This is a genomic window from Spelaeicoccus albus (assembly GCF_013409065.1).
Lineage (GTDB): Bacteria > Actinomycetota > Actinomycetes > Actinomycetales > Brevibacteriaceae > Spelaeicoccus > Spelaeicoccus albus.
In genome coordinates this window covers 1090625-1148129 of record NZ_JACBZP010000001.1, presented here as the reverse complement: position 1 = coordinate 1148129, position 57505 = coordinate 1090625, and the positions used below count along the sequence as shown (strand labels likewise).

Sequence of the window (57505 nt, the reverse complement as noted above, 5' to 3'; positions counted from 1 at the left end):
CGTGCGAGTGTCCATGATGCCGGCCAGCGGCGACCCACCGGCGCCGAGAGTTGTGTATTTGAACCCGGGATCGTCGCTCATCACGGAGGCCTCGAGACCGAGGACCTGCCCGTAGAATTCGACGGCTGAATCGTAATCGGACGTACCCAACTCGAACCAGCACGGCGCCCCGACTGCCGCCATGACGGAGCAGCCGGCGAACTCCTTCGCCTGCCAAATACCGAATTCGCTGCCGGCCGGGTCGGCGAACATCGCATTCAACCCCATGCTGCCGATCTCCATGACGTCCGAGAGCGCTTTGCCGCCGGCGCGGGCCACCGCCGCCGACGTCGCCTGCGCATCAACGGTGTTCACGTGAATGCCCCACCGGTCCGCGGTCTCCATGCTCGGACTGTTCGGCATACCGCCGGCGATTGGCGCACCGTCGAGGAAGTACATGTAATATCCGCCGAATTCCGGGGCACCGGCGCCGGCCGTCCAGCCGAAGATCCGTTCGTAAAACGCGTTACTGCGTTCGACGTCGCTCGTCAACAGATCAATCCAGCACGGAGCACCTGCCGGAAACTTCTGCTCGCTCATGGTCTGTCTCTTTTCTTCTTGGAGCCCCCGCTGGCCGGGAACACTATCGGGTAGACGATCGGGCCGGCCAAAACTCATCGACGGGCGACGACCAATCCGCGGTCTGATTTCCCTTGTCGGCCGACAAGGCTGCGGGTACGTTTACCAGAGGAGGCGACAATGGATGCTTCGATCACCATGACCGTCGACGGCCGCGAACACACCCTCACCGTTGACACGCGCACGACCTTGCTGGACGTCGTCCGCGATCATTTGAACAACTGGTCCCCCAAGAAGGGCTGCGATCACGGTCAATGCGGCGCGTGCACCATGCTGGTGGACGGTCGGCGCGTCACGACGTGCCTGTCGCTGGCGGTCGCACAGGACGGCCGGGACGTCGTCACTGCCGCCGGACTCGCCGACGGCGACCAATTGCATCCGGTGCAGCAAGCCTTCATCGACCAAGACGCGTTCCAATGCGGCTACTGCACTCCCGGACAGGTGTGCTCGGCGGTCGGCATGCTCGACGAAGCCGGCGGCGCCGACCTCAGCGACGACGAGATCCGCGAACGAATGAGCGGCAATCTATGCCGGTGCGGCGCTTACGTGAATATCGTTGCCGCCGTCCGTCAAGCCGCGGACGGCGCGCCGGACGGCCGGCGCTCATGATTCCCTTCGCCTACTCGCGGGCGGACACCACCGCGGACGCCGTCCGGGCGGTTTCCGCGGACCCGGACGCCGCATTCATCGCCGGCGGCACGAACCTCGTCGACCATATGCGGCTTGAAATCGCCACGCCGCGCACCCTCGTCGACGTCAGCCGGCTGCCGCTCGGCGACGTGATCGACACTGCCGACGGCGGTGTCGCCATCGGGGCGTCGGTCCGGAACAGCGACCTCGCCGAGCACCCGGCGGTCCGCAGCCGCTATCCGGCACTGAGCACAGCCTTGCTCTCCGGTGCCTCGGGCCAGCTGCGCAATCTCGCGACGACCGGCGGCAATCTGCTCCAACGCACCAGGTGCCCGTATTTTCACGACCCGACCACGCCGTGCAATAAGCGCGAGCCCGGCACGGGATGTTCGGCGCTCGGCGGATATGCGCGCGATGCCGCCATCTTCGCTGCCACGCCCGACTGCGTCGCGACGCATCCGTCCGATATGGCGGTGGCCCTGGCTCTCTACGGCGGCGTCGTGCAGGTGCTCGGCGCCGCCGGCGATCGGGAGATTCCGCTCAACGAGTTCTACGCGAACGAGGATCCCAGCCACGATACGGTTCTGGCGCACGGCGAACTGATCACCGGCGTGCGACTGCCGCCGCCCACCGGGGCGCCGTCAACGTACCGGAAGGTGCGCGACAGAGAGTCGTACGCGTTTGCGCTGGTCTCCGTTGCGGCGTCCTTGAGGGTCGACGGCGGGCACGTGGCCGACGTGCGGATCGCGTGCGGCGGGGTTGCGCACAAGCCGTGGCGTGCGGCGCGTGCCGAAGAGGCGTTACGCGGAGCCCCGGCATCCGCGGCGTCCTACGAGGCGGCCGCCGACGCCGAACTGGCCGCAGCCGATCCGCTCCCCGGCAACGAATTCAAGCGTCGGCTGCTGCGCGGAACTTTGACGGCGGTATTGAGCGAACTGTCGGAGGAGCAATGAGTACGCCCCGCATCGACGGCGAGCTGAAGGTCCGCGGCCTGGCGCCCTTTGCTTATGAGCAGCGGACCGAACGTCCCCTCTACCTCTTTCCGGTGTTGTCGCGGATCGCCGCGGGACGGGTTGCCGCGCTCGATACGGCGGCAGCCGAAGCGGCCCCGGGCGTGTTTGCCGTGTTGACGCATGCCAATGCGCCGAAGCTTGCTTCGACCGACAACCTGGAGCTTGCCGTCCTGCAATCCGCGGACATCGGCTTCCGCGGGCAAATCATCGGCGCCGTGCTGGCCGAAACTCCGGAAGAAGCGCGCTATGCGGCGGGCCTGGTGGGGCACTCGTACGACGAGTCCGCGCACGATGCGCGATTCCGCGTCGACCACCCGGACGCGTACACCCCGGAGGGCGTGAACGGCGGTCAGCAGGCGGACGTTTCGAAAGGCGATGTCGACGCGGCGCTGGCGTCCGCACGCACGGCGGTCGACCATGTCTACACGACCCCCATCGAGCACAACAACCCGATGGAGCCGCACACGGCCGTCGCCCAGTGGGACGGCCGGACTCTCACCTTGTTCGACTCCACGCAGGGCGTCCATCCGGCGCGGAGCGTACTGGCACCGCTGTTCGGGCTCGAACCGGACCGGATGCACGTGATCTCGCCGTACGTGGGCGGCGGGTTCGGGTCGAAGGGCACCCCGCACGCCGGCGAAGCGCTCACGGCACTTGCCGCTTTCGCGGCCGACGGCCGGCCGGTGAAGTACGCGCTGACCCGGCAGCAGATGTTCCCCCTGGCGGGGTACCGCGAGCCGACGCATCAACACATCCGGTTGGCTGCGGATCCAGGCGGTCGGCTCACGGCGGTCAGCGTCGACGTCACCGAGCCCACCTCGAAGATCAAGGAGTTCGCCGAACAGGCCGGCGTGCCGGCGCGCACCATGTACGCGGCACCGAATATCCGGTCGACGCATCGGCTCGTGCCTCTCGACGTCCCGGTTGCGTCGTGGTTCCGCGCGCCCGGCGAATGTCCCGGCATGTTCGGGCTGGAGACGGCCATGGACGATCTGGCCGCGGCCGCGGGCATCGATCCGATCGAATTGCGACGGAGAAACGATACGGACGTTGATCCGATGTCCGGCAAGCCGTTCTCGGCGCGTCATCTTGTCGAATGCCTGGACACCGGCGCCGAGCGCTTCGGGTGGGAACGGCGCCGTCCGGAGCCCGGCTCCCGCCGCGAGGGGGACTGGCTGATCGGGCTCGGTGTGGCAAGTTCAACGTACCCGTTCGTGCGGATCCCCGGTTCGGTCGCGCGCGTGCGGTACCGGGCGGACGGGCGCTACGAAGTCGGCATCGGCGCCGCCGAACTCGGCACGGGCACGTGGACGTCGCTGACGCAGATCGCTGCCGAGGCGCTGGGATGTCCGAAGGAATCGGTCATGCTGGCCATTGGCGACACCGACGAGCCCAACGCCACTATCGCCGGCGGCTCGTCGGGCACCGCCAGTTGGGGCGGGGCGATAATCGCGGCGGCCGACGAGTTTCGGGAGAAGTTCGGCGAACGGCCCGAACCGGACGACGAGGTCCGGGCCGAAAGCCCGACCGTGACGGACGCCGAGAACTTCTCGCTGCATTCGTTCGGCGCGCAATTCGCCGAGGTGCGAGTGAACTCACGCACCGGCGAGGTCAGGGTCGACCGGTTGCTCGGCGTGTTCTCGGTGGGCCGGGTGATCAACGCCCGGACGGCGCGCTCGCAGTTCATCGGCGGCATGACCATGGGGCTCGGCATGGCATTGCACGAGGAAAGCGTCATGGATCCGCGGTTCGGCCATGTGGTCAATCACGATCTTGCCGGCTATCACGTTCCCGCATGCGCCGACGTGCACGATATCGACGCCATCTGGCTGGATGAGCGCGACGAGCACGCCGGCAAGCTCGGGGCCCGCGGCATCGGCGAGATCGGCATCACCGGCACGGCCGCCGCCATCGCCAATGCCGCGTACAACGCAACGGGCGTGCGCGTGCGCGATCTGCCGTTGACGCTGGACAAGTTCCTCCGCTGACGGCTGAGGGCTCGCCGACTCCGCGGCAGTCCGGGCGGTTAGAGCGTTTTCACCAGGAGACTGGCAATCACCACCGACCCGGCCGTAACCGTCGTGAATCCTCCAATGATCATCGGGGCGAGAACCTCGCCGAGAATCGCTTCGCGTTCCTCATCGGTCCGGCCGACGCTGCGGCTCACTTCGTGCGAGATCAAGTAGTCGACCGGGAACCCGAACAGCGCCGTCAACGCGACGGGGATGCCCTTGAACGGATCCCACCGGAAGATTTTCGATCCGATGTACCCGCCAATCACCAGCCCGATGGTGCCGACGATGACGATGGTGGCGACCACCGGCAGCAAGCTCACTATCTGCTTCACCGACACGTCGGTGGATGAGGCCAGCACGATGAAGATCAAGCCGACCATTGCAATGGTGAAACCATTGGCCTTTTCCAGTGCCCTTGGCGGATAGATGCCGAAGTACGCGCCGACAATCCCGATGGCCAGTCCCCACAAGCTGTAGCTGATGCCGGTGAGGTTCCCCAGCCCGACGGCGATGGCGCCGCCGACGAAGATGATGAACAGCAAGACCATACTGCTTTGCAAGTACTTGTCCGGGATCAGTTTGAACCGGGCGGGCTTGTCCGCCGCGACTACGGCATCCGGATCGATCGCCGCAGCTCCCCCGCCGCTGCCGGCAGGTGCTCCCTCGCCGCCGACCGCGATGCCCGCCTTCTGCCGGTTGTCCACACTGTTACGAAAGGTCTTGGCATGGCGACGCAGCAGGTTCGACGTCAACGGCATCCCTACCAGCCCCTGCAACACCAACACCATGAGCGGGATGGCGACGAGGCTTCCCAGCCCGGCTGCTTTCAGCGACTTCGATGTGATGATGAACGCGATCAGGCCGCCGTTGAGGGGCCCGGCCCCGGCAACCGATGACGCGTAGCCGAAGATCGGCGTCACTACCGCAGTGATCAGCAAGACCGCCACGACCATCCCGCAGACGGCGATCAAGACGGCTTTGTACTGCTTCTTGATGACGCTCACGGGGATCAGCGTGCCCATATGCACCAGCAGGGCCGGTTGCAACACCGTGCCGACCACGGCGAACGTCGAGGCATCAATGATGTTCTTGGGCACTACTCCGATCTGGAGCAGAACGAACAGCACAACGATGGTGATGAGCAGCGCCGGCGCCTTGGCGCCGGTCCAGATCGAGACCAGCTCGCCGAGCGCAATGACGGCCAGCACGATCATTGAAGCGACTACCGGATCCATACGGTTCTCCTTTCGTCAGCCTGCTGCCGTGGCGGCCGCGGCTTGCAGCTTCGACCAGGCCAGCTGCGCCAGAGCAGCGGACTGGTCGGCCAGCACGTCGTCATCGAAGTAGATGCGCGGAGAGTGGTTCGTCGCGCTGTCCGGGTCGATCCCGTCGGGCGTGGCCAGCAAGAACAGGAAGGTGCCGGGCACTTCTTCCAGTACGAAGGAGAAGTCCTCCGACCCCATCCGCGGATCCGGGGACTCGACCACGCGGTCGTCGCCAAAGGACTCCCGGAGGACCGACAGGGCTTCGGCGGTTGCGGCGTCGTCGTTAACGGTCACGGGGTAGCTGACGTCGAGTTCGACTTCGGCGGTGCAGTCGTGAGCGGCTGCAATACCGTCGGCGAGCGATTTCGTCTTGGCGATCACGAGGTCCAACGACTTGTTCGACAAGGTGCGGATTGTCGCACCGAGCTTGGCGGTGTCGGGGATGACGTTGATTGCCTCGCCGGCTTCCAATTGCGTCACAGTGACAACTATCGGGTCGAACACGCTGAATTGCCGTGTCGCCATGGTTTGCAGCGCCGTCACCATTTCGGCGAGCGGCGGCACCGGGTCGGTGGAATTCTCCGGCTGCGATCCGTGCCCTCCGGCGCCATGCATGGTGACCCACAGCTTGTTGGCACCGGCCATGATGGTTCCCGGGCGAGTGCCGAATTGGCCTTTCGGGCCGGGGCCCACGTGGATCGCGTACGCGGCAACGGGACGTTCCCCGGCAACGTCGAGCAGCCCCTCCTCCAACATGATCTTCGCGCCGCCTTCGCCTTCTTCGCCGGGCTGGAACATGAAGATCACGCTGCCGGCCAGTTCGTCCCGGTGGGCGGTCAGGAGTTTGGCGGCCCCGACCAGGCCGGCGGTATGCAAGTCATGCCCGCACGCGTGCATGGCACCGTTGGTCGACGCGAAATCGAGGTCGGTCAGCTCGGTCACGGGCAGCGCGTCCATATCGCCGCGCAACAGCACGACCGGGCCGGGCTTGCCGCCGCGCAGCACTGCCACGATGGACGTCGTGTCGGTGCCGAGAGTGATGTCCAGGCCGAGATCGGCAAGTTCGGCAAGCACTGTCTTTTGAGTTTCGGGCAGCTGGAGGCCGACTTCCGGGGATGCGTGCAGCGTGCGCCGCAGCGCGATGAGTTCCGGGTGGATGGTCTTCGCTTCATCGACGAAGTTCATGATCGATCGCCTTTCATTGTCGTGTCGGTGTTCGGGTGATTGGTGAAGAGGCTTGCCGCCTGGATCAAGGTCCGGCCCATCCGTTCGATGACTGCCGTTTCGCCGGCATCCATGCCGTCGTCCAGGTCGGGCACGGGAGTCGGGGTCGCAGCCGGGTCGGGCGAAGGACGGCGTGTGTGCCAGTCGGTGCGGCACTGGTACGCGTGGCCGATGCCCAGAAGACGCGCATCCGTCATCGGCGGGCCGATCAACTGCAGCGACACCGGCATGTGCTCGTCGTCGAATCCCATCGGCACGGCAAGCGCCGGGAATCCCGTCGCGTTCCACGCCGCTGTCAGGTTCAGCTGCTCTTGCGGCATGCCGCCGTTGGACTGGTACGGCGGGGCCCCCGTCGGCCAGGTCGGCGTGGCGACGGCATCCAGGCCGGCCATCCGTTCCCGCATGGTCGCCGCTATCGATCTGGCGTAGGCACGAGCCGACAGGTACCCGTCGTCCGTGACGATCGCCCCGGCCGCGGCAATCCGGCGGAGCGACCTGCCGTAGTCGTTCCATCGGGACGTGAGATCGTCTCGGTGTACCACGTACATCTCGCGGATCATGATGGTCATGGTCGCAGCGATCATGGCGTCGATCTCGGACAAGTCGAAGTCGACGATGTGTGCGCCGGCATCTTCCATCTCGGCCATGGCGCGGCGAAACGCAGCCAGGCACGCCGCATCGATATCTCGGGACGGATCGCTGAGCAGCGTCCACGGCACACCGATGCGTCGACCGGCGAGATCGTCGGACGGTTCCCGCGGCGGCGTGCCCGTCATCACGTCGAGCAGAACTGCGCAATCGCGCGCGCTGTGCGCCATTGGACCTATCACGTCGAGAGAGTCGCTGGCCGGCAGACAGCCGTCCATGGGCACGAGACCGCGAGTGGGCTTCAGTCCGGTGATGCCGCACATCGCCGCCGGAATACGGACGCTGCCCGACGTGTCGGTGCCGAGACCGGCCGGGAACAGCCCTGCTGCGATTCCATTGGCCGTTCCGGTGCTCGAACCGCCCGTCCACCGGCCCAGATCCCACGGGTTGCGGGGGATCGGGAACTGCAGGGCCGGGTCCGGCCGGCCCGCGGCGTGTTCGACCATCGTCGTCTTTCCGATGATGACGGCACCGGCGTGCCGCAGACGCGCGATCACTTCGGCGTCGCGGCCGCGCCGCCAATCGGGGTCGTGGACGGCGCTCTGCCCGGTCGCGACCGCCTCCCGGGTCGCGATGAAGTCCTTCACGCCGAGCGGGACGCCGGCAAGCGGGCCCAACGTGTCGCCTCGGGCCGCGGCCGAGTCGACGGCGTCGGCCGCACCGCGCGCGTCATCGTCGAAACGAACGAGATAGGTGCCGAGCAACAGATCGAGCGCGTCGGCTGCCTCGAGGCAACTGTCAACCAACCGGCGACTGGTGAGCGATCCGCTTGTCACGGCCGCAGCCAGGGCAGGCAGATCCGCCGCCGTCACCGGGTTCACGCGCCGGGCCCGGACTCGACCGGCCTGCCCGGAAACCAGCCCTCGAGATCCTTGACGAGCCGGCCGCCCTGCAGGATGGCGCCGATCGTCGCCGGATCGGCCAGCGCGGTGATATCGGTCAACGGATCGATCTCGGTGATGACGATATCGGCGAGCTTGCCGGCTTCGAGTGTGCCGATGTGCTCGTCCAAGCGCATAAGGGCCGCGGCGTTCCGCGTGCCGGCCACGATGGCGTCCATCGGAGCGAGTCCGAGTTCGACGAGGTGACCGAGTTCCTTCAGGTTCACGCCGTGCGGGCACACCGCCGAGTCGGTGCCCATTGCCACCTTGACGCCGGCCTGCAGCGCTTTGGCCACGTGCGAGCGGGCAATGGCAGACCAGCGGACCTTCTTTTCGTAAAGGTAGCCGGGCACGTCGTCCGGCGAGGGCACTCGGAGGGCGGAACTGAGGGTCGGCACCAGGAACGTGTCGTGTTCGAGCATCAGCTCAATGCCTTCGTCGTCGATCTCGTACCCGTGTTCGACGCTCGCGACGCCGCCGCGGATCGCTTCGATGATGCCGGCGGTACCTTGCGCGTGCGCCGCCACCGGCTGGCCTTGGCGCCGGCCCATCTCTTCGACGATGAGGCGCACATGATGCTCGGGGACGCCGAGGTCGTGCGGTGTGTCGGACGGACTGGACACCCCTCCGGTCGTGCAGACCTTGATCACGTCGGCGCCCGAGCGGACGAGAAGACGGACGGTGCGCCGGACGTCGTCGTCCGAGTCGATGATCGGGCCGACCTCGCCGAACGGGGGTCCGACATAGGTGCCGTTAGGCAGGTGGTGGTCGGTGTGGCCGCCGGTTGGCGAGAGCGCTTGAATTGCCAAGTGCATGCGCGGCCCCACGATGGTGCCGGCCGTGATGGCGTCGCGATACCCGGCGTCCAACCCCGCCAAATCGCGTGCCGTCGTAATGCCGGCCATCAGGGTTTTCCGAATCGTCGCGGCGGTTTCGAGGATGCGTTCGGACGGATGCTGGGCGAGCACTTTCGCGGGTTTCGCCTCGAGGTTCAAGGCCAGATGCACGTGCGAATCGATGAAGCCCGGGAGGATTGTCTTCCCGGCCAGGTCGACGGTCGTGGCGTCGGCGTCGGCGTCAGCGAGCCTGCGCGGCCCGGCGTACGTGATACGACCCGATTCGATGGCGATCTCGCAGTCCCGGACCGGCTCGCCGCCGTTGCCGTCGATGAGCGTGGCGCCGACCAGGCGCATCCGGGTGTTGCCGGGTGAAGGAGTCAGCGGAAGACGGGCGGTGGTCATTGTCGGTTGCCTACTTTCGAAGGGTGTGTGAGAGGTGGCGAGTGCACGAGGGCCGTGGCGAGCGCCCGGACTTCGCCGTCGTCGATCTCGGCCAGCCGCACCGTGTTGCGGTAGATGGTGAGCCCGGCCAGGGCGTCAAGGATGAGGTCCGTGTCGGTGTTCTCGGGCAGGTCGCCGCGGTCCATCGCGCGGCGCAGGATTTGCGTGCCCATGCGTCGCCTGTCGACGAGGAACTCATCCCAGAAATATTGACGCACGGCCGGGTCGGTGATGGACGCCCAGATGTTGTGAGCCTTGTCGGTGCCGAAACCCCGTGCCCGCTGGTTTTGGACATTGCGCCACGCGTGCACGACGAGGTCGTCGACGATATTGCCGGTATCCGGCAGCTCGCCGAGCTGCGAGCTGTGTTTCAATGCGGCGGCCGCGAGCGCCGCCTTGTTCTCCCACCGTCGGTAGACGGCAGTCTTACCGCACCCGACCGCGGCAGCGACATGTTCGATCCGCAGGGTCGCGTAGGCATCGGTTTGCAGTTGCCGCAGCGTTTCATCCAGGATCTTCTCGGTGAGCCCGGCGTCCGGCGGCCGGCCGATCGATGTGACTTCCGTCATAAGCACGAGTGAACCACAAATTTGCCCGTAACGATACGGAACGTTCCATATTGTTTATATTGTGAGACGGCACTGCGGCAGTCGGGGCTATGCGGCGATGCACCCCAACTCGGCAACGACGAAATCGACGAAACCCTGAACGGCGGCCGGCAATCGGCGGCCGGCTGCCGTTTGTACCTGGAGAGTTCGCTGGCGCAATTCCTTTTCCCGAAGCGGAATAGCAACTACTTCGCCGTTCTCGAGATCTTTGATGATGGTGATGGCGCCGAGCAGGCTGACGGCGTCACTGCAGCTGATGAATCGCACGGTTGCATCCGGGTTGTCGCAGACGAGCACGGGATCGATAGGGGCCCCGTTGGACGCAGTGACGACATCGATCAGCCGCCGATTCGTCGTGTTCGGCGTGTTGAGCGCCACCGGAAATTTCAATAGGTCTCGAAGCCCCACGACGTCGTACGACGCCAACACGTGGCCGGGGCGCACGACAGCCATCAGCGGTGCCGGCGCCGAATGCACGATTTCAACGCCCCGCTCGATCGCCAGATTGAATGTCACAGCGAGATCCGCCGCCCCGTCGCGAACCATTTGCGTGGCCTCGGCAGGATCCGTCAGGTGCAACACGAACCGTGCGCCGCTGTGGACGCTCCGATACTTCCCTGCCAATCGCGGGAGAAATTCGTGACCGACACCATTCGGCGCCGCAAGCCGAATGACAGTGTCGGCGGACCGACTCTCGTGAATTTCATCAATCACGTGCCCGGCGTCTTGGACTGCGCGGTGGGCGTACTTGGCAAACCGGTGTCCGGCCTCCGTCGGACGGACGCCCGCTGAAAGCCTCTCGAACAACTGTGCCCCGGTCTCGTGCTCCAATTTCGACATCTGCCGGCTCACTGCTGACGCGGCAACGAAAAGTTCGCGGGCTGCAGCGTTCACCGACCCGGATTCATAGACGGCCAGAAAGTAGCGCAAAGCTGGATCGTAAAGCGGCATTCCCTCACCGTATCCTCAAACCATTGCCGTTTCGGCAACGCTGAGCCGCACATAAACGCATACGCCAAATGCTCGATAACTCTTGTGGCACACATTCCCGCTGTGGAATTTTGAGTTCATGAATAGACCCAGCGCCATCGACCTGGCAACCGAATACTTCGATTCCGGACGGTTCAAAAGTGATCTGGCACGCCGCGTCGCAATTCGCACGGAGAGCCAAGACCCGGACAGCGGGCCGGAGCTGCGTCGGTATCTGGGCGAGCAGATCATTCCGGACGTCGAACGGCTGGGCTTCAGCGCGCACGTCGTGGACAATCCCGTCTCACCGCAGCATCCGTTCCTCATCGCCGAACGCCGCGAGGGCGATTCGCTGCCGACCGTGCTGACGTACGGGCACGGCGACGTGCAGCGCGCCCACGCAAAATCGTGGCGCGACGGGCTCGACCCCTGGAAAGTGACAGTCGACGGCGAGCGTTGGTACGGCCGCGGCACCGCCGACAACAAGGGCCAGCACACCGTGAACCTCGGCGCTCTCGAGCAAGTGCTCAAGGCGCGTAACGGTCGGCTCGGTTTCAACGCCAAAGTGCTCATCGACATGGGCGAGGAGTCCGGCTCGCCCGGCCTCGAAGAAGTCTGCGCCCTGCACAAAGACGCACTCGCCGCCGATCTGCTGCTCGCTTCGGACGGACCGCGGCTGGCTGCGGATTTGCCGACGTTGTTCCTGGGGTCCCGCGGCGCGGCAAACTTCACGCTTAAATTCCGCGCACGGGACGAAAGCCACCACTCCGGTAACTGGGGCGGCGTCCTGAGCAATCCCGCCATCGTCATCGCGAATGCGCTGGCCGCCATGGTCGACGGGCACGGCACACTGCTCGTCGACGGCTTGCGACCTCCCACGATTCCCGCTGCCGTCCGGTCGGCGCTGGCTAAGATCTCGGTCGACGATTCGCCGGACAGCCCGCGGGTCGACCCCGGGTGGGGCGAACCCGGCCTGACGCCGTCCGAGCGGCTTTTCGGGTGGAACACGCTCGAAGTGCTGGCCATGATCGCCGGCAACCCGGACGGCCCCGTCAATGCCATTCCGAACGAGGCGCGAGCGCATTGCCAGCTTCGCTTCGTCGTCGGGACGAATGCGGCCGATATCGAGGCGATCCTTCGGAAGCATCTGGACGACCACGGATTTCCCATGGTCGAGGTCGACGTGGAGCACATGATGCCCGCCACTCGCCTCGACCCCGAGGATCCGTGGGTGACGTGGGCGCTGAAATCCATCCAGGAGACGACCGGTAAGGACGCGGGCCTGTTGCCGAATTTGGGCGGGTCGCTCCCGAACTCCGCATTTGCCCACGTGCTTGGGCTGCCGACCATTTGGATTCCGCATTCCTATCCCGGATGCGCTCAACACGCGCCGAACGAGCACCTGCTCGGCTCGCTCATGCGCGAAGCGCTGCAAATCATGGCCGGCTTGTTCTGGGATCTCGGTGAAGCATGAGCATCCCCGCCGACAAAGCCACCAAGCAGCCGATGGGTGCCACACGGATCATCGTGGCGGCCTGCGTCGGCAATGCTCTTGAGTGGTACGACATAGCCGTCTACAGCTTCTTTGCCGTCTATATCGCCAAAGCGTTCTTCACCAATGCCGATCCTGCCGTGTCGTTGGTGCTGACCCTCGGCACGTTCGGAGTCTCATTCCTCATCCGACCGCTGGGGGCGTTGGTCCTCGGATCGTTCGCCGACCGCGCCGGCCGTAAGCCGGCGCTGACTCTCTCGCTCGGGCTCATGGTCGTCGGCACGCTGCTGATCTGCATCATGCCTCCCTACGCGACGATCGGAGTCCTCGCACCCATCGGGATCCTCATAGCTCGGCTGATTCAGGGGTTTGCGGCAGGCGGCGAGTTCGGCAGCTCGACGGCGTTGATGGTCGAACATCTGCCCGGTCGGCGCGGATTCGCCGCGAGCTGGCAATTCGCCAGTCAGGCCATGAGTTCGCTGTTGGCCGCGCTCATTGGGACTGGCCTGACTACCTTAATGAGTTCGGAGGACCTGTATTCCTGGGGATTCCGCATTCCGTTCATCGTGGGACTTCTGGTCGGACCGGTCGGGATCTACATTCGGCGCCACGTGCCCGAGCCGGCCGAGTCCGCCGCAGTCATCTCCAGCCGGGTCGCCGGCCGACCGGTGCGTACGGTGTTCGCCAGGCAGAAACTCCTCGTACTACTGGTCATCGGTGTCCTTGCCGTCACCACTTGCCTGAACTACATGATCACGTACATCCCGACCTATGCCATCAAGACCCTCCACCTCCCCGACTCGAGCGGCTTCATTGCGACGATCGTCGCCGGAGTCGTCCTCTTGATCGTCGCTCCGATTGCCGGCCACTACTCGGACCGAATCGGCCAGTTGACGATCATGCTCCCCGCAGCCGGCCTGATTCTCGTGTTCATTTACCCGATGTTCGCCTGGATGGTCGCGTGGCCGGTTCTGGCCGTGCTGCTCGTCGTACTGTTCTTCATGGCACTTTTCAAGGGCGCCTATTACGGGCCGATGGCGGCGATCATGGCTTCCATCTTCCCGCCGGAGACCCGAGCAACGGGCATGGCGCTCGGCTACAACGTCGGCGTCACCATCTTCGGTGGATTCACGCCGCTCGTGGCCACCTGGCTGATCAACACCACCGGCAACGACATGGCGCCGAGCTTTTGGGTCATCTTCGCCGCGGTGGTCAGCACTGTCAGCCTCATCGGCATCTGGAAGAAGCTGGGGGCCCGGTAAAAGCCGGGCTGTTGACAGACGGCCCGTCCGACGCTGCCATGGAAGTACCGGCATCCATCGGTAGGAGGTAACCGCAATGACCATTCCACCCGAGCCGGGCCCGCCGTCTCCGACTCCGGAACCCCAGCCGATTCCCATGCCCGAGCCGACTCCCGAGCCGCCCAGCCCGGAGCCGCCCGGCCCCGCTCCGATGCCGCCGTCGCCCGATCCGCGGCCGACGCCGTCGCCCGAGCCGGAACCGCAGCCCGGACCGACGCGCGACGCGTGAAACCGACCGGCTTATCCGTTCAGCAGCCAACGGCTCTCGCGGATGAGCAATTCGACGCGGGCCGGAAAGTCGTACGAGCGCAGGTCGTGTCCCAAGGTGTCGACGGCCACGCGACCGTCGCCGTGTCGCCGCGACCACGCGATCGGGTGCTCCGTGCCGTCCATCGTGTGCGATGCCGTCACGCTGACGGCCGGGTCGACGTTCAGAAAGCTGTACATTTCATCGAACACCGTGAAGTCGTCCAGCCCGCGCGTGACGTCCGGGCTGTCGGCGTGCACTGTGACACCCCAGTTGCCGATCGGCGGGTGCATGGTGATGCCGCGATTCCACTTGCCGCCCAGTAGCCGTTCCCAATCGTCGAATTCGGAGAACGCGCCGACGGAATTGTGTAGTGCCAGCAGGCCGCCGCCCGACCGCACAAATGATTCGAGCGCCTGCAACGCCGTCGCCCACTCGCTGAGCGGCGCATCGATCTCGGACGCGGCCCCGTATCCCATATTGACGGCGACCATTTCAACGTCGTCCAGCGCCCCAAATTCCTCCGGCCGAGCGGCCCGAACGCGCACATCCGGATCGAGATCTTCGACGATCCGCCCGACCCGCACCGACGTGGCCACGTGATCGTGCCACTGGCTGTCGTACCTGTCGCTGCCGCTGAACACCAGTATCGTCATATTGCGGCTCCGTTCGTTGGTTGTGCTTCCGGTGCGAAGGCGCCCACGTCCATCTGCGGGTCGTCCTCCATGATCAGATCGGCGATGAGCTCGCCGCTGACGGGTCCCATGGTCAGTCCGCCGGCTCCGAATCCCGTGCTGACGAACAGGCCGGGGACGCCGGGCAGCCGGCCGATCTGCGGGCTGTCGGCCAGCGGCCGCAAGCCCACCCGCGTCTCGAGCACGGTTGCGCCGGCCAGCCCGGGGGCAACGGCCAGCGCATTGGCAAGCACCTCCTGCTGGCCCGCGGCGGTCACCCGCGCGTCGAACCCGCCGTCGGCCTCACGGGTCGCACCCACCACGACCCGGGAATCATCGAATGCCACAAGATAATGACTCGTCTGCGGAATCACCGACGGCCACGGGGACGTATCCACGCCCGCGAGACCCAAATGCACGATCTGTCCGCGCTGCGGTGCGACGGGCAGCCGGACGCCAAGCGGCTCGAGCAGCGCATTCGTCCAGCAGCCCGCGGCCACGACTGTCGCATCCGCCGAGACCCGCACTCCGTCACAGTGCACCCGCCCGTCCGCGTCAAGCGTCGCCGTCCCGCCCAGTATCCGGGCGCCCAGCGACCCCGCTGCACTCAGCAGGCCCTCCCGTAAACTGCGTCCGTCCACGCGCGCACCGCCCGGAATGAGCAGTGCCGAGTACTCGCCTCCCAGCGGCGGAAACAGTTCCCGTGCCGCGGAATTATCGAGCCGAGACAACTCACCGACGAGCGGAGCCGACTCCGCCCGGCCGCGCACGCGCTTTTCGACGTCGTCCAGTTCGCCGCCGTCCGCCGACACCACCAGCGAACCGTTCCGCTGAAAGTCGACGGGCGTCGATTCGACGAGCGCCAACCGGTCGAGCAAGGTCGGATAATAGCCGGCCCCCAGAGCGTACAGGTCGTAATACGGGCCCGCCGCGTTCGTCGCCCACGGCTGGATGATTCCGGCACCGGCCGAGGTGGCACGTCCGGTGGAATTGGAATCGATCACGCTGACTCCGACGCCGCGCCGGGCCAAGGCAAACGCTGCGGCGGCCCCGGCGATGCCGGAGCCGACAACTACGACGTGCTCAACGCTCATACCCACCATCTTGCCTGCTCGGAGCCCGGGAGTTAAAGGCCGGTTAAGTCCGTGACAAGGGTTCATTAGCCGGCTTGAAACCGTCCTCGACCGGCGAGAGCGTGGAATCAAAGCACAAAACCGATACGGCGAATCCGATCCCGATCGGTCCCGTCAACGTAAGGAAGACTCATGACTCACCGTTTTCGAACACTGGCAGCCGGCATCGCCATCGTGGCGGCAGGATCGCCGGCCGCGTGCTCCCAGGGAAGCGACTCGGGCATGCAAAGCGGAGGCGATACGACGTCGACCCAGCAGTCGAACCACGATAATGAACGGTCCGGCGACGCCGTCACCCGCGACGAGGCCGGCAAGGTCGCCACGGACAAATACGGCGGCAAAATCAAGGATGTCGACAACGACTACTACAACGGCAAACCCGTCTGGGAAGTCGAAATTCGAGGCAGCGACAAGGGCCGCATCGAAGTGAAGGTCGAGAAGTCCACCGGGAAGATCCTCCACATGAAACACGACGAAGACAATTCCGACGACGATTCGAGCGATGCCGCGCAAACGGACAACAGCCAGTCCGGAAAGAACGCCGTCAGCCGCGACCGGGCCGGTAAGATCGCCACGGACAAGTACGGCGGCACCGTCAAAAACGTCGAGAGCGACGACTACAACGGCAAGCCTGCATGGGAAGTCGAAATTCGAGACAGCAAGCAAGGCCGCATCGAAGTGAAGGTCGAGAAGTCCACCGGGAAGATCCTCCACATGGAACACGACTGACCCGCCGGCTCAATACGCAAAACGCGGCGCGGCGTCGGGAACGCCGCGCCGCGTTTTGCGGTCGCTGCCGCGAAAAAGTTAGACGGCGTCGGCCGGCTGCTCCGTTCCGCAGTACTTGCACTTGCTGGCTTCGGCCGGGATGTCGGCCGAGAGGCATGCCGGGCAGGTCTTCACTGGAGCCGGGTCGCCGAAGGCTTCAATTCCACGCCGGGCCTGGATGTGCTTGTACGGCACGACGATGACGAAGTAGACGACGGCCATGAAGATGACGAAGTAAATGATCGCCGAAATGAAGGCGCCGACATTCAAGAACGTGGCATCGCCGCCGCCGTCGCGGAGTTGCCAGCCGAGCCCCGGCCCGCTTCCGCCTTGGATCGCTGCAACGAGCGGGTTGATCACGGCATCGGCAAATGCCTGGATGAGGGTACTGAATGCCAGCGCGACGACCAGTCCGACTGCAGCGATGATGACGTCACCGCGCATCAGAAAGTTCTTAAAACCCCTAAACATGTCCTGTCCTCTCTCGATTACGGCAGTACGGTGCCGCCGGGCTAAACCATAGCGCATCACAGAATACGCATAGGGGAATTTATTCGGGCAAGTCGTCAATCGGCCGCCGGCCGCAGTTAGTAGGGCATCCCGGTGTAGTTTTCGGCCAAGCTTGCCTGGGCGATCTCGGATCCCATCACGTAACGCAATTGGCTGGCCTGCAGTTCGTTGGTGAAAGCATCGTCGCTGACGTGCATCATCGTTGTCATCCAGTACGAAAAATGCGTGGCACGCCAGAGCCGGGCCGCCGCGTCACTCGGATACGAATCGATGAGCCGGTCGTCGTTCGCGGTGAACTTCGCATGCAGTGCCCGGGCCAGCAGCACGACGTCTGAGATCGCCAGATTGAGCCCCTTGGCGCCGGTTGGCGGCACGATGTGTGCGCTGTCCCCGGCCAACACCAGATTGCCGTGCCGCATCGGCGCCGAGACGAACGAGCGCATCGGCAGCACCGATTTGTCGATGACCGGGCCGGTGTTGAGGCTCCACCCGTCGTACGCGAACCGGCGGGCCAGCTCGTCCCAGATCCGGTCGTCGGACCATGCGTCGACCTTCTCGCCGGCCGGAACCTGCAAGTAGAGCCGCGACACCTCGCGCGAGCGCATCGAGTACAACGCGAATCCGCGCTTATTGCGCGAATAGATCAGGTCGTCGGTGGCCGGGGCCGTCTCGGCCAAAATGCCGAGCCACGCGTAGGGGTACTCCTTTTCCAGCACCGACCGCCGCGCCTCCGGGATGGCCGGTCGCGAGATTCCGTGGAATCCGTCGGTGCCGGCGATCACTGCGGCATCCACGCGGCAGGAGGCGCCGTCGGAGTCGCGGTAGGTCACGTACGGCGCATCGGTGTCGACGTCGTGCAGGGCGTCGCCGGAAATCTCCCAATCGATCCGCTGCCCGTCGGCGTCGGCAGCGGCAATCAGGTCCTTGACGACTTCCGTCTGGCCGTACACCCACACGCTGCGGCCGCATCCGGCCTCGAAGTCAAGGTGCGTCCGGCGTTCGCCGTGCTGCAGGTAGATGCCGCCGTGTCGCATGCCCTCGCGGTTCAACCGGTCCCCCAGGCCGGCGGCCCGCAGGACGTCGACGGATCCTTGCTCGAGGATACCGGCACGGATCCGGGCCTCGGCGTAGGAGCGGGATCGGTTCTCCAGCACCACCGATTCGATGCCCGATCGGCGCAGCAGGTGGGCGAGCAGGAGCCCTGCGGGTCCGGCGCCGACGATCGCGACCTGAGTGCGGGACCTGTTATCCATCGAACGCTCCTATCCGGCCGATTCGAGAAGGTCGAGCCCGGTCATGTCGCGCACGTCGTCGACGGTGAACCCACCGAAGGTTTCGGAAACCGCGAACCCGTCCGCCGTCACGTCGATGACCGCGACGTCGGTGTACACGCGGCTGACGCATCCGACCCCGGTCAGCGGATACGTGCATTCGTCCACGAGTTTGCTGCTGCCGTCCTTGGCCAGCAGGTTCATCATCACGAAAACCCGTTTGGCGCCGATCGCCAAATCCATGGCGCCGCCGATCGCGGGGATCGCGCCGGGGGCCCCGGTGCTCCAATTCGCCAGGTCCCCGCCGGCCGACACTTGATAGGCGCCGAGCACGCAGATGTCCAGGTGACCGCCGCGCATCATGGCGAACGAGTCGGCGTGGTGGAAGTAGGCTGCCCCCGGCAATTCCGTCACCGGCACCTTGCCGGCATTCAGCAGATCGGGATCGACTTTGCCGGGCTCGGCCTCGGGCCCCATACCGAGCATCCCGTTCTCGGTGTGCAGGATGACGCCGCTGCCGGGCGAGAGGTAGTTCGACACGGTGGTGGGCAGGCCGATCCCGAGATTCACGTAGGCGCCGTGCGGGATGTCGGCGGCGACCCGTTCGGCGATCTGTTCGCGGGACAGCCGTGTGTTCTCGCTCATGCCTGCTCCTTCACCGGGGCAGGCTGCACCTGCGTCCGGACGACGCGATCGACGTAAATGCCGGGCGTCACCACGTTCTCCGGGTCGATGCCGCCAAGCGGCACGACGTCCTGTACTTGGGCAATTGTCGTGGCCGCGGCAGTCGCCATGATCGGGCCGAAATTACGCGCCGTTTTCCGGTAGACGAGATTGCCGCGGACGTCGGCCCGGTGCGCCTTGATCAACGCGACATCTGCCCGAATCGGCATTTCGAACACGTACCCGCGTCCATCGATAGTGCGCGTTTCCTTCCCCTCCGCCAGCGCCGTGCCGTAGCCGGTCGGGGTGAAGAACCCGCCGATCCCGGCGCCGCCCGCGCGGATACGCTCGGCCAAATTGCCTTGCGGGACGAGTTCCAACTCGATCTCGCCGGCCCGGTACAGCTCATCGAACACCTGCGAGTCCTTTTGACGCGGGAATGAGCAAATGATCTTGCGTACCTGCCCGGCCTTCAGCAGCGCCGCAAGACCGACTTCGCCGTTGCCGGCGTTGTTGTTGACGACCGTCAGATCGCGCGCACCCTGATGGCGCAGCGCGTCGATGAGTTCCCACGGTTGCCCGGCGTTGCCGAAACCGCCAATGAGCACCGTCGAGCCGTCCGCGATGTCGTCGACGGACTTGTCTGCGTCGAAGACTTTGTCCGTCTCGGACGCCGGCTGCTCGCCGGCGTGCACGTCGGCCAGCACGCGCTGGGCGACCTTGAACGCCGAGTTGGCCGCGGGCACGCCCACGTAGATGGCGCTTTGCAACAGCACCTCCTTGATTTCGGAGTCGCTGAGGCCGTTGCGGACGGCTGCGCGCACGTGCATGCCGAGTTCGTCCAGGTGGCCGTGGGCCGCGAGTGCGGTCAACACGGCAATGCTCCGATCGCGGCGGGCCAAACCGGGCCGCTGCCAGATATCGCCCCAGGCGTAGCGGGTGATGAAGTCTTGGAAGTCGCCGGTGAATTCGTCGGCGCCGGCCGAGGCAGCGTCGACGTGCGCGCCGCCGAGTACTTGGCGACGCACGTTCATCCCCTCCCGGCGGCGGTCGTCGTCGGTGGCCGGGCTCATGAATTACCTCCGATGAAGTCGGTCAGGGCGTCCGCCACGGCGGCGGGTTGTTCGATGGGCGCCAGGTGCGCCGCGTCCGCGATCTCGGTGAATGCGCCGCCAGGGACCCGGTCGGCTGTGGCGCGCGCGTCGCCGGGCGTCACGACCTCGTCGAACTCGCCGGCCAGCACCAGCGTGGGCACCGTGATCTCACCGAGCCGGTCACGCACGTCGAAGTCGGCCAGCATCTCGCACAGCAGGGCATACGATTCGTCGTCCGCGTCGCTGAGCTCGCCGAGTAGCCGGCCGCCGGACGCCGGGTCGCGGGCCAGGAACCCATCGGCGAACCAGCGCCGGGCCGACCCGTCCACCAGCGACGGCGTACCTTGTGCGCGGACTTGCGCGGCCCGGTCGTGCCAACCGTCGGCGTCGCCGATTTTCGCATTGGAGCAAATGACCGTGAGCGTGTGCAGTCGGCCGGGATGGCGCAATGCCAGTTCGAGTCCGACCGCACCGGAGATCGATACGCCGGCGAAGTGGAACGTGTCCAGGCCGAGCCCGTCGGCGATCTCCACGACCTGATCGGCCAGCGCCGCGGCCGTGAGCGGGGTCGTGGCGGGCTTTTGGGTGCCGTGGCCCGGGATGTCGTAGCCCCAAGCCGCAACGTCGCCGGACAAGAGCGCCGGAACCTTGCTCCACAAGGTCGTGGAAGTGCCGAGCGACGGGCCCAGCAGGAGGGATTCGGTCATGCGTCACCTTTCGTGGCCCGGCGGGCGGCCGCGGCACTTTCGTACCGGGCGAGCGTGCGGTCGATGATCAGTTCGGAAGCGCCGAGGTATTGGGCCGGGTCGAGTAGGTCGTCGATCTCCCCGGACCGGGCCGTGCCGAGCTCGGCGATCAGCAATCGGCGCAGATCGGCGCCTTCCGCAGCCCGGACGACAAGGCGCCGGACGGCGTCGCGGCCGATTTCCGGAGCCAGCTCGAGCATGAGCCGCTCACTGACGATCAGGCCGCGGCTGAGTCCGACGTTGCGGCCCATGCGTTCGGTGTCGACGGTGAGGTGCGCGGCGAGGTCCGCTGCCAGTTCGGCGGCGCCGCCCGCCAGCCGGAGCAGCTCGATGAGCGCCGCCCATTCGGCATGCCAGTCGCCGTCCGGCCTTTCATCGGCGGGCGCGGCCGCCGCATGCAAGGTGGCGGCCAAGGCGGGCGCCTGCACGTGCGCGGACTTGATCAGTACCGATCTCACGGGGTTGCGCTTTTGCGGCATGGCCGACGACCCACCGCCGGTGCCTTCGGCGAGTTCGCCGATCTCGGTACGGCTCAGGGTTGCCACGTCGGTAGCGATTTTGCCGAGCGCATCGGTAATGCGCACGCAGGCATCGGCCACCATCGTCACGGGCGTCCGATCGGTGTGCCAAGGCACGTCCGGTGCCGCCAGCCCGAGCCGGTCGGCAAACGACTGGACGACCTCGAGGGCGCGGCCCGGGCTGCTTGCCGCCGCCAGCGCCGACAATGTGCCGGACGCCCCGCCCAATTGGATCGGCAGGTAGTCGCGGACGCTGCGAGCGCCGGTCGCGGCCCGCAGGACTCCGCCAAGCCAGCCGGCGGATTTCAGGCCGAACGTGGTCGGCACGCCGTGTTGGGTGAGGGTGCGGGCGGCCATCACGGCGTCCCGATAGCGGTCCGCGAGCCGCGCCAGCGAGTCCTCGACCGACTCGAGGTCGGCAAGCATGACGTCGAACGCTCCGGCCGAGGCCATCATCAACGCGGTATCGATGATGTCCTGGCTCGTTGCTCCGCGGTGCACGTACCGGCTTGCCGAATCATCGACGGCGGCGACGCGCTCGCGCAGGTCGGAAAGCAGCGGGATCAGCGGGTTGCCGCCCTCACGGCTGCGAACGGTGATCGACACCATGTCGTACGCGCCTTCGCGTGACGCGGACTCGATCGCTTCCGCGGCGGTACCCGGTATGACGTCGTGGTCGGCCAAGGCATGGCCGAGTGCTGCTTCGGCCCGCAGCATGGACGCGATGACGACGGCGTCGCTCGTTGCGTGCGCCACCCGGGTTCCGGCCCAGACCGGGGAGAGCAGGCCGACGTCCGCCGAGGTCACGTCAGCCGAAGGCAAGGAAGACCGTCTCATTCTCGCCCTGCAGCCGTAGGTCGTGACGCAGAGATCCCTCGCCATCCTCGGTCGCCGTGAGGGTATCCCGTTCCGCCGGGTCGAGCGAGGTCAGCAGCGGGTCGGCAGCGTTCAAATCGGCGTATCCGGGCAGGTAGATGCGGGTGTGGAGTTTGTCGAGCAGACCGCGCGCCAGGACGACCACGGCAATGAACGGCGCGACGTCCGGTCGCTTCGGGTCGATGCCCGGGATCACCGTGAAGAACCGGAAGTGTCCGTCGGCGTCGGTTTGCGCGCGGCCGAAGCCGGTGAAGGTGCGATGGTCGCGCCGCAGCGAACCGGTCTCCTGCACGACGGTGCCGGCCTCGCCGACCTGCCAGATCTCGATGAGGCCGTCCGGCACCGGGTCGCCGTGCCCGTCGTAAAGGTAGCCGTGCAGAGTGACGGCGCGCGCGTCGTAGGGGCCGACGAGTTCGGGGCCGTCGTCATACGGCAGCGAATAGTGGAAGAACGGGCCGACGGTCTGGCCGGGTGTTGGTTGGGACGTCATTGTCTACTCCTCGCCTGATCGTTCGAACCAGGTTGCCTTCGATCCCGTCAGCACGATGTCCCATCGGTAGCCGAGCGACCATTCGGGTGAGGTGAGATCGTGATCGTAGGCGGCGACCAGGCGCTCGCGCGCGGCGTCGTCCACCATCGAATTGTAAATGGGATCGAGCGGGAACAGCGGATCGCCGGGAAAGTACATCTGAGTGATGAGCCGCTGCGTGAACGAATCGCCGAATACCGAGAAGTGGATATGCGCCGGGCGCCACGCGTTGTCGTGGTTCTTCCACGGATACGCACCCGGCTTGATCGTGGTGAACCGGTAGGTGCCGTCGTCGTCGGTGATGAGCCGGCCCGTGCCGGTGAAGTTCGGATCGAGCGGCGCCGGGTGCCTGTCGCGCTTGTGGATGTAACGGCCGCCGGCATTGGCTTGCCAGAGCTCGATGAGTTGGCGGCGCACCGGCCGGCCTTCGCCGTCCAAAAGTTTGCCCGTGACCACGATCCGCTCACCCAGTGGTTCGCCGGTGTGTTGCGCGGTCAGATCCGCCTCGATCGGCGCGACGTCGCTGTGCCCGAACGCCGGCGACCACAGTTCGATGATCTCCGGGTCGACGTGGCGCGGATCCTTGGTGGGGTGGCGCAACACGCTGCTGCGGTAGGGCGGGAAGTCGGTGCGGGTGCGGGTCTCGGCCGGGGCTCCGGCTTCGCGGCCGGCTGCGTAGTCGGCGTGGGCCGCACGGATTTCTGCCGTGATTTGCGACTGAGTCGCAAGTTCGTCGTCCATGGTTCGCCTCTTCATTGCGGGTACTGAGCCTTCAGCGTTCCAACCCTCTCCTCCTCCGACAATACTCAAATCCCGCTGAGCGGGTTTTCGTTGCCAAGGCTTTTGGCGATCCCCTCGGTGGCCCGCCGCAGGGCGCCGACCTGCCGGGGAACGTCGGCACGCGCCGTGTGCATGACGATGCCCAGCGCCGCCACCACGCGACGCCGGCTGCCGTGAATCGGCATGGCTATCGACACATTGCCGAGGGTCTGTTCCTGGCTCGTCAGGGAGTAGCCGCGGTCGCGGACGGCGCGGACGTCGTCATAGAGCCGCCCCGGCGACGTGATCGAGTAGGCGGTGGGGCGTGCCAGCACTCCGCGCACGTAGTCTTCGATGAACTCGTCGCTTTCGTAGGCAAGCAGCACCTTGCCGACGCCCGTGGTGTGCAGCGGCAGCCGGCCGCCCATGCGGCTGACCGTCGGTACCGACCGCGAGCTCATCAGCCTGTCGACGTACAGGGCCTCCCGGCCGGCGCGGATGGCCAGGTGAATGTTTTCGCCGGTGCCTTCGTAGAGCTCGACCATGAACGGCAAAGCGCGCTCGCGCAAGACCAGCCCGACGTCCGCGCGCAGCCCCATCTCCCACACCTTCGTGCCGATTCGCAATCGCTTGTCGGGGCCGCGCTCGAGCATCCCGGCGTCCACCAGCTGTGCGGCGAGCCGCGCGGCCGTGGACGTGGCAAGGCCGGTGCGGCGGGCGATTTCGGTGACGGACAGCTCGAGATGGTCGGCATCGAAACAGTCCAGGACGGCAATGCCGCGCAGCAACGGCGAAGCGCCTGGCCGGGAGGTGTTGCCCGCCATCGTCGCCTCCCTTGTCCGGCCTGTTCCCCGTCGTGCCAGCTTACTGGGGCGGCGCCGTCGACCCGGCCGGGACGCTTCTGTGCATGACTACTTGATGCCACGCACCGGCCGGGACGGCGCCACGTCGTAGGCATGTCGGTGGCGGATGCGTGCGACGCCGAAGCGCCCGGTGGCGTGGCGCGATTCGTTCATCTGTGACTCCCTCGTCAATGGTGTATGGCGCGTGCTAAATGCCGGGAGCGACGACGCGCTCGGGCGGCGCACCGACGACGACCAGGTCGAGATCGGGATTGGCCTTGATGCCGTCCGTCAATATCGACGGGTCGATCAGCCCCTCGGTATGCACCGTGTCATCGGTGGCGACGCCGGTGACGTCGAAGAACGGCTCGAACACGTCCGAGGTGAGCAAGCCGAGCATGCGAGTGTTGTGCGCGGCGATCGCGAAACTGTGGATCGTGCCAGCCGGCGCATGGAGGAAATCGCCGGCGGTGAGCAGCACCTCCGTGCCGTTGACCCACAGCCAGATCCGTCCGGACAAACACACAAAGTTCTCGGTATGCCGTGCATGGAAGTGGCGGATGATGTAGGGCTGCGGTGCTGCGAGCGTGTCGACGGCAAAATAGGCGCCGGCCGTGTTGCGGCCCCGAGCGATATACGAGTTGATGGCGTCCGGCCAGCCACGCCGGTCACCGGTTCGGGCGCGCAGAAAGTAGCTTCCGGCGCCGCCGGGCAATGTATCGTCCCACGCATCCTGGATCTCCACGCGCGGCACTTCCTGCGCTTGGGCGTTCCCGGGCAGGACGAGCTCATTCGTCGATCTCGCGCGGCCGGCGGAATAGGTATGCCGAGTCACTGCCGGACTCTTGCCGAGAACGGCATCGAGCGCGCTGCCGGGAGCCGAGAACTGCAGGAACCGGGTCAGGTGGCTGGTCATCCGATAGGCGACCGGTTCGCCGGCTGCGACGTGCACGGAGTCGCCCGGGACGAGCAGGCGTCCGGCCCCGCGCAGCCAGAACTGCGCGCTTCCCTCGAGCATCACGAACGTGCGCTGTGCCGGAATGCTGTGGAACGGACTTTCCGCTCCGCGCGGTCCCAATACAAAGGCTGCGTCGAACAACCCGCCCGTGTCGGCGTTCCGTGCGATGACCGTCCAGAGCTGGCCGCCGGTCTCGCGGCGCAACCCTTCGCCGGACGGCACGTAGTACGGCACCGGCTCGCCGGGCAGGGCCCCCATCACCGGGGCGAGCGCGTGCATTGCTTCGACGTCGGTAGTCGTCATGATTTTTCTCCTGATGGTGATCCGGAATCGCGTGCGGGTGCAATTGTCGATAATTGCCGGGCGAAGAATGTGTCGATGTCGGCGAAGCCGAACGTGCCGCGAAAGGAGTTACCGGCGCCGACAACTCGGCTGGCTGGAGCTTTTCCGGCGGCGGCAAGCCGGCCGTCGTCCATGACGGCGCGCACGTTCACGTCCATCCTTCCGGCCGGGTTGAGGAAACCATGGCGGTAGTCATCGACGAGAAACAGTTCGCTGTCGTAGCCTGCGGCGACAAGAGCTTCGTGAAATTTTTTGCTTTGCTCGCACGGCACGAGGACGTCGCCCGTGCCGTGCGAGATCTGAAAGGCCGGCGACCCCTGTCGGGCCGTTCCGATCCAGTTCAGCGGGCTGGCCTGCGCGGCAAGCTCCGGACGGCCGGTCGGATGGCCGCCGAGCAGCCGAGCTTCGGGGGTCGACGCGCCGTCGGCGCCTGGGAGCCGCGCTTCGGCGGCCGCCACGACGCCGGCCAGGTCGACCGGCGCGTACGATTCGGCGACCGCCCGCACCGATGCGTCGCCGGCATCCGGTTCGCCCGGCAGCTGAGTCACTCGGCCGGTCAGCGCGGCGAGCGCGGCGAGGTGCCCGCCGGCCGAGGCACCCCATAGGCCGACCCTTTCGGCGTCGAGACCGAGTTCGGCTGCCGAGCCACGCAGGAATCGAATCGCCGCGCGGACGTCGTGCAGCTGCGCCGGGAAGATCGCCTCCCCGGAGAGGCGATAATCGACAGTGGCCAAAGCGCAGCCGGTAGCCCGGACGCGCACTGCCAGGTCGGGGGCGAGGGTGCGATCGCCGGTGAACCAGCCGCCGCCATGCAACCAGACGACCGCCGGCACGTTGGCGGACGTCTCAGGCCGATAGACATCAAGTCGCAGTTCCGTATGCCCGCCGTCTGGTCGGGCACGGTGAGCGTAAACGATACCCTTCCGGCAGGTGACGCCGCCATCTGAGTGTGTGCGCGAAGGTTTCACACATTCATACTGTGAGCGGTGTGGCCTGTAACACCAGCGCGATTGTCCGGACGATCATGCGGCTGGGCCGAACGATCGCACGCTGTTCCGGGTCTTCTCCCTGCTCGAGATGCTCGCGGGTTCGAGGTTTGGCTTCAATCAGGTTTGCCATCAGTGCGGGCCGTGCACCACGTCCACGGCGAGGCGCGCGAACGCGTCGACCGCGGCCGGACGGTGCCCCGTGCGCAAGCATAGGTACGTCGTGATCTTCGGGGCGTCCACCAGAGGAATGAACCGGACGCCCGGCCGCGGGTACGTCGTGGCGGCCGAGGCTCCGCAGATGTTGACGCCGATTCCGACCGCAGCCAAATCGAGTACCTCGTCGAAGCTCCGGGCGATCGGCAACAGGCGGTGCGGGATACCGTCCGGCCCCATGACGCTGGCATACCATCGTGACGCGAGAGCTTCATCGTCCACCGATACGAAAGTCTCGCCGGCGAGATCCGCCAGGTGCAGCGATTCGTACCCCGCGAGACGATGGTCGGTTGCCACCAGCAGGTACGGTTCCTCGTCCCACAACGGAAGCGCTTCAACATCGGCGTGCGAGGGCTCGCCGGCTTCGGCGACGAACGCGCAGTCGACGTCGCCCACAACCAGCGCGTCATAGCAGCCGAGAAATCCGAGCTGACGGATCTGCCACGCGAGATCGGGCAGCCGCCTGGCCGCTTCGGCAAGTACCGCTTGGAAAACCGGGCTCGACACCATCAGCCCGACGCGCAGCTCGCTGTCGGCGCCCACAGCCCACGCCCGGACGTCGTCCATGGATCCGATCGCCGTCCGGGCGAGCGGCAGCAGCTGTTTGCCGTGGTCGGTCAATTGGACGGCGCGAGACGATCGGCGGAACAGCGCCCGCCCCAAACCGCGTTCGATGGTCGAGATCTGCTCGCTGAGTGCGGACGGGCTCATGTGCAATCGCGTGGCGGCGCGGCCGAAGTGCAATTCCTCGGCTACTGCCACAAACCCCCGTAGCTGACGGACCGTCGGTTCCATGAGTTCATTCTCACCCAACTAGCCGGTGCGGACGGCCGCGCGTACGATTGCCCGCCCGTAGTCGTTGCCGTTCGGGGTACGAAGGACGGTGTGGATGTGAAACGGCGCCGGCTCCGCGTTTGTCAGGAAGACGCCGCAGTGGTGATCGAGTTCGGCAACCACGACCGGCGACTGGATGCGGAAGTAAAACGGGTCGTCGTCGCGGGTACCGCCGATCCATGAGAAGTGGGTCTCGTCGTACCAGGCGGCGATCTCGCGGCAGCGAGCCTTTGCGACACCGTCGGGCAAGTACGCGGTAAATTCCGCGACGAGCCTGTTGACGAGAACCAGCTGTTCCCGGGACATCTCGGATACTCGGATCCCCTCGTACGGAATCACCCGATTGTCCTGGAACGCACCGGCCAGGTGTCGTTCGTCCCCGGGGTGCACGCGCCCGGGTGGCATCGCGGGGTCGTTCATCTCGCGGTATGTCCGTGCCCGGTCGGCAAGCTCGCCGGGTAGAGACTGCATCAGTGCTCGCGCCAACCGGATGCGTTCGGTGAAGACGTGCGTGCCGGCGTCCGGCCCCGCATCGATACCGTTCGGTTCCGCGCCGAAGAAGACGGGTGTGCAGACCATCCGGGAGCCGGCGACCAGGCAGTTCACCGCGAGATGATGGCCGAAGAGCTGCCACCCCCACGGCCTGTCGGCGGACGGTGTGCCGAAGACGGCAAAGTTGTAACTGTATTCATTCATGATGCCGGCGAGTTCGACCAAGTCGCCGAGGAAGCCGTTCACGCGCATCAACGTGCGCACAAGCCGGTAGCCTGGCTCGCTCAGGCTGGCGCGGACGACGTCCAATATAAGTCGGCGAGTACCCGGCCGCGCGCACTCGAGACGAAGACCGGTGTCGTGCTGCATAAATTCCGGGTTCGCCCACAACTGCCATTCGACGGCGTCGACCGGATAGCACAGCCTGACGCGGTCGTCTTCGGGAAGCTCCGTGAGAAGAGCTCGCGCCGCAGCGGTCATCGCCTCGGCGGGCGCCTCTTCGCCCGGGCGAGCCGGGCCGAGGTCGTGGACGGACGGCCGCGGCTCGCCGTCGGCGCTCATTCCCCGGAACGGCTGACCATAAAGAGGCTGCCAGCCGCGAATGAGATCCCCGGTGAAAGGGGCGTTCTTCGCCGCTTCGCGGTAGTCGTACGCGTTCAGTCCCCGAAGCGCCGTGATACGCGGATCGTCCGGCGGCGGAACGAACCGGCGGAAGCCGCCCGTCACGCCGTGCCGCCGGAAGTGCGCTTGTCGTTACCGACGATCGGAGTCGTGAGCGTGCCCAAGCCGTCGACTTCGACTTCGACGACGTCGCCCGGGTGGAGCAGCCACGGCGGCGTCCGCGAGTAGCCGACACCTTCCGGCGTACCCGTACAGATCACATCGCCGGGGTGCAATGTGATGGTGTGCGAGATTAGCGACAGTACGCTGCCGAGTTCGTAAATCATGTCGCGCGTGTTGCCGTCCTGCACGGTCTGGCCGTTGACCCGGGTGCGTACGCGCTTGCCGCTACGCAGGTCGCCGGCTTCGTCCGAGGTGACGAGCGGACCGAGCGGGCCGGAGGCGTCACCGTTCTTGCCGAGCGTCCACTGGCTGGTGAGCTTCTGCGCCGTCCGGGACGTCAAGTCATTGAACGTCGAGTACCCCAGCACGGCCGCGCGTGCCGTATCGGCGTCCGCGTCGACGAGCGTGGCGCCCACGTATGCCGCGATCTCGCCTTCCCAGTCGAGGCCCGGCTCGCCGGACGGTACCGGCGCCGGCACGCCGCCAACGCTGAGCGAAGCAGTCCACCGCGCAAAGATGGTCGGGTGGTCCGGGAGCTTGTGATCACGGTAGCTCCCTTCCGCGGCGTGGGCTCGGTAGTTCAAACCGATGCAGAACACGCGCGCCGACGCCGGCACCGGCGGGACGCGGGTCAGGCTGCCGGCGGCTGTCTCCGCACCACCCGCATCGGTGAGCGCTGCGGACGGTGCGGACCAAAACCCGTCGACCGTATCCAGTATTCGGCATCGCTCTCCGTCGTCGATCGCGACATGGTGTGCGCCCGTGGAGGTCTCCACGCCGATGAGTTTCACTGAATTTGCCTCTCTCGTCGGATTGTCTCGTTCATCCGGCTGTTTCTTTCATTCGGTCGGTGGTAGAGCTGTTGAGGTCGCCGTCCGGAACTCCGGCGGCACGCACGAGCGCTGTCAGCGCCGACTCTGCGCCACCCGCTCCCTCTCTGTCGAAGAGATCGCTGCCGCGCCACACGGTGTGCTGGTCGGGGCGGACCAGTACGGCCGCCACGCCCCAGACACTGCACGACTCCGTAATCGCGCGGACCGTGAGCGGTATCCCGTACCGGCCCGCCGCCAACGACAGCTCTTCCGGCTGGCCTGTCGGGATTCGGCCAATCTCATACAGCAGCGTGAATCCCGGGCCGAGCATGTCGTAGATAGAGGACCCGTCAGCCAGCCAGGTGTGTGGCAGCAGGCATCCCGGGGCGGCACTCGGCGTGTACCGGACAGGGTCGGACGGCGGAACGACGTCACCTTTTCCGCTGAGCGGCGAGTCGGAGTACTCGTAACCGAGGACGAGGCCGAGCGAATGAAACTCGCTCGTCTTGACGACCAGATTGGCTGCTGCCGCGTCCCTGGCCGCCTGCCCGGCCGGCCCGTCGTCCAGCAATTCGGCGTCCGCGAAATCGTATGCCAGCGAGTTACCGTTCGCGGCTGCGTCCCGGATCGTGCGGGCAGCGACCGGACGTCGTTCGGCCTCGTAGCTGTTCAGCAGTACGGGTCCGGCCCACCCCTTGACACTTGCGGCAAGTTTCCACGCGAGGTTCGCGGCATCCCCGATGCAGGTGTTGAACCCGTGACCGCCCCACGGAGGATTGAGGTGTGCTGCATCTCCGACCAAGAAGGCGTTGCCCGAGCGGTAGTGGTCCGCGAGCAGCATCCGTGCCGTCCACGGATCCTTCTCAATCACGTCGATGTCGATTTCTGCCCCAACCATGGCACGGATGGAAGGAACCGGGTCAGCGACGACGTCGTCGGAGTCGACACCTTGCAGAATCGTCCACCACGTGCCGTCGAGGTCGAGTGGGCCGAGCATGCCCGGCGCAGCGGGATTGGTGATCCAGTACTGCACGGCCTTGTCGAGGGTGATGGTGTCGGCAAGTTCGCGCGACCGGAACAGCACGTTGAGGTTCGACCGTGCGGCAGAGGAGCCCTCCAAACGCAGCCCGATGGATTTGCGCACGACCGAAGAACCACCGTCGGCGCCGACGAGGTAGTCGGCGCTTATCGATCGTCGGCCGTCGTCGTGCCGCACAAACAGCCGATAGCCGCCATCCGGGGTGTCTATCGAATCGACCCGAGCGCCGACGTACGCCGTGACCAGCGGTTCGGCGGCGACCGCCTCGCGCAGCACCGTTTCCACAACGGGTTGGCCGACTTGCTGTCCGCTTTCCGGCTGCAGATCGTACCGGCCGCGGTGCAGCTGGAACGCTTCGTGAAACCGGGTGAGCTCATAACCGGTAGCGCTCGTGCAGAAGATGACGTCTTCGCTGTAATCCACCGGCAGCGGGGCTGCCCGGCGCAGCGATTCCGCAAGGCCGAGCCGACGCAAATGGGTCATGGTGCGTGTATTGGTGGTTTTTGCCCGCGGCCGGTTCGCGTCGATGTGCCGGCGGCCATCGAGAACGACGCTCGGCACGCCGTAGCGGGCCAGGTCGAGCGACAGAAAGAGGCCGCTCGGCCCTCCGCCGACGATGACTATCGGCGCGTGACCGGGAAGGCCGAAGAGGGTGTCGGTGATCATGTCTAGCGCTGACTTTCGTTGGTAGCCGGATTTCAGATGGCCGCGGACCGCGTTGGTGCGGGTTCCACGACGCCGGCCCCGGAGTCGGACTTGATCTGGCCGACGGCGAACATGAGCGCGGCGCCGAACAGCGCGGGAACTGCAAACGAGATCGCCGCAACGGAGACGCCGCCGCCCAGTCCGATGATGAACGCTCCGTACGTCGGCCCGACAATTGCACCGATCCGTCCAACGGCGAGCGCCCACCCGAGACCCGTGGCGCGGCTTCCGGCGGGATAGTACTGCGCGACGTAGTCGTTGATCATGTTCTGCGTGCCGAGGCCGCCGAAGCCGGCCACCGCCGACAACACCGCGATGGCGATGCCGGACGGGTTGGTGGCCATCAGTCCGAGCGCGACGGCGGCGGCAACGAATCCGGTCATCACCATCGGCTTTGGCCCGAATCGCTGACCGAGCAGCGCAGCGATGATGGTGCCGATGATCGCGCCGACGGAGTATGCGAGCAAGAACGAGACCGACGATCCGACCCCGTATCCTGCTTCGCGCATAATCTGCGGCAGCCACGTGCTCACGCCAAAGATTGTCAGCAGGCTCAGCAGGCACACCATCCACAGCACGATCGTCGTACGCGTTCGGCCGCCATGAAAAAGGGCACGAGTGGATGAGGCGATCGTCGCCGCCATCACCGGAGCATTCTCCTCGACGGGGACGCCGAATCGCCCGGCCACGCGCTCGGCCTCCTCAACCCTGCCTCGCGAGCGCAGATAAGACGGAGACTCGGGCAACAGCCTCCAGCATGCCGGGACAATCAGCAGCGCCAACCCGGCGATCGCGTAGACCGGACGGAAACCGTGCGTTTCCAGGAGGCCGAGGGCTGTCAGGGAAGCGATGACGGTGCCGGCTGCGGGGCCCGTGAGTACGATTCCGACCACTATGGACTTTCGGCCGGCCGGTGCGAATTCATGAGCGACCGCGACCGCGGTCGGGAGCAGGCCGCCCACCCCGAAACAGGCAACAAACCGGAAGGCGGCGAACGACGTCCAGTTCGGCGCGATGGCGCAGGCAAGCATCATCAGGGAGAACAGCGTCAGGAACGAGATGAAGATGCGGCGGCGGCCGAGTCTGTCGGTAAGGATACCGACGACGAGCGAGCCGCACAGCATACCGACGAGGGCTATGCTTCCGACCAACCCGACGTCGGCCGTGGTGACGTCGAAACCGTGCCCGCCGAGAATTCCGGGAATTGTCGCGCCGTAAACATACAGGTCGTAGCCGTCGGCGAGCAGTCCGAGCCACGATACGACGAAGACGCCTATGAGCGCACCCGACATGCGTGGCCGCCTGGCTGTGATGGACATCGTTATCCAATCGTTTGTCGTGGAGTTGCATGCGTAAATATCGCTGGTGACAAGAGTCGCATGAGAGCTCAGCGACACATCAGCTATATTTTCACTGAGTGAAAAACATTCTGCGGCAGAGTTCTCGGATGGGAGTAGAAATGCGCGCGCAGCCCATGGCCGGGGACACTCCGGCATCCGTACTGCCGCGAGCCTTGCGTCTACTCGAACAGTTTTCCGATCGTCGGCGGGCGCTGACGCTGTCGGAATTGTCGCGGCGGTCGGGACTCGCACCGGCCACCGTGTTCCGGCTCCTTGGTCATCTCACCGACTGGGGTGCCCTCGAACGTTTGCCGAGCGGTCAGTACGTGGTCGGGGTTCGGCTCTGGGAAATCGCGTCGCTGGCTCCGCGCGGCAACGGCCTTCGACAGGTGGCGTTGCCGTACCTGGAAGATCTGTACGAGGTGACGCGGCACCATGTGCTGCTCACCGTCGTCGATCGAGGCGATGGAGTACTCATCGACAGGCTGTCCGGCAGGGCGGCGACCGAGGTAGCCTACCGGGTCGGCGGCCGAATGCCGCTACGGTCAACGGCGGGCGGGCGCGTGCTCTTGGCGTATTCGAACCCGGGATTCGTTGAAAGCGTTCTGGCCGCCCCGGCGGACACTGAACCGGGGATGCCGGTCATTGGCGCCGACGAGACTCGGCGAGTGCTGGCGGATGCCCGGAGGCAGGGCGCTGCCGTCGTCCGCCGTTCCGCGCCGTCCAAGACCGTGGCTGTAGCTGCGCCGATTTTCGACAGATCGGGAGAAATCGCGGCGGCGCTCTCGATAGTCGTACCGGGATCGAATACCCGCGTCCACGCGTTCATCGCGCTGGTCCGCACCTCAGCTCGGACGATTTCACGCAGTCTCGGGGCACCGACGTAATCCGACGTCGGTGCCCCGGTCGTCGATGCCCGGTTTGAGCGCGCCGGCACAGAGACGGGCGGCGCCGTCGGTCGTGCCGGGACGCGGCCCCGGGTCTAGGGTTGAGCCATGACTTACGACGCCCATGAATTACGCCGGCAGTTCCCGGCCTTGGCCGGCGGCACCGCCTTCTTCGACGGGCCCGGCGGCACCCAGACCCCCAGCCGGGTCGCCGACGCCATTGCCGGCACGATGACCCGTCCGCTGTCCAACCGCGGTACCGACACGACGTCCGCGCGCAATGCGGACGACGTCGTGCGCGCTGGGCGGGACTCGCTTGCCGCGTTGCTCGGCGCCGAACCGGCAGGCATCGCATTCGGCCGAAGCGCCACTCAGTTCACCACCGACATCTCCCGTGCGTTAGCTCGCGAGTGGGGTCCGGGCGACGAGGTGGTCGTCTCGCGGATCGATCACGACTCGAACATCCGGCCGTGGATCACGGCGGCCGCAGACAAGGGTGCCACGGTGCGGTGGATCGAGTTCGACCGAGCGACCGGCGACGTGAATCCGGACGCCGTGCGGGACGTCGTCGGCGAGCGCACCAAGGTCGTGGCGCTGACCGGCGCGTCCAATTTCTTCGGCACGATGCCCGACCTTCCGGCAATCGCCGAAATAGTCCACGCGGTCGGCGCGCTGTTCTACGTGGACGGCGTGCACCTGACGCCGCACGACCTCGTCGACTTCGGCCGGGTCGGCGCGGACTTGTTCGTGTGCTCGCCGTACAAATTTTGCGGCCCGCATCTGGGCGTGCTGGCCGGCAAGCCGGCAGTCCTCGAGGCGATAGCTCCGTACAAGCTTGCCCCGTCGTCGAACGACGTGCCCGAGCGGTTCGAGCTTGGCACGCTGCCGTACGAGGCAATCGCCGGGACGAGCGCCGCCGTCGAGTTCCTCGCCTCGCTGGCGGGCACAACCGGAACGTTGCGCGAGCGGCTGACGTCCTCGTATGCGGCACTGAAAGCGCACGAGGACGACGTGTTCGCCCAACTCATCGACGGGCTGGCGCGGTACGACAACGTCGCACTGATCGGCAGCCCCGCCCGGCGCACGCCGACGGCGCTGTTCACTGTGGACGGGTTCACGCCTGCCGAGGTCGCGGCACGGCTTGGTGCCCACGACATTTGTGTCGGCGGCGGCCACTTCTACGCGCAGGAGGCCGCGGCTGCCGCCGGCCTACCGGAGGGCGGCGTCCGTGCCGGCATTGCCCCGTACACGACGTCCGGCGATGTCGGGCGGCTGCTCGACGGGATTGCAGCCCTCGGATGATCACCCCATGACGGTGCCGGAGTTGGCCCGATTGACCGGCCGTTTGCGTGAGAACGCCGCAAGGTTCACCCGGCCGCCGGTGAATTCGCACTCGTAGCCGGCCGGGTCGGCGTCGTGGTCGTACCCGTCCTCCGTGTGGCCGATGATGGCGGCCATGAACCTGCCGACCAACGGCGCGTTCTTGAACTGGTTGCCGCTCGTGCCCATAGCCACGTAGAACCCCGGGGCATCGGTCTTGTCATAGATGGGCGTCCAATCACTTGCCACGTCGTAGACGCCCGCCACCCCTTTGACTCGGGTCGGTACCGTCAGCCCCGGAAGCCGGCGTGCAGCACGCAGCACTTGCGCCTCGAACCGCCCGCGGGTCGCCGCCGGATTTGCCTCGTCCGGGTCGGCGAGCCATTCGAATCCGTCGCATTCGGGCTCCGTGCCGCCGATCAGCAGCGAATGATGCGCTCCCGGGCGCATATACGTGCCCAGGTCGACGTCGGCGAGAGCCACGTCGAGTCCGCCCGGCGGCGTGACGCCGTCCGGCGAATCGATCTGATGAACCTCTTGGCGCATCGGACGCACCGTCACCGTGAAATCATCGCCGACCCCGGCCAGCCGATTCACAGCCGCCGACCATGGCCCTGCCGCATTGACCACGATGGGTGCCTCGACCTGGTCGCCGCCGGCCAGGCGTACCCGCCGGACGCCACCGGGTGCGGTGTCGATCGCGCTCACTTGGGCGTGGAACCGGAATTCGGCGCCGCGGTCCGTCGCCGCGGCCGCGAGATTGTGCGCCGCCAGCTGCGGATCGTCGATGTACCCGGCGTCCGGCGTCAGATACCCGCCCAAGCGGCCGGTCGGATCGGACCAGAACGCGTCGTCCGTCACGGGTTTGTTCGGCCAATAGCTGCCGGTGTCGAGCATCGGAAACGCTGCCGCCAGCTCGCCGGTGGTGTATTCGCGGTAGGGGACGCCGGCCGTGTCGAAATGCGCCAGCACGTCGGAGCGGGGTGCCGGCGGGGAATCCAGGCAAAGCATTCCGGTCCGTTTGAATGCGGCCGTGCCAGCCGGGTCGGTGAACCCGAGATGGTCGTGCCACGCGGCCCAGCAGTGGCGTGCTTCCCATGCGGTGGCGACGCCGTCGAGCGTCGAATAGTTGAACCGGACGACGGAGCTCGACGCGGACGTCGACCCGTTCCCGGGCCCGCCCGACTTGTCCAGCACGACGACGCGCCTGCGTGTCTTGGCAAGTTCCAGGGCTATCGAAGCGCCCATGATTCCGGCCCCGATGACGATTGCGTCAGGCACACCGACTCCAAAAATCGGTCAGCGCGGCAAGCGTTTCGTCCGGGGCTTCGAACTGCGGCGAGTGCTCCCCGCCGGCCAGGACGCTGTACGTCGCGCCGAGCCGTTCGGCCATCTCGCGCTGCCAGTCGATGGGCCATGCCGTGTCGAATTCGCCGTGCGCCACGTGGAACGGTAGCGCGGTTGCCCGAAGTTCGTCGGTCAGGTCGCGATGATCGCGCAGCAGTCTGGCCCCGGCACGCAGGTTGTCGTCGGAAGTGGACCGGAAGCGCCGGCGCCAAAACACGTCGTCCGTACTCAATTCCGAATCCGGCAGGTCGGCGAGCGCCGGATTGCCAAGCCGCCAGACTTCTTCGCCGCCGTGGGCCGTGACTGCGTCGTAGGTGTCGTCGTGCCGGCCGGGCCACCCGTGCGGTCCGGAGCAAAGCAGCGTCACGCTTGCCCACCGGTCCGGTCGCATGATCGCGGCGTTCTGGGCGATGACGCCGCCGAGGCTGTGGCCGACCAGGTGCACCGGGCGCTCCGGGGAGATCAGGCCGGCCACTTCGACGGCGTCCGCGGCAAGGTCCTCGGCCCGGTAGTTGTCGATGCCCGGCGGGGCGGCCGAGTCGGCTTGGCCGCGTTGGCTGTACGCCCACGCGTCCCATTCGGCCCCGGCAAGCTTCGGCACGAATTCGCGGAAGTCCTCTTTCGACCCGGAGAACCCCGGGATGATGAGGACGGCAGGTCGGCTCACCGCGCCCTTGTTTGTCGCCGGTGCGGCATGGAACGCCGTCAACGTGCCGACCCGGGCCGGGATGCCGACGACGTCGACACCGCCGGCGAGTGGATACGAGCCAAACGGTTCGTGAGCGGCAAACGTCATCGACTCTCCTCGGCGATTTCCCACGCCACTTTGACGAGCGGCACTTGCAGCGGCAACCGCGCCAGCGCAATCGAGCGCCCCTTCGGGCTCCGCCAGTGCTTTGCCACGGTGTAGATGTTCGCCGGATAGACGGCAACCATCAGGGCTGCCGTGCACAATCCGCCAAATCGCCGGGTCGCGGGAGCGGCAATCATTGCGGCGCAACTGAGTTCGGCGAGGCCGCTGGCATACGTCCAGAACCGCCTGTTGCCGAGCCCGGGCGGCACGATCGAGTCGAAAGTGGCAGGGCGAACGAAGTGTGTGACGCCTGCGGCACCCAGCAGACAGGCCATCGCCATTGCTCGTCGTTTCACGACTTCAGCCTACGGGTGCGTCGCATGCCGTGCAGCGTCCTGGCGCCGATCCTCTACTGCGCATACCTCTTTTACTCCTCTTTTACTTAAGAACTTAAGCGATTAACCTATAAGCGTTATCTGGATCACACTCGAATTGGAGCGATATGACCGTCTCATCCCCGCGCGCCCACTCCAAGGATTTCGCCGACCCCCGACCGCCGGCCAACGCCGGAATGACGCGCAGCACGTTTCTGCGCGTCGCCATTGCCGGAACTGCCGCAGCCGCTATCGCTCCGCAAATTGTCGGCGCGACGCCGGCTCACGCGGACGACACCGGATATCCCGCACCGAGCAGCGGCGGCCTGCCGCCCGGCCCGTCAACTCACGGATTCCTCTCCGACGACGTGCTGAACTGGTCACCGGAGTCCGACGAATACGCGCGGCACTTCCGGTGTCTGATCCCGCGGGCCAAGCGAATAGCGCCGTTCACCGCCACCCAGGCACATCCCGACCTTGATCCCACGACGCAATTGCTCACCGTCTCCGGCGATTATCGCGGCGACGTGTACGACATCCGAGCTCAGCCCATCGGTGGTCAGGATCAGGTTTACACGCAGCGTTTTTGGCCGTATATCGACATTTTCAGCAGCTGGCACGGCCAGGTCGTTCCCTCGGACAAGAACCCGGATCCGGGCGATGACGATCTCCGGTACGGAGTCATCGACATCCCAAACCCGGGCTGGACCGAGGCCGCCCACAAGAACGGCGCCCGCACCATCGGTTGCTGGTTCTGGCCGCGGAACGACGATTTCGACAAGTGGGTGTACAAGGACGCGTCCGGAGGGTTTCCCGCCGGGAAGAAGCTCGTCGAGATCAAGAAATACTTTGGCTTCGACGGCTATTTCATCAATCAGGAAGCGGCAGTGACAAAGGCTCAAATCACGGCGCTTTTTGAGATGTTCCGATACATGAAAACTCTCGACGACGATGTGTACATCCAGTATTACGACGCGGATCTGCCGGGCAGCGGCAAACTCGACTACCAGAACGAAATCAACGAAAAGAACGTCGGCTCCCTCGGTACACCCGCCGACCCGGGAGTCGATTCGATATTCATGAATTACGACTGGCCCAAAGTCGATCCCGATCTCACCGGCAGCCGGGATACTGTCAAACGGCACGGGTTCGACCCGAAGACCGCAGCGTTCGGATCGACCGAATGCCAACAGGGTGGTTTCAATCCGCGCGAGAATTTCTCCGCATACGCCAATCCGAATACGAAGGCGCCGGTCAGCTGGGCCTTGTTCGTCGAAAACGAATATTGGAACACTGCCGCGCAAAAGGGCATCACCGACACGGCGACCGGACGGGCGAAGTATCGGGACTACGAACAAAAATTCTGGTCCGGTCCCAAGGGCGATCCCTCCCAAAGCGGGAAACTGGAACCACGCAAACCGCCGTACCGCACCGATATCCTCAATACCCGCGTCTGGGACGGCGTCGCGCACAGCATCGTGGAAAAATCGGCGATATCGTCGCTGCCGCTTGTCACGAACTTCAATATCGGCGTCGGCTCCGCATTTGCCATCGAAGGACGTCGCGCCGGTCGCCGGCCGTGGAACAACGCGGGCATCGCCGACCCGTCGCTGACGTGGCAGTACTGGACCGAGGAGAGCGGCCATGCGACCTCCGCCGTCGCTCTGGACGAGACCACAGCGTGGGACGGCGGCCATTCACTCAAGCTCACCGGTACCGCGCGGCACCGGGATTCCGTGACGCTCCACCTTTTCAAGACCGAGGTCCGGCTGCACCGGGAATCGGAGGTGTCCATCAAGGTCTCCGGCACGTCCGGCCGCATTGAGCTCGGACTGACCTTCCGGGACGACCCCGAATCACCCGAGTGGATTCCGCTGCACGGTCGTCCAAGCGGTGCATGGCGAACCGTGTCCGCCCGTCTGCACCACCAGCGCGGCCGCACAGTTGCCAAAATCTCACTCAGGATCCACGGTGATCACCGCGGAACCATCGACATGAACATCGGCCAGTTCAAGGCTGTTGATCCATCGGCTGCCCGGCGGCCCGAACCCCCGCGCCGCTTCCGCATCGACCGGGTCGATACCACGCGCCACACGACGTCTGCCTACTTATCCTGGGAGCTCGGTCGGCGATGCTGGGCATATGACCTCTTTGCCGTACACGGCCGCTCACGCATATGGATCGGGCGGGTCCACCGCAACGTGTATTACGCTCACGATCTGCCGATCGACGCCGGCCGGCTCAGTGTGGAAATCGTGCCCATCGCCCAAGACGGAACGCGCGGCCGCGGCGTCCTGGCACATCGAACTCTCAGCGAGACATAACAGCAACCATTTCGCGATATCGAAATTCACGGCTATCCACTGAGTCGGCGGTAGTGTCGGAACGTTCGGCAATTGGCGCGCACGCACTGGAGGCAGACATGACCGACAAGGCAGAGCCCGGCGCGTCGCACGGTGGACAGCGGGTTGGACACGGCAGGGTCATCGCCGCGAGCATCTCGGCGGCCGTCGGCGCATTCTTGTTCGGCTTCGACTCGGCGGTCATCAACGGGGCCGTCGACTCGCTCAGCGCCCACTTCGCGCTGAGTTCCTTCGTCGAAGGCTTCGCGGTCGCCGTCGCCCTCCTCGGCTGTGCCGTCGGCGCCTGGTATGCCGGACAGCTTGCGGACCGGCTGGGCCGCAAACGCGTGATGGTGCTCGGCGCCGTCCTCTTCCTTCTCAGTTCGATCGGGTCGGGCATCGCGTTCACCGTCTGGGACTTGATGCTCTGGCGCATCATCGGCGGCATCGGGATCGGTATCGCGTCAGTCATCTCCCCGGCCTATATTTCCGAGATCGCACCGGCAAAGATCCGTGGTGCTCTGACGTCCGTCCATCAGCTGGCCATCACGATCGGCATTTTCGCGGCGTTGTTGTCCGATGCATTGGTCGCGCACACTGCCGGAGGCGCCGGCGACACGCTGTGGCTGGGCGCGCCGGCATGGCGATGGATGTTCCTCATTGGGGCGATTCCCGCAATCGTGTACGGCATCCTGTCGCTGCTCATCCCCGAATCACCGCGATACCTGGTGCGTGCCGGCAAGGACATCGAGGCCGCTCGAGTGCTGCGGTCCGTCGTGGGCGACCCCGATCCGGACCGGAAAATCGTCGACATCCGCAGCAGCCTGCATCAAGAGGCGCGCACCAGCTTCCGTGATATCAAGGGTCATCGGTTCGGTCTGAAACCGCTCGTCTGGGTCGGCATCATCTTGGCCGGACTGCAACAACTCGTCGGCATCAACGCGATCTTCTACTATTCGACGACCTTGTGGAAGTCCGTCGGGTTCAGCGAATCGGATTCGTTCATCACATCCGTCATCACGTCCGTGATCAACGTGGCGCTCACATTCGTGGCAATCATCTGGGTCGACAAGTTCGGACGTCGTCTGCTGCTGTTGATCGGCTCGTGCGGCATGTTCGTCGGCCTCGGTGCGGCGTCCTTGTCGTTCTTTCACGCGGTCGGCAGCGGCGACAACATTTCACTGCCCGAACCGTGGGGCATCATCGCGCTGATCGGCGCGAATCTTTTCGTCATCTTCTTCGCTGCGACCTGGGGACCGTTGGTCTGGGTGCTTCTGGGCGAAATGTTCCCGAACAATATGCGCTCGTACGCGCTGGCCATCGGCGCGGTCGGCAACTGGCTGTGCAACTTCCTCGTCAGCGTGTCGTTCCCGTTCTTGGCTCAACACATCGGCCTCGGCACGGTCTACTGCGTCTACGCCGCGTTCGCGGTCATCTCGTTCTTCTTCGTCAAATCGAAGATTCCCGAGACCACCGGCGCCGAACTCGAACACATGACGGGCAAAACCCTGCATGAAAGCAATTAGCGCGCCGAGACCACCTCGGTGACGCCGCGCGCGGCCAGATGCGCGGCGTCCGTCGCCAGGCTCGACCGGACCAGTGTGGGCCGGATGCCGCCGCGGACAAGATCGATCCAGGTGTCCAGCACGGGGCCGCCGGGCGCCGTCAGCGACCGCTGCGACTCGGCGTCGTCGAAAGCGACCGCGACGGTTCGCGGTCGGGGCGGGACGGGGTGGGCTCGTTGGTCCGCGATCAGCTCGGCAAACGCGGCCCCGGCCGGCTTGACGGCACCGCCGGAATCGATCAGCCCGAGGGAATACTCGAGTTCCGGGAAGTCCGCGAGGCCCCTGTCGACGTCGTGCGAGCACCACCAGGTGACACCCCACAACCCCGGACTATCCATCGTGTTGCGAATGCTCGAATCGAGGAAGCCGGCCGCGTCGGTCGCCGGCACGATGGGGGCGGGGGCGCCGATCTCCTGCAACCAGACGGGCCGGCCGGGGCCCGACCAGGCACTGCCCAACTGGACCAGGTAGTCGGCGAAGTTGGGCACTGCCGGGTGCCCGGCGCCATAATGCCGGGCCACGCCGGTGAACACCCACGAATGCACGGCAGTCGTATCCCCGATTCGGCCGGCCATCGACGGCGTCACGGCAGACGTGTCATTGAAGAAGGCCTCGTCGTCGAACGAATGCTGATGCATGCCGGCCGGCTGCCCGCTGCGGGATGCGTCCAGCATGCGTCCCAGCCACTCGGACATCTGCCCGGTGGTCACGGCATCGGGATCCGGATGTCTGCCGGCGGAGAACTGGTTCGTCTCGTTGCCGACCGTCAACCCGATCACGTTCGGTCGGCTTGCGGCCGCGCGCCCGAGGGCCGTGATCAGGTCGGCTTGCGCCGCCACGACTGCCGGATCGGTGAAGATGTTGCGCCGATGCCAGGTCCGCGTCCACGACGGCAGGAAGTCGAAGCTGGACAGGTGGCCCTGCAAGGCATCGATTGCCACGTCCAGCCCGCGCTCGGCCGCGGCGTCGATGACGCGTCCGACGTCACCGACCGCCTTGGCGTTGATCAGGCTGCGCGACGGCTGCAAGATCGGCCAAAGCGGGAAGATCCGCACATGGTCGACTCCCAAACCGGCGATCGCATCGAAGTCGGCGCGCACGTCGTCCAGGTTCAGATCGAGCCACGAGTGGAACCACGAATTGCGAGGCGTGTAATTGACGCCCCAACGCGGCGATGGCGGCTGAGGCGTCGACTGCGGCATCAACGCCGGCCATCCGCATCTGCCGGCGTCAAGCGCACCGTGACGATCTGGAACGGCCGTAGCGTCAGTTCGATCCCGTCGCCCTGCGCGCGGACGCCGTCCGGCCGGGTCTCGTCCTCGAGCAGGTTGGTCTGCACGACGTTGGCCACCGGGAATCCGGCGGAAAGCCGAGCGCGAGCCCGGGCACCGTACGGCTCGTACACGCGTGCGATGACGTCGCCGCTGCGGTCTTCGGCAAGCTTCACGGTCTCGACGATGACGTGTCCCTCGGCCACGCTCAGCAGCGGGGCGACGGCCGCCGGTGATGCCGAGTCGTCGGAGTCGCCGGCCGCGCGTTCGGGAAGATTCAACGCGTATCCGGCCTCGACGGCGTCCGGAATCTCGGCGCCGACCACGAGGCTGCAGCGAGTGACGTGCCGGCCCTGGTCAGTGCGCGGATCGGGGAATTTCGGCCCGCGCACCAGCGAGAGCCGCACCGTCGAATACGTGCCGCCGGCAATGCTCGGGTGCCGGGACACGTCGTGGCCATAGGTCGAGTCGTTTGCCACGGCAGCGCCGTATCCGGTTTCGCCGACGTGTACCCACCGGTGCGCGCACACCTCGAACCGAGCGTTGTCCCACGACGTGTTCTCGTGCGTGGGCCGGAAAATGTGCCCGAATTGCGTTTCGTACGCTGCGGAATCCGCGTGCACGTCGATGGGGAACGCCAGCTTGAGTAGTTTCTCGGACTCGTGCCAGTCGATGTCGTTTTCGAAGTCGACGCGGCGGGATCCCGGTTCGATGCTGATGCGCTGCGTGATGGTCGAGGCGCCGAATGAATGCCGCACGACGACTGCCGTGCCGTCGGTGTCGATGCCGTCGACAACGGTCAGGTCGACCGCCGTGTTCTTGTAGAATCTGTCGATATCCCAGGCGTCCCACATGTTCGGGAAGTCCTGATGCAGCTGCAGCAGGTTGCCGGCCCGGCCGTCCGGAATGAGTTCGCGGCGGGCGTCGATGTCGTAGACGGAGGTCAGCAGGCCGCGGGCATCGAGCCGCGCCCGGATGACGCCGTTGTCGAGGACGACGTCACCGCCGTCTTCCGCGACGCTCACCCCGCGGGTTTGTTTAATGGCGCTTGGCGCCGCCGCCGCGTGCGCAGGGACGCCGTGGCGGGCAAATGGGGACGCGTTGAACTCCAGCTGCCGGCCGGCGTCCAAGGCGGACTGCGCGGCATCGATCAGCCGGCGCAGCTCGGCAGCGACCTGCGCGTAGTTCTCGGCGGCCTCGCGGTGCACCCAGGCGATCGACGAGCCCGGCAGGATGTCGTGGAATTGTTGCAGCAGCACGAGCTTCCACAGCCGTTCCAAGTCGTCATACGGATACGCATGCCCGGCGTACACGGCGGCGGTGGCCGACCACAGTTCGGCTTCGGCCAGCAGATGTTCGCTACGGCGGTTGCCCTGTTTGGTCAGCGCTTGCGACGTGTAGGTGCCGCGGTGCAGTTCGAGGTAGAGCTCGCCCTTCCACACCGGGGCGTCGGGGTATTCGGCTTCGGCAGCTTCAAAGAACTCGCGCGGGCTTTCAATACTGACGCGTGCCGAGCCTTCCAGGTCGTGCGTCCGCTTGGCGCGGGCAAGCATCTCCCGGGTCGGGCCCCCGCCTCCGTCGCCCCATCCGAACGGGACGAGCGACCGGGTTGCGGCTCCCTTGTCGCGGAAGTTGCGTTCAGCGTGTCCGATTTCCTTCGCCGAAAGGTCCGAGTTGTACGTGTCGGCCGGCGGGAAGTGCGTGAACACCCGGGTGCCGTCGATGCCTTCCCATTGGAACGTGTGATGCGGGAACGGGTTCTCTTGGTTCCAGGAAATCTTTTGCGTCAAGAACCACCGGGCACCTGCCGACTTCACTATTTGCGGCAGCGCCGCCGAATAGCCGAACGAATCGGGAAGCCATACCTCTTTGCACGTCACGCCGAAGTTTTCCCGGAAGAACCGCTGCCCGTAAATGAATTGCCGGGCCATGGCCTCCGAGCCGACCATGTTGGTGTCCGATTCGACCCACATTCCGCCGACGGGGATGAACCTGCCGCCGGCGACGGCGTCCTTGACCCGGTCCCACAGTTCGGGCCGGTGATCCTTGATCCACTCGTATTGTTGGGCCGAGGACATGGCGAACTTGAAATCCGGATCGGAGTCCAAGAGCCCCAGCACGTTCGAACTGGTTCGGGCCACCTTGCGCACTGTTTCACGGACCGGCCACAGCCACGCCGAGTCGATATGGGCGTGGCCGATGGCAGTGAGCCGGTGTGCGCTCGCCGCGGCGGGCCTGTCGAACATGGGGGCCAGCCGCGCCCGGGCGGCCGACGCGCTTCCAGCCACGTCGCCGAGGTCGACGGCGTCCAGCGCTCCGGCAATCGCGCCGAGGAGTTCGCGGCCGCGTCCGGTATCGCCGAGTTCGGCGGCCAGTCCGCCGAGCACCTCGAAGTCGCCCACGAGCTCCCACACGTGCCGGTGAAAGACGTTGATGTCGGCCCGGGCAAGCGTGTAGATCGGCTCGGCCCGGGCAGTGGCCTTGTCGCCGTCCTCGGTCGGGAGAAACGGGTGGACGTCGAGCAGCAGCGGATTTGCGGCGGCTTCGATATAAAGATCGACGGACTCGCCGGCTACTGCCGGAATCCACGCATTGCGCGGGTTCAACGCCTTGACGACGCTGCCGTCGGGCCGGTAGACGAGGCCCTCGGCTTGAAAGCCCGGCGAGTGGTCCTGCCAGCCCAAATCGACGATGAGCTCGACGTCGTCCCCCGCGTCGTCCGGAACATTGCCCGTGACGTGGAACCACGTGGTGCCCCACGCCGGCCCCCACTTCCGGCCGACGGCGAATGGCTCGTAGCGCACGCCGGCAGCGGCGGCGGCTTCCGGGTCGCCGCCCGGCAGCGCGACTGCCGGCGGCACCGGTTCGCCGCGCCCGTCGCCGACATGCCATGCTTCGATCGCGAGCGGCGCGACGGCCTCGTGGACGACCGGCCTGATGCGCTCGGCGAGCACGCGGCGCAGCCGGCCCATGGTGAGTGTTTCATTGTGGTGCATGTGGATTAACCCTTAATCGCGCCTTCACCGACGCCTTTGAAGAACTGTTTTTGCAGAATGAGGAACAGGGCAATGAGAGGGGCCACGGCAATGATCGTGCCCGCCGCGACTACTCGGGGATCCTGGTTGAAGGTGCCCTGCAGGTAATTCAATCCTACTGTCAGCGTGTACTTGTCCGTGTCGTTCAGTACCAGCAGCGGCCACAAGAAGTCGTCCCATCCGCCCATGAACGACAGCAGGCCGACGACTGCCATCGTGCCCTTCACGGCCGGCAGGCCGATCCGCCAAAACCGCTTCCACGCATTCGCGCCGTCGATGACCGCGGCTTCGTCGATCTCTTTGGGGATGGCCGAGAACGCGTTCATCATGAGCAGCACGTTGAGCGAGGCAATGCAGCCGGGCAGGACGACCGCGACGAGGGTGTTGGACAGGTGGATGTGGTTGACCATCTGCAGCACCGAGATGATCGCCGCTTCCTGCGGGATGAGCAGTGCGGCGAGGAATACCCCGAAGGCGACCTTCCGGCCGCGGAACTTCAGCCGGGCAAGCGCATAGCCGGCGAGCGCTGATCCCATGACGTTCATTGCCACGTTCGCGGTTGCCACGACGAGCGAATTGAGCACGAATCGCAGCACGGGAATCACGTTGTTGACGCGCACGTAATTGTCGAAGTTCGCGTCCTTCGGCAGCCATTGCGGGGGCTGGGCGTACAGATCGTCTCCGTGGCCCTTGATGGAAGTCAGGAATTCCCACACGAACGGCCCGATCGTGATTGCCACGACGACCAGCAACAACGTGTACCGGACGACGAGTTCGGTACGGGTCAGCTTGTCGCCGCCGGCGGTGGTGAAGCGGCGCCGCCGACGTCGCGGCCGGGCGAGATCGGACGCGGCGCTCATGATTTGTCCTTACTGCGCGTGACGCGAAGGTTGATCAGAAGCAGTCCGATTGTCAACACGAACAGCACTACTGAGACCGCCGACGAATAGCCGAGCCGCGCGGTGAGGCCCGTCCCCGACGACTCGATCAGCGTGACGAGGGTGGAGTCCTGACCGCCGGGCCCCGCTGTGGGGCCGGCAAGCAAATACACTTCAGTGAAAACGCGAAACGCTGCAACCGACGAGATCACGCCGATCAGCACCATGGTCGACCGCATGGCAGGCACCGTCACGGTCATGAAGCGGCGAATCGGGCCGGCACCGTCGATTTCGGCTGCTTCGTTCAATTCACGGGGAACGTTCGCCAGCACGGCCAGGTACACGATCATGTAATAACCGAGGCCCTTCCAGATCGTCACAATCATGGCGCACACCAAGATGAGCCAGGCATTGGAGAGGAACGGAATCGGGCTGGAGATGACGTGCAGCGTTTGCAACAAGCTGTTGATCAGCCCGCGGTCGTCGAACATCCATTGCCAGATGACGACCACGACGACCATCGAGGCGACGACCGGCGTATAGATCGCAGTCCTGAACAGCCCGATTCCCGGCACGGTTTTTTGCACGAGCAGAGCCAGCAGCAACGGCAGCACCACCATGACCGGCACGACCGCCAGATAGAGCACGCTATTGCGAAGCGCCACCCAGAATAGCGGATCGGCAAACAGCTGCCGGTAATTGTCGATGCCGACGAACTCCCCGGCATCGAACGGTGTCGCCGACGTGAATGACGTGGTGATCGTTCGAAGGAACGGGTACACCACAAATGCCAGCGTGATGATGAGGGCGGGGGCCAGAAACAGCCACGGTGAAAACTGCCCGTTGAGCTTGGCCACCGCCCGCCTCTCGGGACGGGCGGCCGGACCAGCGATCTCGGCCTCGGCACGCCGTGCGCCGGCCGCCGTGTTGACGCCTGCCATAGTCAGCCCTGCGCCAACAACGAGTTGGCCTTCGCTACGGTCTTATCGAGCGCCTGCTTGGACGGTTCTTTGCCCAAAATCGCGTCCGAGAGCTGTTGTTGCAAATAAGTGGCCATTTCCGGGGTGAACTTGATCGGCGTGTACTCCACAGCCGACTTGAGCTGTTTGGCGGCTTTAACCCTCAGCTCGGTATTCTTCGTGCCATCCAATTTGCGGAAGAACGGCTTGTCTAACGTGCCAGCGGTCGACGGAAAGATATTGACCAATTTGGCAAATGCCATTTGGTTCTTCTCGTTCGTCACGAACCGGGCGAATGCCTTGGCCGTGGCCAAGTGATCGCTCTGAGAGGCCACGGAAATACTTTGGACGGACATCTCATACTTACCGGTATTGGTAAACGCCGGTCCGATTCCTAGATGCTTGGCCAGCGTCGGCGCGTTTTTCTTGAAGTTCTGCAAGTCATAGGCACTGCCGGAGTTCATGGCTACCTTGCCACTCATGAAGGCTTTGCCGACGCCCGTGTACTTCATGTTGAGCCCGGCCGGCAGAAAGCCGCCAGCCTTGTATGCCTTGCGGTACTTATCGACCATGGCTGCCGCTTCGTCCGTGTTGAACGTAAATTTAGTTTCGTCCTTGTTCATCAGCGGAGCTCCCCACAGCGCAATGTCGTTGATAGACGGCACATTGCCCCACAAGTAGTACTTACCTTTCACGTTCTTGCCCAGCGTGACGGCGTCGGCAAGCATCTCGTCGTAAGATACCGGCGGGTTCTCCGGATCAAGTCCGGCCTTTTTGAACAGTTTCTTGTCGAAGAAGTTCGGGCCCGTGTTCAGGTACCACGGATACGCAAAGACGCCTTTGGGGTCCTTGTATGTCAGCGACTTCCAGGAACCGGGCAGATACAGCTTCTTGGCGTCAGGATCTTCGTCGCTGACGTTCATGAGGACGCCTGCTTTGGCTAGCGGGTACGCCAAATCAGGCGTGGTGTTGAGAACATCAGGCATATCGTGGTTCGTAGCTTGCGACTGGACCTTTTTGTCGTAGTTGTCGGCGGGCTGATCCTGCCATTTCACGTGTGCGCCGGGATGCGCCTTCTCGAAATCCTTGATCAGACCCTTGAAGTACTTCGAATATCCGGCTTTCAAGTTCCACGTCTGGAACGTGATGGTGCCCTCGATCTTGCCGGATGCGGAGTCGGAGCCGCCTCCGGAGCCGCACGCGCTCAAGCCGAGCGCTCCGGCCGCAGCAATGCTGATGCAGGCAAGCACCCGCCTTCTTGGTATGCCGAACTTCATCACGTTCTCCTTTGATACGAGGGTCCAGGTGCAACAATTACTTATGCGGTTAAGTGACGCGTCTCATTAAAACACTTAACCGATTTAGCAGCAACCGGGTACACTGGTTTTTCACCTGTCAACCACAGAAGCAGAGGACATGACCCGCGCCACCATCAAGGACATCGCCATCGCTGCCGGGGTCTCCGAGGCGGCGGTGTCGTTCGCGCTCAACGACAAGCCTGGCGTGTCCGCCGACACGCGGAGTCGAATCCGCGCCAGCGCCGAAGCACTCGGCTGGCATCCCAACGTCGCGGCCCGCGCGCTGTCAGCCGACAAGGCCCGCGCGGTCGGCTTGGTGATCGCCCGCTCGCCGGAGCGCGTCGGCAGCGAATCGTTCTTCCTACAGCTCATCGCCGGCATCGAATCGGCTCTGGCCAAGCTTTCGCTTGCTCTCGTTTTACAGATTGCGCCGTCGGTTGACGACGAAATGAATACCTACCGCCGTTGGTGGTCCGAACGGCGCGTCGACGGCGTCCTGCTCGTCGACCTGCGCACCGACGACCCCCGGCCCGAAATGATTGCCGCCCTTCGCATGCCGGCCGTCGTCATCGGCGACCCGGGCAACTCGTCCATCCCGGGCATCGCCATCGACGACACACCCGCCATGAACGCCATCGTTGCGCATTTGGCGGAAGAGGGTCACCGGAACATCGCCCATGTCTGTGGACCCGCCGACCTGGCGCATACGCGACGCCGTATCGATGCCTTTCGGTCTGCGACAAGCTCTTTGGGCATCACGACGATCGGCAGCCAGTCCACCGATTACTCGGAAAGCTCCGGCGTGGAAGCCACGCGCCAACTACTTGCCCTGCCGAACCGACCGACAGCAATAGTCTTCGACAACGAAATCCTGGCTGTCTCGGGCATGTCGACGATCCATGCGGCGGGCCTCTCGGTTCCCGGCGACGTGGCGATCGTCTCGTGGGAAGATCACGTGATCTGCACGGCAACCGTTCCGCAGCTGACAGCGCTACGCCGCGACCCGTTTGCACTCGGACGACGTTCGGCCGCCGCACTGCTCGATCTCTTGGATGGCAAACCAGCTCACGGCGTCGACGAACCGACGCCTGGGCTGACAGTTCGAGGCTCGACGAGGCCATGAGTTCCGCTACTGTCCCGGCCGTGCAGGTCCGGCGTCCGGCCACGGGCGTCGTCACGGACTTCAAGAGAATTGTGCTCAGTCGACGTGATGCTCCGGAACTCCGTGGGCTGGCGGTGATGGTGCAGGCAGAACTTGCTCCCGATACCGTGCCCGTCGTCGTCGATGCGGCGCGAGAGCGCGGCGACCTGTGCCTAGAACTCGCGTACTCCGAGGAACCAGTCGGCAATGACGTCGAAAACGGGAACGAGGAGGGCTATCGAATCGCGACGGACGAAGCCGTCGTCGTATCGGCGCGACATCCTGCCGGCGTCTACTACGCAACGCGCACCGTGTTGCAGCTTGTGCGAACGGGTGGAGTCGACGCGGATATCGTCGACTGGCCGGTTTATCCGCAACGCGGCGTCATGCTCGATATCGGGCGCAAGTACTTCACCCCCGGCTGGATCAAGAAATTCATCAGGGAACTCGGCTGGCTCAAACTCAATACCCTGCATCTGCACTTGAACGACAACAGCGGCGTCGGGCTCGAATGCCGCGCCCACCCCGAGATCGTGAGCACACCGGCGCTCAGCCGCGAGGACCTCGCGTCGATCCTCGACACGGCCGCGGCGCATCACGTCACTGTCATACCCGAATTCGATTCGCCGGCGCACGCGCGAGCGATCACCCGCGCGCATCCCGAATTCGCGCTGCGAGACAGGCACGGACGGATGCACTTCGACAAGCTCGACTTCTCGTTGCCGGCCGCGCGGAGGCTCGTGGAGCGTGTCATCACCGAATGGGCCGATCTTTTTGACGGCCGATGGTTCGACATCGGCGGGGACGAGTTCTTCGCGGCTCCCTGGGAAGATGAATCGCTGCGCGACCCCGGGCTGTTTCCCTGTCTCGCCGCGTATGCTTCCGACCGTCGAGGGCGCCCGTTGTCAGCTCACGACGGCTACACGATCTACATGAACGACCTGGCCGACCTCGTCCATTCCCGCGGGAAGCGAGCAAAGATGTGGAACGATCACGTCGATCCACGCACCGGAAGCATCGCGATCGCCGGCTCAGTGCAAATCGACTGCTGGATTCGGTGGAACGCGTCGTTTCCGTCCGCCGCGGAATTGGCTCAGGCCGGCTATTCCCTTGTCAACCGAAATGGCGACTACTTGTACTTCATCCTCTCGGCGGATGAGCCTCCCGGACACGACATCCGAAAGAGTCCGGAGGGCATATACCGGAATTGGCACGTGCGCCGCTTCATGGGCACTGCGGGCGGGAGCGATCAGGACCTCGATCGGTCCGCCTCTGTCGACGGAGCCGTGCTGTCGATCTGGTGCGATTCGCCCGCGACGATGACCGAGCAGGAAGTCGCCGAAAACGTTCTCGGCTGGTTGCAGTCGTTCAGCCAGCGCGTTTGGGACTCACCGTCACCGGCGAACTATTCGACGTTCACATTGGATTGCCGGAGAATCGGCGCCAAATCTGATAGAGCCAGCATCAACCGATTGGAACCCTCATGACCATGCCTCCCTTGGTGCCCAGCCCGACGTCCGCACGCGAGACCGGCGGCGACGTCGAGGTGCCCGGCGTCGTCCGGATCGCCGGCGACCTGCCGCTGACGACCGTGCAGCGACGGTTTGTCGAAGACTGGCTCGGCTCCCCCACCGAGCTCGTCGACGCCGACGCGTGGCTGATGCTGACGCGGGACGACGCGTTGCAGGACGGCTCGTACCGGCTCGTCATCGACGAAACCGTCCGGATCGAAGCTGCCGGCGAAATCGGCGTGCTCCACGCGCTGCAGACGCTGCGCCAATTCGCCGGGCCCGAGGCATTCGCATCGGCTCCGGCCCCGCGTACTGCGCCGGTGCGCCTTGCGCGCGCCGAGATCGAGGATGCGCCCCGGTTCGGCTTCCGCGGCGTACATCTGGACGTCGCCCGGCACTTCGTTCCCAAAGCGGAAGTGTTGCGGTTCATCGACATCGCCGCCGCGCACAAGTTGAGCGCACTGCACCTGCACCTGACCGAAGACCAGGGATGGCGGATGCCCATCGACGCGTTTCCGCTGCTGACCGAGGCTGCCTCCTACCGCGCCGACAGTCTCGCGGCCTGGGCTCCGGACGGCACGGCACATTATGCCGGCCGGCCGCACGGGGGTTTCTACACCAAACAGGATTTGCGCGAAATCGTCGCATTTGCGGCCGAGCGCGGCGTCACGGTCATTCCGGAAATCGACGTGCCCGGGCATTCCGTCGCGGCGATTTCCGCCTACCCGCGGCTCGGGGTCGGCGCCCCCGACGTCGACGTGTGGACGGACTGGGGCGTCAACGATTGCATCCTGGACCCATCCGACTACACGCTCGATTTCTTCCGCACGGTCCTGGACGAAGTGATGGACGTCTTCCCGTCGCCGGTCATCCACATCGGCGGCGACGAGGTGCCGTACCGGCGCTGGCAGGAGTCGGCAGACGTCCGGCAGCGCGCCACGGACGTCGGTCTGAACTCGGTCGAAGAGCTGCACGGCTGGTTCCTGGCCCAGCTGGTGGCTCATATCGAAGCCCGCGGGCGTCGGGCCGGCGTGTGGCACGAAGCGGTGTCGGCCGCGCTGCCGACCAGCGCTCTCGTGAACGCATGGTCGAACGCGGACGGCGTCGAAGCTTGCCTGGGGGCCGGCTACGACACAATTGTCTCGTGCTGCTCGCACCTGTACCTCGATTACCGGCCGAGTGATTCGGGCGACGAGCCCAGCGCCTGCGAGCCGGTGCTGCCGATGCGCACGCTATACGAATTCGACGCCGTGACGCCCGGCATGCGCACAGCTGCCGATCAAAGCGGCGCGCAGATCGCCGGCATTCAGGCACAGCTGTGGACCGAATGGCTCGACACCCAAGGCATTCGCGACTACCACGCCTACCCGCGCCTAGCTGCCTTCGCCGAGCTGGCGTGGAGCGAGCCCGGCGAGTACGCCGATTTCGAGCGGCGCCTTCGCGGCGGACATTTGGAACGTCTGGACTCCGCGGGCGTCGACTACCGCCCGTTGGACGGTCCGCTGTCCCGGCAGTTGCGTCCCGACATTCGCGCTCTCACCGGCCGCTGATCACTCGGTATCACCGTTTAGTCGAGTTCCCGCAAAGGATTGACAGAAAAGTGAACGTTCACTAAATTCATCTGGGAAAGCCCTTTCCAGGCGTCTAACCGAGGAATTATGACTCCCACCACCGCACTCGCAGTCCGCAACGATAAAGAATCCGGGAAACTCGACATAACCTGCGGCGATGTCCGGATCGCCGAGTATCACTACGCTCCTGACAGCCCTGCCGCCGAGGCTCCGAAGCCGTTCTTCCATCCGCTGCGCGCCCTCGACGGCACCTGCGCGACGGCCTTCCGGCCCGCGGATCATCGGTGGCATAAGGGGCTGGCAATGACGTGGAGCGAAGTCTCCGGCGAGAACTTCTGGGGTGGGCCGACCTTCGATGCGTCGGCGCAGAAGGGTGGCAACAATGGGTACGTCTGGAAGGACAACATCGGCAGCCAACAGCACGACGGCTTCGACCGGCTGGACGGCGACCCCGCCGAAATAGCCATCGACGAACGCCTGTCCTGGATAACAGCCGCAGGCGCGAAGTGGCTCACCGAACGCCGGTCGATACGCGTTTCCGGCGCCGATGCCGACCGCGGCGTTTGGGCCCTCGACCTCGACACCGAGCTGACGAACGTTTCCGGATCCTCCCTCGAATTCGGCAGCCCGACGACGTTGGGCAGACCGGCTGCCGGCTATACGGGCCTGTTCTGGCGCGGACCCCGCTCGTGGGTCGGTGAACGATTCGCCGCACCCGACCGCAGCACGCTCGGCGATGAGGCGATGGGGACGACGTCGGACTGGCTGGCGCTCGCCGGCGAATCCGACGAGGTCGACGGCACGGCCACCGTCTTGATGTACGCCGCAGACTCGGACCGCGGCCCCGGCTCGCGGTGGTTCGCGCGATCCACGCCGATCCCCGCTATGGCGCCGTCACCGGCGTTCGACGAGACGTTCGATCTACCGGCTGCCGACACGCTGCGGCTCAGGCACCGCATGCTGCTGATTTCCGGGCGTCGCGACGCCGCCGAACTCTCGGTCATTGCCGAGGCGAACCGGCGATGACCGGATCACAGCATTTCCCCGGATCCGTCGGTATCAGCTCTCTCGACGTGTACGAGAGCGTTGCCCCGGATGGCATTCCCGGCGGATCGCCGCATATGCACACGGTATGTACCGAAGCATACGTCGTGACGAGCGGCAAAGGTCGGCTGCAGACACTCAGCAGGCAGGGGTTCGACGAGGTCGAGCTCGCGCCGGGCGACGTGTCATGGTTCGGCCCGGGCACGGTGCACCGTGCCGTCAATGACGGCGACCTGCGCGCTATCGTGATCATGCAGAACGCCGGGCTCCCTGAGGCAGGCGACGCTGTCCTCACCGTGCCGGACGACGTCCTCGCCGACGCGGCGGCATACCGCACCGCCGTCGATCTCGGCGACGGCACGACATCGGAGCGTTTCGATCGCGCGCGCCGTCGACGCGATCTGGCGGTGACCGGGTTCATGTCGCTTGTCGCCGCAGCGAAACGCGGGGACACCGGCCCGTTCGAACGCTTCCTGGCCCGCGCGTACGCGGTCGTACGCGAGCGCGCCTCCACCTGGCCCGACCTGATCGCCTCCGGCCCGCTCGACGACGCAACCACGGCGATCGAGACCGCGCGGGCCATCGCCGGAGGAACGAACCCGCCGGACGCCGACGGTTCGGCCGGCGGCTTCGTCCGGCATCTCGGCGGCCCTGCATCCATCAGTCCCGGAATGTGCGGCGCACTGCGCAAGTACGACACAGCCACCGACGAAACGAGAAAAGCATGACCTACCGAGCCGCCATCGTGGGCACCGGCGGTATCGCCGCGTCACACATCGCCGCACTTCGCGGCCGAAGCGACGTTACGGCCGCCGCGGCGATCGACGTCGCTGACGACCGCGTGCATGAGTTCGCGCGCAACTGGGAGATACCGAGAACCTTCACTTCACTCACCGACGCGCTCGCCTCCGAAGACATCGATGTGATCCACCTATGCACGCCGCCGGCCACGCATCTGCCGCTCGCACGCGAAGCATTGGCGGGCGGCGTGCACGTGCTCCTTGAAAAGCCTCCCGCCCTGTCACTCGCCGAACACCACGAACTCATCTCCGCAGTCGACTCATCGACGGCGACGGCGTCCGTGATCTTCCAACACCGCTTCGGGTCGGGAGCCACGGCACTCCGCCAACTCGCGTCAACCGGCAAACTCGGCAAGCCGACGGTGACGACCTGCGACACCCAGTGGTACCGGGACGACGCCTATTACGCGGTCCCATGGCACGGCACGTGGGCCGCCGAGGGAGGCGGACCCACGATGGGCCACGGCATTCACCAGTTCGATCTCATGCTCTCCGTACTCGGCCGATGGGAGCAGGTGAGCAGTATGACGGCCCGGCGCACTCGTCCAGTCGAGACCGAAGACATCTCGGCGGCCGTCGTCCGATTCGCATCGGGCGCGCTTGCGACCGTGGTCAACTCAGTCGTGTCGCCGCGCCAAGAGTCCCGGCTCCGCTTCGACTTCGAATTCGCCACAATCGAGCTCGTGCACTTGTACGGCTACGACGATTCGGCGTGGACGTTCACGCCGGCGCCGGGTCACGAAGAACTCGCCGAAACCTGGGGCGACCTGCTCACCGGGCGGCCGAGCGGACACGCAGCCCAGTTCGACGACTATTACCGCGCACTGGCCGCCGGACGGGTCCCGGAGGTGTCCGCACGCAACGCCCTTCACACCTTGGAGTTCGCTGCCGCGATCTACGCCTCGGCCGCACAGAATCGGGCGGTGTCGTGCACCGAGTTGACGTCCTCGAGCGCCGTCTGGCGATCGATGAATCCCGGCCGCACGGCCCGAGCGGCCGCGAGCGCCTGATGCCGGCCGGGCACGCGTCGAAGCCAGGGCGGGTCACCATGGTGGACGTCGCGGCCCGAGCGGGCGTGTCACACCAAACGGTCTCCCGATATATGCGGCACGACGGCGGCCTGAAGCCGGCGACGTCGGCGCGCATCGAACGGGCGGTGGCCGAACTCGGCTTCCGCCCGGATCCGATCGCGCGATCGATGCGCACGCGCCGTTCGGGCCGAATCGCTCTCGTACTTCCGGAGATCTCCGACTTTGTTCCCGCGGATCTGGTAGGCTCATCCGCCGCAGCCCGTGAGGCCGGCTACGCCCTGGACGTCGTCGGACTGCCCGGCGACGAGGCCGCGCGCCGTGCACGCGTGATCGATCTGTGCGGAAACGATCGGGTGGAGGGAATTCTCGCGTTCACGTCGATCAGCGCACCGGACTCTCCGAGCGATGCGCTTCCGCCGATCGTCGTCGTCGGTGAGTACGACGACCGGATGCGCACGACGGGAGCTTACGCGGACGGCGCGCTGACGGCGGACATCGTCAAGCACCTCGCATCGCTCGGGCATCGGTGTCTTCTGCACGTCGCCGGGCCGTCCGATTGGGCGTCCGCCCGCAATCGTCGCGCCGTCTACCTGTCGGCGGTCCGAGATCTGGGTCTGAGTTCGTACGGAGTCGTGTCAGGCGATTGGTCGGTGGAATCGGGATATCGCGCCGCAGTCGAATTGCCGGTCGATTCAGGCGTGACGGCGATCGTCGCGGCCAACGACCACGTCGCATTCGGCGTACTGCGCGGTTTGGCCGCGCGCGGAATCAGCGTACCCACCGATATGAGCGTCTTCGGCTGGGACGACGTACAGATCGCCGCGTTCACCGACCCGCCGCTGTCGACGGTTGCCGTCGACCGTGCACAGCTCGGCCGGCTCGCCATCGAAAGGCTCATCGAGCGCATTCGCGGCGAGCCGCCGAAGCCGTCGCCCACCGTGCCGCACGGCCGACTGATTCTGCGCCGTTCTACCGGTCCCGCGCCGCGGTAACACCGGCGACAGTGGACACGCCACCGGGCTCGGCCCCGTCCAGCCACGCCTCGGCGAGCAAGCGGTGACCGCCCGGCGTCGGGTGCACCCCGTCGGGAGCCCATGCTGACGGCGGCGCTTTGGCCGCCGCCTTCGCGAAGATGTCGTCTGCACGGATCAGCCGCGCCCCGTGTTCGGCGGCGAGCTCACGGACGACCGCGCGTTTCGGATCGAGATCTTCGCGCCACTGTTCGAGTTCCGGCAACGCCGGCACGAGAAACGGCTC

52 protein-coding genes and 1 pseudogene (2 of these 53 cut by a window edge) are annotated in these 57505 nt (G+C 65.7%); 18 read left to right on the top strand and 35 right to left on the bottom strand.

Features of this window, described 5'->3' with window-relative positions:
* Positions 1-579, bottom strand: the 5' portion of a protein-coding gene (locus BJY26_RS05370; RefSeq protein ID WP_179426341.1) for a VOC family protein. It extends 204 nt beyond the left edge of the window; only the first 579 of its 783 coding nucleotides appear in the window; it begins with the start codon at positions 577-579; its stop codon lies beyond the left edge, outside the window.
* Positions 580-738: 159 nt separating this feature from the next.
* Here BJY26_RS05370 and BJY26_RS05365 point away from each other — a divergent pair, with 159 nt between their 5' ends.
* The 3 genes from BJY26_RS05365 to BJY26_RS05355 are packed head-to-tail and all read left to right on the top strand — an operon-like array spanning position 739 to position 4249.
* Positions 739-1227, top strand: coding sequence for a (2Fe-2S)-binding protein (locus BJY26_RS05365; RefSeq protein WP_179426339.1), 489 nt, complete (start codon positions 739-741; stop codon positions 1225-1227).
* Positions 1224-2201, top strand: coding sequence for an FAD binding domain-containing protein (locus BJY26_RS05360; protein ID WP_179426337.1), 978 nt, complete (start codon positions 1224-1226; stop codon positions 2199-2201). Before BJY26_RS05365 ends, BJY26_RS05360 begins: the two co-directional genes overlap by 4 nt.
* The gene (locus BJY26_RS05355; RefSeq protein ID WP_179426335.1) at positions 2198-4249 is read left to right on the top strand and encodes a xanthine dehydrogenase family protein molybdopterin-binding subunit; all 2052 of its coding nucleotides are present in this window, start codon (positions 2198-2200) and stop codon (positions 4247-4249) included. Before BJY26_RS05360 ends, BJY26_RS05355 begins: the two co-directional genes overlap by 4 nt.
* A gap of 38 nt (positions 4250-4287) precedes the next feature.
* On the opposite strand, the gene BJY26_RS05350 is transcribed toward BJY26_RS05355, so the two are convergent.
* The 6 genes from BJY26_RS05350 to BJY26_RS05325 form a co-directional block, all read right to left on the bottom strand.
* On the bottom strand, positions 4288-5511 hold the full coding sequence (locus tag BJY26_RS05350) for a hypothetical protein (protein ID WP_179426333.1): 1224 nt from the start codon (positions 5509-5511) through the stop codon (positions 4288-4290).
* 15 nt (positions 5512-5526) lie between these two features.
* Positions 5527-6726: a M20 metallopeptidase family protein gene (locus tag BJY26_RS05345; RefSeq protein WP_179426331.1), complete on the bottom strand. Its 1200-nt coding sequence runs from the start codon at positions 6724-6726 to the stop codon at positions 5527-5529.
* The gene (locus BJY26_RS05340) at positions 6723-8225 is read right to left on the bottom strand and encodes an amidase (RefSeq protein WP_218852264.1); all 1503 of its coding nucleotides are present in this window, start codon (positions 8223-8225) and stop codon (positions 6723-6725) included. The genes BJY26_RS05345 and BJY26_RS05340 overlap by 4 nt, the downstream gene beginning before the upstream one ends.
* A 5-nt stretch (positions 8226-8230) precedes the next feature.
* A complete protein-coding gene (locus BJY26_RS05335; protein ID WP_179426329.1) occupies positions 8231-9535 on the bottom strand; it encodes a metal-dependent hydrolase family protein in 1305 nt (434 codons plus the stop codon).
* Positions 9532-10143 carry a TetR/AcrR family transcriptional regulator gene (locus BJY26_RS05330; RefSeq protein ID WP_237249106.1) on the bottom strand — a complete coding sequence of 204 codons (612 nt, stop codon included), beginning with the start codon at positions 10141-10143 and terminating at the stop codon, positions 9532-9534. Before BJY26_RS05330 ends, BJY26_RS05335 begins: the two co-directional genes overlap by 4 nt.
* An 87-nt stretch (positions 10144-10230) precedes the next feature.
* Positions 10231-11133 carry a LysR family transcriptional regulator gene (locus tag BJY26_RS05325; RefSeq protein WP_179426325.1) on the bottom strand — a complete coding sequence of 301 codons (903 nt, stop codon included), beginning with the start codon at positions 11131-11133 and terminating at the stop codon, positions 10231-10233.
* Positions 11134-11251: 118 nt separating this feature from the next.
* Here BJY26_RS05325 and BJY26_RS05320 point away from each other — a divergent pair, with 118 nt between their 5' ends.
* The 3 genes from BJY26_RS05320 to BJY26_RS05310 all read left to right on the top strand — a co-directional run bounded on the left by BJY26_RS05320 (position 11252) and on the right by BJY26_RS05310 (position 14173).
* A complete protein-coding gene (locus tag BJY26_RS05320; RefSeq protein WP_179426323.1) occupies positions 11252-12625 on the top strand; it encodes a M20 family metallopeptidase in 1374 nt (457 codons plus the stop codon).
* The gene (locus BJY26_RS05315; RefSeq protein WP_179426321.1) at positions 12622-13905 is read left to right on the top strand and encodes an MFS transporter; all 1284 of its coding nucleotides are present in this window, start codon (positions 12622-12624) and stop codon (positions 13903-13905) included. The genes BJY26_RS05320 and BJY26_RS05315 overlap by 4 nt, the downstream gene beginning before the upstream one ends.
* Before the next feature lie 76 nt (positions 13906-13981).
* A complete protein-coding gene (locus BJY26_RS05310; protein ID WP_179426319.1) occupies positions 13982-14173 on the top strand; it encodes a hypothetical protein in 192 nt (63 codons plus the stop codon).
* Positions 14174-14184: 11 nt separating this feature from the next.
* Here BJY26_RS05310 and BJY26_RS05305 read toward each other — a convergent pair whose 3' ends face one another.
* Positions 14185-14847, bottom strand: a complete 663-nt coding sequence (locus BJY26_RS05305) for a ThuA domain-containing protein (RefSeq protein ID WP_179426317.1) — start codon at positions 14845-14847, stop codon at positions 14185-14187.
* Positions 14844-15959: an NAD(P)/FAD-dependent oxidoreductase gene (locus BJY26_RS05300; protein WP_179426315.1), complete on the bottom strand. Its 1116-nt coding sequence runs from the start codon at positions 15957-15959 to the stop codon at positions 14844-14846. Before BJY26_RS05300 ends, BJY26_RS05305 begins: the two co-directional genes overlap by 4 nt.
* A 171-nt stretch (positions 15960-16130) precedes the next feature.
* On the opposite strand from BJY26_RS05300, the gene BJY26_RS05295 reads away from it, so the two are divergent.
* Complete coding sequence (locus tag BJY26_RS05295) at positions 16131-16727, top strand: PepSY domain-containing protein (protein WP_179426313.1); 597 nt, start codon at positions 16131-16133, stop codon at positions 16725-16727.
* Positions 16728-16805: 78 nt separating this feature from the next.
* Here the strand turns inward: BJY26_RS05295 and BJY26_RS05290 are convergent, their stop codons facing one another.
* The 17 genes and pseudogenes from BJY26_RS05290 to BJY26_RS05215 all read right to left on the bottom strand — a co-directional run bounded on the left by BJY26_RS05290 (position 16806) and on the right by BJY26_RS05215 (position 33033).
* Positions 16806-17237: a large conductance mechanosensitive channel protein MscL gene (locus tag BJY26_RS05290; RefSeq protein WP_179426311.1), complete on the bottom strand. Its 432-nt coding sequence runs from the start codon at positions 17235-17237 to the stop codon at positions 16806-16808.
* A gap of 116 nt (positions 17238-17353) precedes the next feature.
* Positions 17354-18529, bottom strand: a complete 1176-nt coding sequence (locus BJY26_RS05285; RefSeq protein ID WP_179426309.1) for a 4-hydroxybenzoate 3-monooxygenase — start codon at positions 18527-18529, stop codon at positions 17354-17356.
* Positions 18530-18538: 9 nt separating this feature from the next.
* Positions 18539-19192 carry a 3-oxoacid CoA-transferase subunit B gene (locus BJY26_RS05280; RefSeq protein WP_179426307.1) on the bottom strand — a complete coding sequence of 218 codons (654 nt, stop codon included), beginning with the start codon at positions 19190-19192 and terminating at the stop codon, positions 18539-18541.
* The gene (locus tag BJY26_RS05275; protein WP_237249107.1) at positions 19189-19836 is read right to left on the bottom strand and encodes a 3-oxoacid CoA-transferase subunit A; all 648 of its coding nucleotides are present in this window, start codon (positions 19834-19836) and stop codon (positions 19189-19191) included. The genes BJY26_RS05280 and BJY26_RS05275 overlap by 4 nt, the downstream gene beginning before the upstream one ends.
* A 78-nt stretch (positions 19837-19914) precedes the next feature.
* Positions 19915-20283, bottom strand: a pseudogene (gene pcaC / locus BJY26_RS18970) (4-carboxymuconolactone decarboxylase); the annotation flags it as partial.
* Complete coding sequence (locus tag BJY26_RS05270; RefSeq protein ID WP_179426303.1) at positions 20280-21011, bottom strand: alpha/beta fold hydrolase; 732 nt, start codon at positions 21009-21011, stop codon at positions 20280-20282. The pseudogene pcaC and the gene BJY26_RS05270, both read right to left, overlap by 4 nt.
* A complete protein-coding gene (locus BJY26_RS05265; protein WP_237249089.1) occupies positions 21008-22390 on the bottom strand; it encodes a lyase family protein in 1383 nt (460 codons plus the stop codon). The genes BJY26_RS05270 and BJY26_RS05265 overlap by 4 nt, the downstream gene beginning before the upstream one ends.
* Positions 22377-22934, bottom strand: a complete 558-nt coding sequence (pcaG, locus tag BJY26_RS05260) for a protocatechuate 3,4-dioxygenase subunit alpha (RefSeq protein WP_179426299.1) — start codon at positions 22932-22934, stop codon at positions 22377-22379. Before pcaG ends, BJY26_RS05265 begins: the two co-directional genes overlap by 14 nt.
* A 3-nt stretch (positions 22935-22937) precedes the next feature.
* Positions 22938-23714: a protocatechuate 3,4-dioxygenase subunit beta gene (gene pcaH, locus BJY26_RS05255; protein ID WP_237249090.1), complete on the bottom strand. Its 777-nt coding sequence runs from the start codon at positions 23712-23714 to the stop codon at positions 22938-22940.
* 65 nt (positions 23715-23779) lie between these two features.
* Complete coding sequence (locus BJY26_RS05250; protein ID WP_179426295.1) at positions 23780-24556, bottom strand: IclR family transcriptional regulator; 777 nt, start codon at positions 24554-24556, stop codon at positions 23780-23782.
* Between the two features lie 226 nt (positions 24557-24782).
* Positions 24783-25835: a quercetin 2,3-dioxygenase gene (locus BJY26_RS05245; RefSeq protein WP_218852262.1), complete on the bottom strand. Its 1053-nt coding sequence runs from the start codon at positions 25833-25835 to the stop codon at positions 24783-24785.
* Entirely contained in the window at positions 25832-26842 is a 1011-nt protein-coding gene (locus tag BJY26_RS05240) for an alpha/beta hydrolase (protein WP_179426293.1), read from the bottom strand. The genes BJY26_RS05245 and BJY26_RS05240 overlap by 4 nt, the downstream gene beginning before the upstream one ends.
* A 150-nt stretch (positions 26843-26992) precedes the next feature.
* Entirely contained in the window at positions 26993-27871 is an 879-nt protein-coding gene (locus BJY26_RS05235) for a LysR family transcriptional regulator (RefSeq protein WP_179426291.1), read from the bottom strand.
* A gap of 18 nt (positions 27872-27889) precedes the next feature.
* Complete coding sequence (locus tag BJY26_RS05230) at positions 27890-29128, bottom strand: DUF3500 domain-containing protein (protein ID WP_179426289.1); 1239 nt, start codon at positions 29126-29128, stop codon at positions 27890-27892.
* Positions 29125-29976 (bottom strand): fumarylacetoacetate hydrolase family protein, encoded by an 852-nt coding sequence (locus BJY26_RS05225; RefSeq protein WP_179426287.1) that lies wholly within the window; start codon positions 29974-29976, stop codon positions 29125-29127. The genes BJY26_RS05230 and BJY26_RS05225 overlap by 4 nt, the downstream gene beginning before the upstream one ends.
* 31 nt (positions 29977-30007) lie before the next feature.
* Complete coding sequence (locus BJY26_RS05220) at positions 30008-31702, bottom strand: FAD-dependent monooxygenase (protein WP_179426285.1); 1695 nt, start codon at positions 31700-31702, stop codon at positions 30008-30010.
* Between the two features lie 32 nt (positions 31703-31734).
* Positions 31735-33033 (bottom strand): MFS transporter, encoded by a 1299-nt coding sequence (locus tag BJY26_RS05215; protein ID WP_237249091.1) that lies wholly within the window; start codon positions 33031-33033, stop codon positions 31735-31737.
* Between the two features lie 155 nt (positions 33034-33188).
* Between BJY26_RS05215 and BJY26_RS05210 the strand changes: the two genes are divergently transcribed.
* Positions 33189-33968 carry an IclR family transcriptional regulator gene (locus BJY26_RS05210; RefSeq protein WP_179426281.1) on the top strand — a complete coding sequence of 260 codons (780 nt, stop codon included), beginning with the start codon at positions 33189-33191 and terminating at the stop codon, positions 33966-33968.
* Between the two features lie 108 nt (positions 33969-34076).
* A complete protein-coding gene (locus BJY26_RS05205; RefSeq protein WP_179426279.1) occupies positions 34077-35270 on the top strand; it encodes a cysteine desulfurase-like protein in 1194 nt (397 codons plus the stop codon).
* On the opposite strand, the gene BJY26_RS05200 is transcribed toward BJY26_RS05205, so the two are convergent.
* The 3 genes from BJY26_RS05200 to BJY26_RS05190 are packed head-to-tail and all read right to left on the bottom strand — an operon-like array spanning position 35271 to position 37784.
* Positions 35271-36569, bottom strand: coding sequence for an NAD(P)/FAD-dependent oxidoreductase (locus tag BJY26_RS05200; protein ID WP_218852260.1), 1299 nt, complete (start codon positions 36567-36569; stop codon positions 35271-35273).
* Positions 36562-37431, bottom strand: coding sequence for an alpha/beta fold hydrolase (locus BJY26_RS05195; protein WP_179426277.1), 870 nt, complete (start codon positions 37429-37431; stop codon positions 36562-36564). Before BJY26_RS05195 ends, BJY26_RS05200 begins: the two co-directional genes overlap by 8 nt.
* Positions 37428-37784, bottom strand: coding sequence for a DoxX family protein (locus BJY26_RS05190; RefSeq protein ID WP_308191270.1), 357 nt, complete (start codon positions 37782-37784; stop codon positions 37428-37430). Before BJY26_RS05190 ends, BJY26_RS05195 begins: the two co-directional genes overlap by 4 nt.
* A gap of 146 nt (positions 37785-37930) precedes the next feature.
* Between BJY26_RS05190 and BJY26_RS05185 the strand changes: the two genes are divergently transcribed.
* Both BJY26_RS05185 and BJY26_RS05180 read left to right on the top strand, forming a co-directional pair.
* Positions 37931-40126: an endo-beta-N-acetylglucosaminidase gene (locus tag BJY26_RS05185; protein ID WP_179426275.1), complete on the top strand. Its 2196-nt coding sequence runs from the start codon at positions 37931-37933 to the stop codon at positions 40124-40126.
* 98 nt (positions 40127-40224) lie between these two features.
* Entirely contained in the window at positions 40225-41670 is a 1446-nt protein-coding gene (locus BJY26_RS05180; protein WP_179426273.1) for a sugar porter family MFS transporter, read from the top strand.
* Here BJY26_RS05180 and BJY26_RS05175 read toward each other — a convergent pair.
* Genes BJY26_RS05175 through BJY26_RS05155 form a run of 5 tightly spaced genes read right to left on the bottom strand, consistent with a single transcriptional unit; the run spans position 41667 to position 49129 of the window.
* Positions 41667-42911 carry a glycoside hydrolase 5 family protein gene (locus BJY26_RS05175; protein WP_179426271.1) on the bottom strand — a complete coding sequence of 415 codons (1245 nt, stop codon included), beginning with the start codon at positions 42909-42911 and terminating at the stop codon, positions 41667-41669. The genes BJY26_RS05180 and BJY26_RS05175 overlap by 4 nt on opposite strands.
* Positions 42911-45976 carry an alpha-mannosidase gene (locus BJY26_RS05170; RefSeq protein ID WP_179426269.1) on the bottom strand — a complete coding sequence of 1022 codons (3066 nt, stop codon included), beginning with the start codon at positions 45974-45976 and terminating at the stop codon, positions 42911-42913. Before BJY26_RS05170 ends, BJY26_RS05175 begins: the two co-directional genes overlap by 1 nt.
* A gap of 5 nt (positions 45977-45981) precedes the next feature.
* Positions 45982-46875, bottom strand: coding sequence for a carbohydrate ABC transporter permease (locus BJY26_RS05165; RefSeq protein ID WP_179426267.1), 894 nt, complete (start codon positions 46873-46875; stop codon positions 45982-45984).
* Entirely contained in the window at positions 46872-47834 is a 963-nt protein-coding gene (locus BJY26_RS05160) for a carbohydrate ABC transporter permease (protein WP_179426265.1), read from the bottom strand. The genes BJY26_RS05165 and BJY26_RS05160 overlap by 4 nt, the downstream gene beginning before the upstream one ends.
* 2 nt (positions 47835-47836) lie before the next feature.
* The gene (locus BJY26_RS05155; RefSeq protein ID WP_179426263.1) at positions 47837-49129 is read right to left on the bottom strand and encodes an ABC transporter substrate-binding protein; all 1293 of its coding nucleotides are present in this window, start codon (positions 49127-49129) and stop codon (positions 47837-47839) included.
* A 139-nt stretch (positions 49130-49268) separates the two neighbouring features.
* Here BJY26_RS05155 and BJY26_RS05150 point away from each other — a divergent pair, with 139 nt between their 5' ends.
* The 7 genes from BJY26_RS05150 to BJY26_RS05120 all read left to right on the top strand — a co-directional run bounded on the left by BJY26_RS05150 (position 49269) and on the right by BJY26_RS05120 (position 57240).
* The gene (locus BJY26_RS05150) at positions 49269-50273 is read left to right on the top strand and encodes a LacI family DNA-binding transcriptional regulator (protein WP_179426261.1); all 1005 of its coding nucleotides are present in this window, start codon (positions 49269-49271) and stop codon (positions 50271-50273) included.
* The gene (locus BJY26_RS05145; protein ID WP_179426259.1) at positions 50270-51778 is read left to right on the top strand and encodes a family 20 glycosylhydrolase; all 1509 of its coding nucleotides are present in this window, start codon (positions 50270-50272) and stop codon (positions 51776-51778) included. Before BJY26_RS05150 ends, BJY26_RS05145 begins: the two co-directional genes overlap by 4 nt.
* Entirely contained in the window at positions 51775-53352 is a 1578-nt protein-coding gene (locus BJY26_RS05140; protein WP_179426257.1) for a beta-N-acetylhexosaminidase, read from the top strand. Before BJY26_RS05145 ends, BJY26_RS05140 begins: the two co-directional genes overlap by 4 nt.
* A 108-nt stretch (positions 53353-53460) precedes the next feature.
* A complete protein-coding gene (locus BJY26_RS05135; protein WP_179426255.1) occupies positions 53461-54399 on the top strand; it encodes a DUF6807 domain-containing protein in 939 nt (312 codons plus the stop codon).
* Positions 54396-55145, top strand: coding sequence for a cupin domain-containing protein (locus BJY26_RS05130; protein WP_179426253.1), 750 nt, complete (start codon positions 54396-54398; stop codon positions 55143-55145). The genes BJY26_RS05135 and BJY26_RS05130 overlap by 4 nt, the downstream gene beginning before the upstream one ends.
* Positions 55142-56227 carry a Gfo/Idh/MocA family protein gene (locus BJY26_RS05125; RefSeq protein ID WP_179426251.1) on the top strand — a complete coding sequence of 362 codons (1086 nt, stop codon included), beginning with the start codon at positions 55142-55144 and terminating at the stop codon, positions 56225-56227. Before BJY26_RS05130 ends, BJY26_RS05125 begins: the two co-directional genes overlap by 4 nt.
* Positions 56146-57240, top strand: coding sequence for a LacI family DNA-binding transcriptional regulator (locus tag BJY26_RS05120; protein ID WP_237249092.1), 1095 nt, complete (start codon positions 56146-56148; stop codon positions 57238-57240). Before BJY26_RS05125 ends, BJY26_RS05120 begins: the two co-directional genes overlap by 82 nt.
* Here the strand turns inward: BJY26_RS05120 and BJY26_RS05115 are convergent.
* Positions 57218-57505, bottom strand: the 3' end of a protein-coding gene (locus tag BJY26_RS05115; RefSeq protein WP_179426249.1) for an SGNH/GDSL hydrolase family protein. 378 nt of this gene lie beyond the right edge of the window; 288 of the gene's 666 nt are visible here — the last part of the coding sequence; its start codon lies beyond the right edge, outside the window; it ends in the stop codon at positions 57218-57220. The genes BJY26_RS05120 and BJY26_RS05115 overlap by 23 nt on opposite strands.

Bases quoted from the DNA above. Each gene is read 5' to 3' on its own strand.
- BJY26_RS05350 (WP_179426333.1), bottom strand. From the start codon at position 5,511: ATGGATCCGGTAGTCGCTTCAATGATCGTGCTGGCCGTCATTGCGCTC.
- BJY26_RS05320 (WP_179426323.1), top strand. From the start codon at position 11,252: ATGAATAGACCCAGCGCCATCGACCTGGCAACCGAATACTTCGATTCC.
- BJY26_RS05335 (WP_179426329.1), bottom strand. From the start codon at position 9,535: ATGACCACCGCCCGTCTTCCGCTGACTCCTTCACCCGGCAACACCCGG.
- BJY26_RS05305 (WP_179426317.1), bottom strand. From the start codon at position 14,847: ATGACGATACTGGTGTTCAGCGGCAGCGACAGGTACGACAGCCAGTGG.
- BJY26_RS05150 (WP_179426261.1), top strand. From the start codon at position 49,269: ATGACCCGCGCCACCATCAAGGACATCGCCATCGCTGCCGGGGTCTCC.
- BJY26_RS05290 (WP_179426311.1), bottom strand. From the start codon at position 17,237: ATGTTTAGGGGTTTTAAGAACTTTCTGATGCGCGGTGACGTCATCATC.
- BJY26_RS05360 (WP_179426337.1), top strand. From the start codon at position 1,224: ATGATTCCCTTCGCCTACTCGCGGGCGGACACCACCGCGGACGCCGTC.
- BJY26_RS05130 (WP_179426253.1), top strand. From the start codon at position 54,396: ATGACCGGATCACAGCATTTCCCCGGATCCGTCGGTATCAGCTCTCTC.
- BJY26_RS05300 (WP_179426315.1), bottom strand. From the start codon at position 15,959: ATGAGCGTTGAGCACGTCGTAGTTGTCGGCTCCGGCATCGCCGGGGCC.
- BJY26_RS05355 (WP_179426335.1), top strand. From the start codon at position 2,198: ATGAGTACGCCCCGCATCGACGGCGAGCTGAAGGTCCGCGGCCTGGCG.
- BJY26_RS05310 (WP_179426319.1), top strand. From the start codon at position 13,982: ATGACCATTCCACCCGAGCCGGGCCCGCCGTCTCCGACTCCGGAACCC.
- BJY26_RS05250 (WP_179426295.1), bottom strand. From the start codon at position 24,556: ATGGCGGGCAACACCTCCCGGCCAGGCGCTTCGCCGTTGCTGCGCGGC.
- BJY26_RS05345 (WP_179426331.1), bottom strand. From the start codon at position 6,726: ATGAACTTCGTCGATGAAGCGAAGACCATCCACCCGGAACTCATCGCG.
- BJY26_RS05285 (WP_179426309.1), bottom strand. From the start codon at position 18,529: ATGGATAACAGGTCCCGCACTCAGGTCGCGATCGTCGGCGCCGGACCC.
- BJY26_RS05210 (WP_179426281.1), top strand. From the start codon at position 33,189: ATGGGAGTAGAAATGCGCGCGCAGCCCATGGCCGGGGACACTCCGGCA.
- BJY26_RS05330 (WP_237249106.1), bottom strand. From the start codon at position 10,143: ATGACGGAAGTCACATCGATCGGCCGGCCGCCGGACGCCGGGCTCACC.
- BJY26_RS05125 (WP_179426251.1), top strand. From the start codon at position 55,142: ATGACCTACCGAGCCGCCATCGTGGGCACCGGCGGTATCGCCGCGTCA.
- BJY26_RS05295 (WP_179426313.1), top strand. From the start codon at position 16,131: ATGACTCACCGTTTTCGAACACTGGCAGCCGGCATCGCCATCGTGGCG.
- pcaH (WP_237249090.1), bottom strand. From the start codon at position 23,714: ATGGACGACGAACTTGCGACTCAGTCGCAAATCACGGCAGAAATCCGT.
- BJY26_RS05155 (WP_179426263.1), bottom strand. From the start codon at position 49,129: ATGAAGTTCGGCATACCAAGAAGGCGGGTGCTTGCCTGCATCAGCATT.
- BJY26_RS05315 (WP_179426321.1), top strand. From the start codon at position 12,622: ATGAGCATCCCCGCCGACAAAGCCACCAAGCAGCCGATGGGTGCCACA.
- BJY26_RS05160 (WP_179426265.1), bottom strand. From the start codon at position 47,834: ATGGCAGGCGTCAACACGGCGGCCGGCGCACGGCGTGCCGAGGCCGAG.
- BJY26_RS05365 (WP_179426339.1), top strand. From the start codon at position 739: ATGGATGCTTCGATCACCATGACCGTCGACGGCCGCGAACACACCCTC.
- BJY26_RS05145 (WP_179426259.1), top strand. From the start codon at position 50,270: ATGAGTTCCGCTACTGTCCCGGCCGTGCAGGTCCGGCGTCCGGCCACG.
- BJY26_RS05325 (WP_179426325.1), bottom strand. From the start codon at position 11,133: ATGCCGCTTTACGATCCAGCTTTGCGCTACTTTCTGGCCGTCTATGAA.
- BJY26_RS05235 (WP_179426291.1), bottom strand. From the start codon at position 27,871: ATGGAACCGACGGTCCGTCAGCTACGGGGGTTTGTGGCAGTAGCCGAG.
- BJY26_RS05220 (WP_179426285.1), bottom strand. From the start codon at position 31,702: ATGATCACCGACACCCTCTTCGGCCTTCCCGGTCACGCGCCGATAGTC.
- BJY26_RS05280 (WP_179426307.1), bottom strand. From the start codon at position 19,192: ATGAGCGAGAACACACGGCTGTCCCGCGAACAGATCGCCGAACGGGTC.
- BJY26_RS05245 (WP_218852262.1), bottom strand. From the start codon at position 25,835: ATGACGACTACCGACGTCGAAGCAATGCACGCGCTCGCCCCGGTGATG.
- BJY26_RS05215 (WP_237249091.1), bottom strand. From the start codon at position 33,033: ATGTCGGGTGCGCTCATAGGCGTCTTCGTCGTATCGTGGCTCGGACTG.
- BJY26_RS05135 (WP_179426255.1), top strand. From the start codon at position 53,461: ATGACTCCCACCACCGCACTCGCAGTCCGCAACGATAAAGAATCCGGG.
- BJY26_RS05270 (WP_179426303.1), bottom strand. From the start codon at position 21,011: ATGACCGAATCCCTCCTGCTGGGCCCGTCGCTCGGCACTTCCACGACC.
- BJY26_RS05185 (WP_179426275.1), top strand. From the start codon at position 37,931: ATGACCGTCTCATCCCCGCGCGCCCACTCCAAGGATTTCGCCGACCCC.
- pcaG (WP_179426299.1), bottom strand. From the start codon at position 22,934: ATGACGTCCCAACCAACACCCGGCCAGACCGTCGGCCCGTTCTTCCAC.
- BJY26_RS05180 (WP_179426273.1), top strand. From the start codon at position 40,225: ATGACCGACAAGGCAGAGCCCGGCGCGTCGCACGGTGGACAGCGGGTT.
- BJY26_RS05175 (WP_179426271.1), bottom strand. From the start codon at position 42,911: ATGCCGCAGTCGACGCCTCAGCCGCCATCGCCGCGTTGGGGCGTCAAT.
- BJY26_RS05140 (WP_179426257.1), top strand. From the start codon at position 51,775: ATGACCATGCCTCCCTTGGTGCCCAGCCCGACGTCCGCACGCGAGACC.
- BJY26_RS05205 (WP_179426279.1), top strand. From the start codon at position 34,077: ATGACTTACGACGCCCATGAATTACGCCGGCAGTTCCCGGCCTTGGCC.
- BJY26_RS05195 (WP_179426277.1), bottom strand. From the start codon at position 37,431: ATGACGTTTGCCGCTCACGAACCGTTTGGCTCGTATCCACTCGCCGGC.
- BJY26_RS05165 (WP_179426267.1), bottom strand. From the start codon at position 46,875: ATGAGCGCCGCGTCCGATCTCGCCCGGCCGCGACGTCGGCGGCGCCGC.
- BJY26_RS05170 (WP_179426269.1), bottom strand. From the start codon at position 45,976: ATGCACCACAATGAAACACTCACCATGGGCCGGCTGCGCCGCGTGCTC.